Consider the following 57671-nt stretch of genomic DNA (forward strand, 5'->3'; position numbering starts at 1 on the left):
GAGGTATAGGTGCTATGATAGGCATCACTCAGTCCGTGTTGGGGTTTGGGATTTTTCGCAATTGATCAGATCGCAAAAATCGGACTGAGTTCCCTCCAAGTGATCTATTATTTTGAAAAGTTATTTATTAGCTTACCTGCCCTCTGTTATTACCAAATTAAGTTACTCGTTCACGTAATAATAGTCATAAAGATGTATATCCCCGCTAAATCCCTCTGCCTAAATCTCATTATTACCACTCTTGTGATCTATCTGTGGAAAATAATCTAAAAACCACTACCAACAATCAGGTGTAGCATTAACCTAAGGTTATCAGCCGATAACTTTTTTCTATTAGATTTTTACTTAAATAATGTCTAATATTATTCATATCAGTAAAAATTCAGTTTAACCCGCAAGGGATAAGTCTTATGGCATAGGTTCCCCTGTGGGTAAAAGGTAAATCCAATATATACCCTATGGATTTCAAGATGCATCGCCATTCTGCACGCTACCATCTGAGTTTTTGGGATACGAATAGCCAAGGTTACATTGGCCGAGATGGTTTTCCATTCCGGTTTCAGCTCAATAAATAATAGTCATATTGAATTATCTCATGTGTATCAGCCAGCAATGGCTGATAAATCTAGCGGCGATAGTAATAGCAGAAAATGGTAGGCAAATATACCTAAAGGCTCGGAAAGCAACATAAAGTAATGCGGACAGTCAGTGCAAAGTGGTATTTGACTTGGGTTTCCTCCGATCAAGAGGAAGTGAATAAGAGCCGGAGTCCAGAGACTAATTGAACAAAACCTGTCATTAAGACAGATAACCTGTAGTGACGACCTGCACGGGTACCCGATGCAGAAAATAATAACCGGAAAAAGGGGAATCTCTGAAAGGCCGATGTCATTTGGCCGGGACGGGATTACAGCAATAAATGAAAATTTCTCACGTAACAACTGGGGAACTATCCCCATCTGAATATCCCATGAATGCGGGTAACACATTCATCAACAGAATGAAACAGGATATTGGCCGGATAACGGCACATTACCGCCAGTGGCCGGTATGGATGATGTGCGTGTCTGTAGGGGCGCTCTTTTCCACCTCGGTATTCGCCGCTGCTACACCCAATTGGAACCCAAGTTGGGCAATCAAAGCTCTCGGGAATCCGGTGATAAATGGGCAAGACAACAACGGTAAGCCAATTCGTTACCCAGAAGAGGGTACCAGTACCTTATTGAATGTCTTTCCACCAGTAAGAAATCATAATTTTCCAAAACCGGTAGGAAAAGAGATGATGCTAAAAGACGGCATGTTCTGGGTTAGAGCACAATACAGAATCTTCAAGGTGCCACATGTGGTTACAGGTAAGTATACCTGTAAGATGGTTGCCAAACGTAAAGATAGATCTCCAGGGGAAGCCACAGTGACCCTCTATACGGATGCTATCGTTGTCAATCCAGACATCTACTGGTTCAAGGGAGACAAAAACGTTATGGAATCTAACGTGAACGACCTGACTTACACAGTAAACTGCCTAGGGACCGGATTTTCATGGGAGCGTAAACCCGAAGAGAAATTTGAATTGGAAAGTAAGTGGGAAAACGGGGTACCGTCAATTGAAATGCAAGACACCTGCAATTGGATTCATAATGTTGCTTTCTGGACACCACCAGACAACAATCCGAATAATAGGTTTAAAGACCCAGCCATCCAGAAACCTACTAGTACGGGCAGTACGGGAAGTGCGAACCTAGCGAAGCCAGATCCCTGTGATAACCCAGATAATATATCCGGGGTGAGAAAGGCAGATAGCCGCAATAAATAAAAATCGTTAATAGAACAACCGGGGAGTAATCCCCGGTTGAGCACTCGAAGTACATTGGAAATAGATAACCCGTTTCCATAACGGTCAGTTTTTACGTAAACCATTTAAATATTACCATTCGAATATTAATTCCTCCAGACCTGCCTCATTCACGCTTAACCCTATTATTTATTTACTCGTTCGCGTTACTCTTTCAATACTTTCATTCGTATGACATCTCAATGTATGTGATATTTTCTTTACCGGAATACATCCGCCAAATTATCAACCAATCACTTCTTTCTACTATCTTTCTATGCAAATAACAGGTAATGTTATTCAGTGACAATATAGATCCGGCTTAACTCACAAGAGTAGGTTTTACCTTATCGATAGAAATGCCGCCACGGCAGTAAGAGCTAAAATCCAATGAGGTAACGTGTAGTGACAGCTTGCACGGGTACCCAGATACAGAAAATAATAATCGGAAAAAGGAGAATCTCTGAAAGGTCGATATAATTTAACCGGGAGGGGATTACAGCAATAAATGAAAACTTCTAAAGAATATTATGTTCATACGTATACACAACCTAGTCGACCTCAAATCACGAGTAATCCTCAAATCATAGACTGGGTTCCTGAAAAAGCCATTTTAGCTCTCGGAAACCCGAAGATATATGGGAAAGAGAATAACGATAAATTGGTTCGTTATCCGGAAAGTGGGACGAGTACCTTAGTCTTTCCTAAAGGTGATCCACATTTCGATTTTCCAGGGACACGTTTACCTGATACCGCAGTGTTAAAAGATATGATGTTCTGGATTAAAACGAAAAACCGAATCTTCATTGTTCCACATGTTGTTACAGGAAAGTACACTTGTGAGATAATAGCCTCCCGCAAAGATGGCCTGCCAGGAAAGGCCACCATAACACTTTATACGGATGCAATCGTTGAAAATAATGAGCCCCAATGGTTCAAAGGGGACAGTAACGTAATGGAGTCTAAGCTACTCGATCTGTGTTACGAAGTATCTTGCGAAGGAACGGGTTTTTCATGGCAGCGAAAACCTGAAGAGCAAGTTCAATTCGAAAATAACTGGGAAAATGGGGTGCCGTTAATTATAATGCAAGACAGCCAAGATATGCAAAATGTGATCTATAGCCTTGTGCTCTGGTCTGCACCCGTTGATTTAAATCCCAATTTTAAAGATCCTGCCATCTTTTTACCCAATGAATAAAATAATAACCAGCAGTAACTAAGAGTAAAGGTCATTTATCTGGGATGAAGTGATAGCAACACAATGAAAATCTTTAACCAGACAACCGGGGAACAATCCCCGGTTGAATATCCAATGAATACGGATAATATACTGAGTTATCATTCACCTTGTTTTTTATCAATCTGAAATATCACAATATTCAATTCAAGTTATTATACTGATTTTCCAATAAAAATTAAAAATGCGATAACTTCTCACTTCAAATGAGAAGTAAATAACCAATTACTGTAACTGTTAATATTTACACTAACCATTTAATATCATGACGTCGGGTTTAACTCTTCTGAGTCACATCATTCACGTTCAATCATATTATTCGTTTACTTTTTCATGTTATCCTTTCAATACTTTCATTCGTATAACACCTCAATTTATGTGATATTTTCTTTACTGGAATACATCCACAAAATTATAAACTGATCGTGTTTTTCTATTATCTTTTTATTCAAATAACAGGTAATGTTACCCAGTGGCAATATAAATCTAGCTTAACTCGCGATAAACCAATTTTATCTTATAGGTAAAAGCAAACCCAATATTAACCTTACTTAGGAGAGCCAATATGAACCAAAATGACCATCTCTCATCAAACATGGCTACCGGTGATCGTTTTATCCAGCAAAACCTAAAATCAGGCAGAGAAAGTAACTCTGGTGGCAATACCTCCATCGTCTCTATTGAATTGGCAGACGATTCGTTACCGGAAAATAACATTTCTATTAAATTGGAAACCGCCATGTTATTGCAAAATGGCAGAGTGATCACTTGGGGGGAAAAACAGTTTTATAAACAGGAAGTCCCGCCACCAATTGCCGAATTTGCCGAATTGCAAGGTATCGTCAGCCTAAGCGCAACACACTCTGCATTTGCAGGCTTGCAGGCAGATGGCCGCGTGTCTACCTGGGGTATATTCATCAATGGCCTACTCCCCTCAGAATCAGTGGATAAGATGAAGAATATTGTCAGCGTGAGTTCAATTCCAATAAGAGATGTTTTCACGGGCCTACGGGCGGACGGCAGCATAGTCTCTTGGGGAGCAGTGGATTTTTTAAACACGGCTCTGCCAAGAATGTGTGGATTATCGCTACACAATATCATCAGCCTAAGCACAACAGAGCAATCTTTTGCCGCCTTACGGGCAGATGGCAGCGTCGTCTCCTGGGGATTGGATTTTCTGCCAACCCCACCCGAAATTGCCGCATTAAAGGATATTGTCAGCCTACACTCAACAAATAATACTTTCGTGGCCCTACGAGCGAACGGCAGCGTTGTCTCTTGGGGTGTGGAAATTATCCCGCCAGAAATCGCCAAATTACAAGATATCGTTAGCATAACTACCAATTATGATTATGCCGCCGCCCTACGGGCAGACCACAGCGTCGTTTCCTGGGGGGGAATAGTGGTTCCACCCGAAATTGCCGCATTAAAGGATATTGTCAGTTTAAATGCCACACCGTATGCCTTTGCAGCCTTGCGAGCCGACCGCAGCATCGTTGCCTGGGAAGATGATATGGGCAGTGGCCTAATCCCACCCCCCGAAATTGCCGCATTAAAAGATATCGTCAGCCTACACTCAACAACAGGTTCATTATCGCGATTTACAGGCTCATTTGCAGTCCTACGGGAAAACCGCAGTGTGGTTGCCTGGGGAAACATCGACACCGGTGGAACATTACCACTTAAGATTGCTCAACTGAACGATATCGTCAGCCTGAGTGCAACATGTAGTGCTTTCGCAGCTCTGCGGGCAGATGGCAGCGTCGTTGCCTGGGGACAACCAAGTCGCGGTGGTTATGTGCCACCGGAAATTGCCAAGTTGAAGGATATCGTTAGCCTGAGCGCATCAAACTCTGCATTTGCAGCCTTGCGAGCAGATGGCCGCAGGGCAGGTTGGGGAGGAGGAGATACCAAAGCACATGGTGAATACGATTAATCAGTAAATGTGTTTTTTAGCAGGAGAGATGCTGGCCTGAAAATTGAGTTAATCCTCATAATCTCTTCACCTGTTATGAACGGGTTAACACACTGCGTTGACCGCCAGCAAATCAAATACCGCAATACAGGTGCTTACATCCTTTAAGCAGAAACCCAGTTTGACGGGGAAGAAATAGGTTTTGCGGCACAGAATTCCTACAAATAAATCCGATACAGCCTTATCAGGAGAGCAATATGAATCAACATAACGAGTTCTCATTCAGCACAGAGACCAAAGACACTTTTATCAAACAACGATCTGGAAGCAAAGCTATCAGCTATGGTAGCAATGGCGTCATAGACTCTAATAACTCTGGAACCGCCATATTATTACAGAATGGTCATATCGTTGCCTGGGGGGATACGGACCACGGTGGCGAACTCCCACCTGAGATTGCTGAACTGAACGATATTGTCAGTTTAAGTGCCACACAATACGCCTTTGCCGCCTTGCGAGCCGACCGTAGCGTCGTTACTTGGGGGGATGCGGGCTACGGTGGCAAAATCCCACCTGAGATTGCTCAACTGAACGATATTGTCAGTTTAAGTTCAACATATGCTGCTTTCGCCGCCTTGCGAGCCGACCGTAGCATCGTTACTTGGGGGGATGCAGGCTACGGTGGCGAACTCCCACCTGATATTACTCAACTGAACGATATTGTCAGTTTAAGTTCAGCATATGCTGCTTTCGCCGCCTTGCGAGCCGACCGTAGCGTCGTTACTTGGGGGGATGCGGACTACGGTGGCGAACTCCCACCTGATATTACTCAACTGAACGATATTGTCAGTTTAAGTTCAGCATATAAAAGTTTCGTCGCCTTTCGAGCCGACCGCAGCATTATTACTTGGACCAGTAGTCATAGTTATGTCCCATCAAGAACTGCTCAGCTGAATGATATTGTCAGTTTAAGTATAAATGATAATGCTTTTGCTGCCCTACGGGCAAACCGCAGCGTTGTTGCCTGGGGAGGGGGTTATAGCCATTATGTCCCATCAGATATTGCTCAGCTGACTGATATTGTCAGTTTAAGTACAAATGATGATGCTTTCGCTGCCCTACGGGCAAACCGCAGCGTTGTTGCCTGGGGAAGGAGTGATAGGAGGCATATCCCATCAAAAATTGCTCGGCTGAATGATATTGTCAGCCTAAGTTCGACAAATTCTGCTTTCTCGGCCTTACGGGCAAACCGTAGTGTCGTTGCTTGGGGAGATCTAGATAATGGTGGCATACTCCCACTCGATATTGCTCAACTGAACGATATCGTCGGCCTGAGTGCAACAAATTCTGCTTTCGCGGCCCTGCGGGCAGACCGTAGTGTCGTTGCCTGGGGGAAGCCAAGTACCGGTGGGTTTGTTCCACCCGAAATCGCTAAATTGCAGGATATTGTCAGCGTAGACTCATCGGGGAGCGCCTTTACGGCTTTGCGAACAAATGGCAAACGAGTTGGCTGGGGAGGCGGGGATATTAAAGCACATGGTGAATACGATTAATTGCCGATTAAGCCATACTCTTTCATTGTAACCCGGTGACTGCTCCCCGCCGTAAAAAAACAGCGAGGCTTCCCACTTCTCAGGTCGCAACCGTCTTTATGACGGATTTACGCTGGCCTCCGAGGGCAGAAACGACAAGTCCCGCCGCCTGTAATGCTGTTATGCCCTTGCGCTGGATGTTGATCGCCGCATTGATATCGCGGTTATGTTCGACTCGACAGCAAGGGCATTGCCAGATCCGCCCGCTCATGGACTGCCGCCAGACGTAATCGGGCCTTACCGCGGTTAGCGCTGCCCTTTTAAGACAGTAAAAACGCTCAAAATAACGCGCTTTTTCATCTCAATGCGTCGGATATTATAGTGCTTCTTAACAATTAAAACTCCTTGAGAAATTAGCCATCAGCGGAACTCACTGTATTTCACCCATGCCTCCTTTTCGACCAAACGATGGTGACACATAAAACAGCAAATACAACATTTTTGTTTCATTCAACAACAGTTGTGATAATACATAGAGCAAAATTTTAACTAAAGAAGTCAACCCTTGGCGATACAAAATATCCATTGGCAATTTTTCCCCTAAGAAAATTTCGGCGGAAATGCATCAGCAACGCGACATGTGTGAATGGGTACGTGTATACTGTTATAAGAATTTTATTCTGCCTTATTTAATTATTATCCAATCAACCAAGATACCACCATGATCCAAGGCACGTTATATATTGTCTCCGCGCCAAGCGGAGCGGGTAAATCAAGCCTGATTCAGGCTTTGTTAAAGACTCAACCTCTGTATGATACTCAGGTTTCTGTTTCCCATACCACACGTGCAATGCGTCCCGGTGAAAATCAGGGTGAGCACTATTTCTTTGTCACCGAAGAAGTATTTCGTCAGATGATCAGTAACCATGAATTTCTGGAACACGCCCGTGTTTTCGGTAATTATTACGGCACATCCCGAAAAGTGATTGAAGACACCCTTGCCAGTGGGGTTGATGTTTTTCTTGATATTGATTGGCAAGGAGCGCAGCAGATCCGCAAACAAATGCCCTCTGCCCGCAGCATTTTTATCCTGCCGCCGTCAAAAGAAGAGCTTTGTCGCCGTCTGCGCGGTCGAGGGCAGGATAGTGAAGATATTATTGAAAAACGCATGGATCAAGCCGTTGCAGAAATGGTTCACTATAACGAGTATGATTATTTAATCGTTAATGATGATTTCAATACTGCATTGGCCGATCTGCACACCATCATCCGTTCAGAACGCCTGCATCGGGAGCGCCAGGCACAACGGCATGATGCTTTAATCAGCAAATTATTGGCAGACTGAACCAAGTTTCAGTATGATGCCCAGTCATTTCTTTACCTGTGGAGTCGCACACATATGGCACGCGTAACTGTTCAAGACGCTGTAGAAAAAATTGGTAACCGTTTTGACCTGGTGTTGGTCGCCGCTCGTCGAGCACGTCAACTACAAACAGGTGGTAAAGATCCTCTGGTTGCTGAAGAGAACGATAAAGTCACGGTTATCGCTCTGCGTGAAGTGGAAGAGGGCCTGATCAACGGTAAAATTCTGGACGTACGTGAACGCCAGGAACAACAAGAGCAGGAAGCCGCAGAAATGCAGGCGGTTTCCGCTATCGCGGAAAGTCGTCGTTAATCTACGGTAGGTCTGCCTTGTATCTGTTCGAAAGCCTGAATCAGCTTGCCCAAAAATACCTGCCCGGGGCTCAGATTGAGCTCCTCAAGCAGGCTTACTCTGTTGCGCGGGATGCCCATGAAGGGCAAACCCGTACCAGCGGTGAACCTTACATTACTCATCCTGTCGCAGTTGCCTGCATTTTAGCCGAGATGCGTCTCGACCATGAAACGCTGATGGCCGCCTTGTTGCATGATGTTATTGAAGACACGCCCGCCACCTTTCAGGATATCGCCCAGCCTTTCGGCCCGGTGGTTGCCGGGTTAGTCGAAGGGGTCTCCAAACTTGATAAGCTGAATTTCCGCGATAAAAAAGAGGCACAAGCGGAAAATTTCCGCAAAATGGTCATGGCAATGGTGCAGGATATCCGCGTCATTTTGATCAAACTGGCGGACCGTACCCACAATATGCGCACGCTCGGCGCGTTACGTCCAGATAAGCGCCGCCGTATCGCCCGGGAAACGTTAGAGATCTACAGCCCCTTAGCCCATCGTTTGGGTATCCATCATCTGAAAACAGAGTTAGAAGAGCTGGGGTTTGAGGCCCTTCACCCTAACCGCTACCGGGTTATCAAAGAAGTGGTAAAAGCGGCCCGGGGTAACCGTAAGGAGATGATCCAGAAAATTCTGTCTGAAATCGCAGGCAGGCTGACTGAAGCCGGCATTGAATGCAAAGTCAGCGGCAGGGAAAAACATCTCTATTCTATTTACCAGAAAATGCACCTCAAAGAGCAACGTTTTCATTCGATTATGGATATCTATGCTTTTCGGGTCATCGTTAATAATGTTGATATCTGCTATCGGGTTTTGGGGCAGATGCACAGCCTGTATAAACCCCGCCCGGGCAGAGTCAAAGATTACATTGCCATCCCTAAGGCCAATGGCTATCAATCCCTGCACACTTCCCTGATTGGCCCTCATGGGGTGCCAGTCGAGGTCCAGATCCGCACCGAGGATATGGATCAAATGGCTGAAATGGGCGTCGCGGCACACTGGGCTTATAAAGAACAAGGTGAATCCGGTACCGCCGCGCAAGTTCGTGCTCAGCGCTGGATGCAAAGTCTGCTGGAACTACAGCAAAGTGCCGGCAGCTCTTTTGAATTTATCGAAAGTGTTAAATCTGATCTGTTTCCTGATGAGATTTACGTTTTTACCCCAAAAGGGCGCATTGTGGAATTACCCGCCGGCGCGACCCCGGTTGATTTTGCTTACGCCGTACATACCGATATTGGTCACGCCTGCGTTGGCTCACGGGTTGATCGCCAGCCATATCCATTATCTCAGTCTCTTACCAGCGGCCAAACCGTTGAAATTATTACCGCGCCGGGTGCTCGCCCAAATGCCGCCTGGCTGAACTTTGTCGTCAGTTCAAAAGCCCGCGCTAAAATTCGTCAACTGTTGAAAAATCTTAAGCGGGAAGACTCCATTGGGCTGGGGCGTCGCCTGTTAAATCACGCGTTGGGTAGTGGGAAGAAACTGGTTGATATTCCACCGGAAAGTATCAATAAAGAATTGACGAGAATGAAACTCTCGACAATAGACGATCTGCTGGCTGAAATCGGGCTTGGCAATACCATGAGTATCGTCGTCGCCCGTAATTTGCTAGGCGCGCCACCAGAAAATACCACAAATACCTATCACAACAATGGCGCTCGTAAATTACCCATCAAAGGCGCTGACGGTGTGCTGATTACGTTTGCCAAATGTTGCCGGCCCATCCCCGGTGACCCTATCATCGCCCATATCAGTCCCGGCAAAGGGTTGGTTATCCACCATGAGTCTTGCCGTAATATCCGTGGTTATCAGAAAGAACCCGAAAAATTTATGGCCGTCGAGTGGGATCAAGAGATCAATAACGATTTCACCGCCGAAATAAAAGTGGACATGTTTAACCATCAAGGGGCGCTGGCAAATCTGACCGCCGCCATTAATGCAGCCAATTCCAATATTCAGAGTATGAATACCGAAGAGAAAGACGGCCGGGTTTACTGTGCTTTTATCCGGCTCACGACTAAAGACCGTATTCAATTAGCGAATATTATGCGCAAAATTCGGATCATGCCGGATGTGATGCGAGTCAGTCGTAACAGAAACTAAACCGGATAGCTCGTGCAAATCAGCAGGTCAACAGCCAGCGGCGCTGTCTACCGGTGATGACGTCGCCGGATATGGGGCTGGCGGCATATCATCCTGGTTATCAAAGAACAGACCAATCAATACTGAATCAACCTCATTCAGTATGCGGTCTAACCAACCCTCCCCATCCACACCAAACATCAATACCAGCCCGATAGCGATAAATAACAGTGGCAAGATCCATGTTCGGCACCAATACGCTAACAGCATACGGGGATACCGCGAGTAGCGAATTTTGTTGCCCAATAAAAACCCACAGACGGCCAACAATATGATCCCGACAACCAGTGCCATCCGACTTATCAGCATCCCATAAGGCATCACACACAGAACCGATAAAAACTCATCTCCCATCATGGTCCCGCCAGACAGCCTCATGTGTGATACGACTCAGAAGATAAACGGACCACTAGCCCGCTGCAAAAACCAAGTGCGCATATGATTAGCTTGTGATGATGTCCGGGAGCGCGTCGATTTCACCGTTTTCGTTACCGACGCCTGACCCTTCTGAGGCATGGGTTCAACGACGGCCGTAACAATCAGCATCTGCCGGCGACTTCCCTGCTTCTCACGAAAGAAGACTTTTTCACAGGCGATCACATCACGTCGCTCATTGTAGATATAATTCATCACATCTGTTGCCCGGCGTTCTGTCACTCGGAACACCTGACTGATTTCACTTTTGGTAAATCCACTCCCCTTCAATAATCCCCAATACGCGACTGCCATGTACAACGGTGTATCCTTCAAATGAGACAAACAGGCTGGCAGCCGAAAATCCCCATGATTACTTTGTTTGCCGGTAATAGTCTGACCTCCAGGCAAATCGGTCTGGCTGCCGCTTATCTGAAGCAGCATTGAATCATTAACATTGATTGTCATTTTACTCTCCACTGGTGACTAACGGGTCAATTTGTTACCACATGAGAAATGAAATAGTGCGATTTATTGAGATGAAATACCTATGGCGGCTAAGCCACCATGCCATATTTAAATACCTTGCCAGCGCAGCGTTATTTCATGACTAGAGTTGCCTCCATAGACGTTTTGAACTCACCAGAAAGCTTGGGGTCTATCGCCTTCGTTTGCCAAAGCTGCACAGAAAACCTGTTGAGAGAATGATGAGAATAATACACTACATTTTTTTTAATTTTTTTCACGGCTGACTTATCATCTACAGTAAAAACCAGCACACTTTTAGGGTCAGTCTCTGAACCAAATGTTACTGGCTGACCAATCTGGTTGCCGCCTACAAGCTTAGTCTGTATGCCTAGAACTCGCGGCAACACTTTTATCGCCAACGCGTTATCGAAGTCCTTACCCCCAGTCTCACTCTTGGTGTTCATCACTATACTTTTACCATCAACACCTAGATACTCGGTAGAAAAATTCACAATGGCTACGCCTGTATCGTCCTTATTGGGTGTATCGCATACAACACTTAGCAATAGATCAAATATCCCTACCGTTGCCCGGTGTAACTCTTTTGGGAATATCGCGTCCGACGGCTCCCGGCGAATCTCTCCGAAATCAAAATCCTCACTAGACTCACTTTCAAAAATACACGCCGGAGGGGATATCACTGTTACAGGGTCTTTGATAGTCGGAAGAATTGGTCTGGACCACCACATAAAATCCCTTCCACCAATTAAAATACCCACAGGTGCATCAACACTCTGGGTTTCGAATTCAACTTTTTCATCGGCCTTTCGCTCCCATGAAAAATCTACCCCTTGACAAGACACATCAAAAGAAAGGTCACTTAGTTTTGCCTTTGCTACACTCTCATCATCCTGATTACCAGTAGTTCTCGCCACGAGCGCTACTGGTGATTTAGAATACTTTGTCCCTGTACCATCGATATCCACCGTCATGTTTTCCTTGGGAATGGCTACTCCTGGACGACCATTTGTAAATTTGGCTTCAATTGAGCATTCGTAACGGCCTGAAACCACTCTCGGGACTTTAAAAATTTCCCCGTGCCCTGCTTTGAGCTGGAACTTGACCTGATCCAACGTTTCACTACTACCCCACTTCATAGACAGTGTTGGAAACACATCTTTTAAGGTCGCTTTACCCGTTGCCGGATAAGTGATTGTTCCGTCACTCCACTTTACCTTTCGAGCAGGCCCCAGAGCTTCAATGGCGCGATCAGCATTCCAATTTATTTTCGACGAGGCGAACAGTGTGGGAGAAGAAAAGATACCCACGGATAGGCATATCATTCCCACCCATATCGGCATCGACCACCAGCGACAATGAACCACCATCCAACTCATATTCTGTTTTATCTTGTTAATAAATGTCTTATTCGTCTTCATCGGCTGCCCAACCGGGAGTAACTTCCCAGTTGTCCTGTTAGAAATTTTCATTCGTTGATACACCCCATCCCGACCAGATTACATCCGCCTTTCAGCGGGCCCTCTTCCTAATAATTATGGTTTTCCCCATTAGGTTGTCAGTGCAGAACCACAACACATTGCCTCATCTTAACGACAGGTTTCGTTCAATTGCCTCATTGGATTCCAGCGTTTATCTGCCTTCGCCTTTACCGGAGGGGGCCCCAGGTTAAATGCCACCTCGCACTGCTTGTCCGGTGTACTGCCCCACTTCACTTTCAGTACCCCGCTGGGTGGCATACCACTCAGGTACACTTGTCCACCCTCCCCGACTATCGCGGCCAGATTTGTGTCTGTATCCCCTTTAAGCCCCGCCATTGCCCCAAACGGCACAGGCTTACCGTTATAGGTCAAATTCATCAGCAACTGCTGCCCAATACGCACGGGGTAATCCACCATCACAACCGCGCCACTCGTCGGGAATACGTTTTTGCTACCCTGTGCCATGTCAGCCCCTTCCGGCAGCGATGACGGATCTAAACTGATACTATTACGGCTGTACGTCTGGGCATAAGGCACAACCGCATATCCCCAGCGATTAGTAGTCACCGAACTGGAATTCATCACACGAATACCTGCAACCCCCGATGTCCGCACTAATACAGCAGCATCACCAATACGCGATGCCAAAGTAACACCATGCTGATGTGCAATCAGTCCTCCACTAAACCCGTAGTTCACACCACGTCCCCCCCATGAATCGTAGTTGTATCCCAAGTTGGCTTGCCCAAAGGAACCAAGATATCCCATTGACACTGACCCGCTGCGCCCTCTCCCTTTATTCGCCTGACTCTGCGATACGTTCCAAGACAGACTATTATCATCCAGCACCGATCCGCCTATGCCCAACTGGTTATTATTGCGTCCCGTACTGTCACGGGAAAAACTATAGTTAGCATACGCATTATTCAGCGCCGCATAGGAGCCAAACAGACTCAGTGGAACATTTACGTTCAACGAAATTTGCCGGTTCTCAGGCCAGTCACCGTTACCGCGCATGCGATCAATGCTGTAATTAAGCCCCCAGCCCACACGGTAGAAAGAACCATTCAATCCCATCGATAGTGTGGTGTTAGTTTTAGAGCTTCCCCAGTAGTTATCCCGCTGACCACTGAGCCACAGAGAATAGTTACCGGGCAATGACTGGCTCAGTCGCATCTGCCAACTACTGCGTCGCCGCTCAGACATCCAAGAAGGGAGTTCTCCCCAAACACTGTAGCCTTGAGTGTTCGCATCCGAAAAACTCAGGTAATTACGTGTGGAATAGCGGTACGCGGTTAAATCCACCGTCGTGCCAGTGGTCAGCATACTTTTCGAATATTTAGCGCGGTAAGATTCCCCACGCAGGATGTCAGGCGTATTTTGTAACCGAGTCCGGGAAGTCGTGATATCCGCAGATAACGCCCCCATCATGCCCAGAGAGAGCCCGGTTCCCAGCGCCGCGGATTGGTACGATTGCGCCACCAGGCCACCACCGTATAACGTGACGTTACCAGGCAGACCGTAAATCATCGAGGCCATACCAAACACCGGCTTACGTATGCCACTGCCATATCCACTACTGTAATAACGCCCGGCGGCCACTTCGTACTTGAATTGCCCCTGCCGCAACATCATAGGCAGACTGGAATAAGCCTGAGTGAACCCATGGTGAGTACCATCGGCCTCAGTTATCGTTACCTGCAAGTCGCCTCCGACACTGCTGCCCACCAAGTCTGTGATACGAAATGGACCGGGTGCCACATTGGTTTGATAAATCACACTGCCATTCTGCGTCACCGTAATCTGAGCATTGGATTTAGCTATCCCACTGATAATCGGCGCAAAACCACTCAGCCTGCCGGGCATCATCGGGTCACTAGTGGCAAGCCCAATACCACGATAAGGAAAACCATCAAATACCTGACCTGCCACACTACCGGTCGAGGTATCCCCTATCGTCAGATCACTGCGTAACGCCACCACGTCCCGCTGCAAATAGGTTTGCTGAAAGTTCCAACGTTGCTGGGATTCGGTCGTTTTTTTCACTGCGTCATTGAATGAGTCATACCGGTTATAAGTTTGACTGCTATAAGAATAAGTAGCCGTATTACGAAGACGCCAGGCCCCCAGATTCAATCTAGAATTGAAGTTACCGAACAGACTCTGACTAGTCTGTTTATTACCAAATTGTGAGCGTTGATTCTGGCTGCCATTGATGCTGTAGTTCAGTAAAAAAGCCGGAATGCCCTCCTGCCATAACTTCGGATCAACCAGGCCATTCGTTGAAGGCTTCATCGCTATTTGGGGTACGCTCACATTCAGCCGCATCTGGGAAAAGTTCAAGCGGGCCGCCGCTTGGGGAATCAATTTACCCAACGGACTCTCTATCGGCTTATCCACCGGCAATGCTTTCAACGCTGGTATGCCGCTGATATTAACACCCGCCGCTTCCAACAAATTTGGGGTAAGTACCGGCGTCAGCTCGGCATTATCCTCGCTATGACGCTGGAACGTAATATCACGCGTATCAAAAAAAGTACCATTCACGTAGATATCAACACGGTAAGTTCCCGGTGCCTGACCTCCTACGGTCTCAAACTGTGATAAATCTACCGGTTGACCGGAATTCGAACCAAAGCCCAATAAAGCCGGATCAAAATAATCACGCGCTGTTGCATGAGCGCTCCATCCCGTCAGAAATACCAGCATCACCCGACAAAAAACGAGAGAACCCCCCATTTGGTGCCTTGATAGGGTAAGAGAAGTAGAAATACCTTGATTTACACAACGACAACAAGTAAACGGCCGTTTTGAACGACAGCTTATTGCCGGAATCAACACTTTCATTCTTAATTACCATCTCTTATTTAACATATAGAGGTTCATTGCTCATATCTATTCTGTCGATATCTTGCAACATCGCTATTGACCACTGCCGGATACGGCAATAGATCTACTCTCTTCATCAGTGTCTAACCCAAACTCATCAATAGCACGCCACGATACAGTGACATGACTACCAGGAGACACTTTACCTGCCGGCAGCGACCAGCTCTGCTGACCAAAGGGTGGCACCATCCTAAACAAATCCTTGCCCGGTACAGCAAACGAACTTACCTGCAAAGTCTGCAACGTTATCCAAAACGGTGACGGATTAGTCAGCATCACGACATCCTCTTTTACTGACGCGCTTAACTGTTTCACCGCACCGGCAACCCCCTCTTTTGGTATCCCTTCAGGACGGTAGAACAATTTCACCGCCAGAGCTGTCACCATTTTCATCTTGCCAGAGCCATCTCTAGATACTGGTAATTGTTTCTCAGAAGGCAACATATGCAGATTCAGAAAGAACAGAGATTCTCGATCTTTCGGCAAAACCCCACCAATACGAAGGATTTTCAACACCAGCCGTTCATCTGCCCCCACCTTCGCAATCGGCGGAATAACGATAAATGGTGCCTTAGCCCCCAGCGGTAAACCGGTCTCTGGGTTTAGTTCTTGTACGATTGACTGAATGAGATAATTGTTGTCGCTGTTATTAATGAGTGTCGAAGAGACTCCGTTGCTGGATGATTCAGGATAAATCACACGAGTGTCATTGAGATGCAACCCCTTCAGACTCTCTGCCGCCCTGAGTGGCAATACCGGTAATATTATTGCCAGAACACATGACACAGTTATAACGATCTGTTTTATTGAAATATTACGCTCCACCATGTCATGCTCTTCCAATTTCAAAATATAAAAACATACTTAGTCGGCCCGTAACGTACCGCTCTGTAGTCTACTCACTCCACCGGCATCGGTGATCATCGACCATGTCACCTTACTTCCCACTTTACCTGCTAAGGAAAAAGTCATCTGGCCGAAAGGGGCCAACATTGACGGGGCTTTGTTAAGATCTACTGCCTTGCCGTCAAGTTTCAATTGGGCAAAAGTCTGGTAATACGGTGTTGGGTTAGTCACTACGACAGTATTGCCTGCTCGTATAAATGTCAGTCGGCTATAGGCTTGCTCCGGTGTCATCGGCAGCTTATCTGGCCGGTAGATAAGTTTAACATTCATCCCCAGCGCAATAGACAGAGATGCACCAATCTCTCTTGGTTTCCCATTGCCATTGGCCTTGCTCTCATCTAGTGTTTTTTTCGCCGGAATCGCATTAATACGAAAACGAAACAGAGACTCTCGATCAGCTGGGAAATCACCACCGGTACGTATAACACGCATCACGTTCAAGCTATTACCCTCCATGCGAAACAACGGAGGCAACACGGTAAACTCCGATGAACGGGTATTTGAGTTATCTCCCGGAGTCACAGCAGCTTGTATTAGATACACCTCATCGCCTGAATTCTGCAATGACATGCTTTGCACCTTGTCGCCCTGATGATAAATAATACGTGTCTTCCTCAACATAAGACCCGCATGTGCTGGTGACGATGCCATAACCGCCCATATCGCCAGCATTCCCATGACTATCATCTTTTTCATATATCCCACTTCATCTCAGAGAATCAGATAAAATCCCTTGAATACACCCGGCTTAACACCATCTACTGATACACGAACTCAAAATGTATATTCACATTCGCTATTCCTCCGCATAATACATTGGTATCGTTACTCTCTGTTTTACAGGTTACTGGATTATTTATATCGCCCAGACCTCCTACATACGCCCTGAACCTCCTCATTGCTCCCTCCAATTTCCCACCATTTCCTTTTACACTGTCTGAGAGGTCTACCCTATACGGGTGAGCCTCATCCTTTACCTGTACAAACTTGTTAGTTTTTTCGTCTAATATCCTAACTCCTACTCCTTTGGCAGTAGAATAATTATCCATGAAAAGCTCCGGATCTGTTATGGCAGGCACATCACTCCATATGTAGAGAGCGGGTCTTGATTCGCCTAGATCACAGTCACTAAACATAAAGTTCAGTTCCACGGGATCTCTTGCGATATATTTGCTATTTCTGAGTTCACTGGCATAGACCGGAGCGAAATACTCATTATAAGACTCGGCAAAGCTGGACCCATTCATACTCAACACACAGGTCGGAGGCAATAACATGCCTCTGAAAATGATTGTACGCTCCGTATCCTTATCCGCCTGCACTGGAAAAGTCGTCACACAACCGATGGTCCATCCAATCAGCATCATGAAGAGCAACACATATTTTGCCCTGCTGTGATATGTCATTAATTCACTGTTTATAAGATTGCTATTTTTCGTTTTCATCTAACTCTTTTCGCCTCTCCCAATTTTTATCATCCGTGATAAATCACACCTCACCGATAAGAAAATGTAAATGTGACGTGCGCAATCAGCGTGCCGGGTTGAATAACCTTACTATCTCTTCCACGTGCAATTGCTACCGTTACATCAGCCTCACCACTGCCCTCATCAAATTCAACCGGAACCTTGATTTTGCGATGATTTGTTACCAAATCATCATTCAGCCCTATTTCCTTCTTTTCTTCTCCGATTAAAATAATAAACCCCAGCCCCTCAGAGGCCCCAGGATCACCGGAACTAGGATCACTAAATATTGAACCATGTTCAGCGTCGATGGTATTTCCAGATACAGTGAGAAGGGGGACAAAGCCCACACTATCCGGATCGCCACAATTCGTTAATTTCAGCTTAAATGACTTGGTGGCTGATACATCCCCTTCATGACTAAACTTTGCCGCCAGCAGGGAACCAAAATTCAGCTCCGAACCCTTCATATCACCACCATCGATCTCTATGTCGCAAGGATCAGGATAAACAACTACATTCAGCTGTACGTTTACCCCACTCGTCCTCGTCGGTGGGTACTTGGGCCCGGTCTTGGACTTGGGGTCATCAGCCATGACGCTGCTTGCCAGGAACAGCAGAACCATTACAGAACTCCAGCAGAAGCAGCGCATCACAACCTGCAATACCGGGTTTCTACCCTTGGGCAGGAAGGTAGACGGGTCATTCAGCCTGCTTTTTTTTTGTTCTGTCGCTGTCCCAAACATCGTGCTCACCTCAAATTAACCCTATCACTCTTCTGTTAACGCGATATCACGCTGCAATGCCGATACATCAACGATAATTAAACGTAAACGTCAGTGTAGCCTTGATTTTTCCTGCCTTTTTGCAGACCGCTACCGTCTGCCCGCCTGCCAAAGCACATACCAGTGAAAATCTCACCGGCACAGTAGGCGTTTTATCGTTTACGATTGTGCCTTTATTAGCCAGATAAAACGGTTCATCGTCCTTTAAATCTGGGGACCATTCTGTTCCACTAAACTTCTTCAATTGCACAGTGATGCCCACTGCCGTTGAAGCTTCGTTTTTTTCATCTGCCCCTTTATCACGAAACAAGCTCTTATCATTCGTACCAACATGATTTCCGGTAACGGTAATCGTGGGAGTAATACTGTTGCTATTGACCACACTCGTGCAATTTCTCAGCGTAATCTGAATTTCCCTGTTAACTTTTCCTAATACCAAGTCTGCAAACTGCACTATGCCCAGCTCGATATTATTGCTGTCCACAATGACATCACACGTGCCTTGCGTAATTTCGGCCCTAAATGTGGCCTCGGCAGTACTCGCTGCCCATAAGGGGCCAGAAGAGAGCCACAGAACCCCACCCATGCCGACGTAATTCAGGTACCTGCGTAGATGCTGAACCCTTGAGATACCGGCTTTACTGAATTTCACCATTGAAGTTCTCTCCACCGCCGAGATCGCTGATCACCGCCCATTCCACCTTCTTTTTATTCTGACTATTCTGAGCGGGATAAACATGGGTGCTGAAAGGTGCCAACATTTGCGGATGACTGTCAGAAAACTTCACCGGTACCCCATCAACTTTGATCTGGGTAAAGCTGATGTGATAAGGCGAATTATTACTAACTTGAACGCCACCGGGAGCATGGGTAAAACGCAGCGCTTTGTATGCCAGCTCTGGCGTACCCACCAACCCCGTTGGCCGATAAAATAGTTTGATGGTATTGCCGATGGCATAGACTACTCCACCCGCAATCTTGTCACCTTCAAGACGCTGCCCAGAAGGCTTACTGCTGGGAATAGCAGCAGCATTAAAATAAAAGACACTCTCCCGGTCAGTCGGCAACTTGCTGGTATCACCTAAGATGTGCAGGACATTGGTTCCCTTAGGGTCCAAACGAAATAAAGGAGGCGTGACGTAAAATGGTGTTTTACCCTTGCCATCAACGGTGCGAGTAATTTTAGTTGTCACTAGGTAAGGGATATTGGTTGTTGTATTGTGCACCGATACCGTTGCTCCAGCTTTATCCTGTAAGAAAATAATGCGTGTAGCATCGATGCCAAATCCGCCTTCAGCCCAGCTCTGTGACGCGAACAAAAACGCGCTCAATACCAAGCCTTTTATTATGATGTTGGGAAGTCGGAGTTTATTAATCATCTTTTGTTTCTCATATCTTGGCTCAGTCAGCCAGTAGTTGCCTAATAAAAGGCATCATCAATCATCTAAGATTTTTCATCGAAGAAGCCTGAGGAAGCATCCCTCAGGCTGAAACAACATAAGCATTAGTTATACGCATAGGAGAAGGTGATAGGGGCATTAATAAGCTGCTCTTTAGGGGCATCCTTATTTGATGCTATATATACAGTAAAATCTACGTGACTCTTATTGAAATCAGCTTTACCAGCTGTGTCATCAGGAACGATCATAGAAATTATGCTACCACTTTTAACAGGCTTTACTTCATTACCTTCTGGGTAAGTTAATACTATACCTGACTGTTCACTTTTAACGTTATTAAAGAGATACTCTGATTGATTCAACGTATTACCTGTCACATACAACTTAACTTTACCTGCCTCTTTATTGTCTGCATCACAATTAGCAAGACCAATAGTGAAATGCCTTTCACTCTGAACTATATATTTCTCAATTTCTATGCCTGGAAATTTATCACCAGCCGGTTTTACAAAATCGGTTTTTTTATGGTTTCCCGTATCCACAGCTCCATTTGAACCAGGGTTAGTAACATCACATGTTGCAGCCACAATCGAACCGGTAACATTTACTATGGCATTATTCGCCGCATTAGCAGCCGAAGCTGCTCCCAAAACCAACGCCGCCACGACGCTTATCTTTAATATCTGTCTTTTCATTTCATTAATCTCTTTTTAACTACTTAACTAAAATCTGGTTCAAACTCGTGTATCACGTTTTGACAAACAGAGACATCTAGCTGTACAAAAATTTGTCAATTAGGACCATTTTGACAATTGATGTACAAAAATTTTTCTGTGCAAAAACAAAGCGATATGGATATAACTATAGTTATTTTGCAAATTTTAAGAATATTTAATTATTTAATCCGAAATTATTAACAGTAATTTCTTTAAAGTAACGAAGGAAGTGTGATGTTTTTACATATTGGAATAAAAAGAGTGGATTATCGAAATGTTTTTGTGGTAGGATAGTTGCGTTTTACAAATATATACAAATCTATCTCTTTTTTTATTAGAAAACTTTTAGTATAATTTCTAGGCAATTGTACATCAATTGTCAAAATGGTCCTAACTGTCATACCTTAACGTCTACCTTTTATACTCCAAACTCCTTGAAAACGTTCAGCATTACTGGCTGTATAGCGTACCGTATGGCGAATGTTTTTATGTCCAAGATAATCTTGTATTAGCCGGGTATCTATCCCTCGATCTGCAAGAGCAAAACCGCAGGCATGACGCAACATATGCGGATGCGGATCTACCGCGATATTCGCCCGTTGCCCTAACTGGTTGATAATCTGATAGATACGCTGGCGAGTCAGTGGTTTCCCACAACGCGACAAAAACAGCCAATCACTATCCGCGCCCTGTAAAGTTTTGCGCACTTTAAGCCATGCCTTAATCGCCTTAACCTCACGCTGCAACAGGGGATGGTTAGTACAAAACCCTCCCTTTAACCGCCTGATGTATAAACATTTTTCTTTTAATTCCATGTCAGATAACCGTAAATGCCTGGCTTCACTAACACGAAAGCCGTGGATATAGCTCATATAAACCAGACAGTAATTCCGTTCTGGATTAGGCCCAACTTTTGCCATTTCCAACATGCTTTCTACTTCTGATTGAGTCAGATATTTTCTTTGGCCCATGATTATTTCTCCAAAATATATTGATAGTACAACCCGGCGATATCCCGCTTAGAACAGACATAAGCTAGGATAAAATAGACACCGCTACCCAAAACGATGGCCTATTGTTCACCGAGGCTACAAGAGGTTATACAGATATGGGGCAAAATTTAAACACCTTTTTTGATTATTTTTTCACCTCACAAGCACGTTAGTTTACATTTGACTGACGGACAGATTATTCAAAACAGGCTACAAGAACCTGTCGTTACAAATCGCCTTTTTCGTTATAGCGGCTTACTCTTAAGGTATTGATATGGTTTTCAACCAGTTACGAAGGAAAATATTCCATTGATTACGTTAAACTCGTCTGTATTATTATGGATGGTAAACAGGCTCAGGCCGTGACCTGCGAAACTTGATGGAGTGCCATGCAATCAATGGAGATAAAAAAACCGTATGAAAGGCCAACTGCTTGATGCCATCCCTCTGACTTCCCTGCATGGCGTCGGGGTAAATCAGGCCGCAAAATTAGCAAAAATAGGGCTGGTTAATTTGCAGGATCTGCTGCTGCATTTCCCGCTGCGTTATGAAGACCAGACACGCCTTTATACTATTAATGATCTTTTACCCGGTATTTCCGCCACCGTCACAGGTGAAATTCTTCGTACCGATATTGTTGTTAGTCGTCGTCGAACCCTGATCTGCAAAATTAGTGATGGTACAGGCGTGCTCACACTGCGCTTTTTTAACTTTTCGGCGGCAATGAGAAACAATCTGGCAAAAGGGAAACAGGTTGTTGTCTATGGTGAAATCAGAAGAGGCAGTCAGGGCGCCGAAATGATTCATCCTGAGTATAAGATTCAAAATCGTACTGGAAATGTACAGCTTCAAGAGACATTAACCCCCATTTACCCGACAACAGAAGGTGTTCGTCAGGCGACGCTGCGTAATCTCATTGATCAAGCGCTGAAATTGCTGGACACCTGTGCAATCAATGAACTTTTACCGGAAGAACTTAGCCGCTCTATTATTAGTCTGCCGCAAGCATTGCATATCCTGCATCGCCCAACGCCAGATATTGCTCTGGCGGATCTGGAAACCGGCAGACATCCAGCTTATCGCCGTCTGGTTCTGGAAGAACTTTTAGCTCACCATTTGAGTATGTTAGCCGTCAGAGCTGGCGTACAACGTTATCACGCTCAGCCGTTGCCGACTGAAGACAAGTTAAAACCGCAATTCCTTAATCGCCTGCCATTTTCTCCAACCCATGCGCAACAACGGGTTGTCTCGGAAATTGAACAGGATCTGGCAAAAGATGTTCCCATGATGCGACTGATTCAAGGCGATGTAGGTTCAGGAAAAACGCTGGTTGCCGCATTAGCTGCGTTGCGAGCAATTGCGCATGGTAAACAGGTCGCCTTGATGGCACCGACTGAACTACTGGCAGAACAGCATGCAAATACATTCCGGCAATGGCTGGAACCTTTGGGGATTCAGATCGGCTGGCTAGCCGGTAAGCAAAAGGGGAAAGCGCGTCAGAAACAACAAGAAGCCATTGCCAGCGGGCAGGTCGCCATGATTGTTGGTACGCATGCCATGTTTCAGGAACAGGTGAAGTTTTCCGGTCTGGCGCTGGTGATTATTGATGAGCAACATCGGTTTGGTGTGCATCAACGTCTGGCTTTGTGGGAAAAAGGACGTGAACAGGGTTTTCATCCTCACCAATTGATTATGACAGCTACCCCGATTCCCCGTACCTTAGCCATGACTGCTTATGCGGATCTCGATACTTCTATTATTGATGAATTGCCACCGGGGAGGACACCAGTCACAACCGTTGCGATCCCGGATACGCGCCGTGAAGAAATTATCAAACGGATCAGAAACGCCTGTCTTGATGAAAACAGACAAGCCTATTGGGTCTGTACGCTGATTGAAGATTCCGATGTGCTGGAAGCTCAAGCGGCACAAGCCACCAGTGAAGAATTGACGCTCGCTTTACCGGAACTGAAAGTCGGGCTGGTGCATGGCCGAATGAAAGCCGCAGAAAAGCAGGCAGTGATGGAGGCTTTCAAATGTGGAGAATTACAGCTTCTGGTCGCCACAACAGTTATCGAAGTTGGCGTGGATGTGCCTAATGCCAGTTTGATGGTTATTGATAACCCGGAACGGCTCGGCTTGGCGCAACTTCACCAATTACGCGGCCGAGTTGGCCGTGGGGCTATCGCTTCTCATTGTGTTCTACTTTACAAAACGCCGCTGAGTAGTACTGCCAGAATACGTCTGCAAGTGCTTAGAGACAGTAACGATGGTTTTGTTATCGCGCAGAAAGATCTGGAAATTCGTGGCCCCGGTGAACTTCTGGGGACACGCCAGACAGGGAATGCTGAATTTAAAGTGGCTGATTTGCTAAGAGATCAGGGAATGTTGCCGGAAGTTCAGCGCATTGCCCGACATCTCCACCAGCATTATCCTGAACATGCCCGTGCCTTGATTGAACGCTGGCTACCAGAACGGACACATTATGGTAATGCGTGATTGAGAATATACCCGTCATCTTTCAAGTTGCCTCTTTGTTGGCTGCACTCTCTCACCCCGGTCACATCGTTATCTATGCTCCCGGGGATTCGCTCCCTTGCCGCCGCGATCCATCTTGAAATCCATAGGGTATATATCAGAGCGGTTTTTTGTTTCTCAAAGCTGCCAAAAATAGGGATATTTGGTTTTATCCAATAATTAAGATGCTCTGCTATAGAGCTTTCTTTTAATTATTCTATTAAATTGATAATGTATTATTGCTAAAGAAATGGAAAATAGAACCACAATTATTCCTAAATTAGCAACAGCGTTAAAATATATCCCCAGAAAATATAAATGGTTTTTTATTATTTTCTTAAAAAAATCGAATCTAATACCTCGAATTAATTGATACGACGTGTCACTATCCGAAGTCTTTTACCAGCTAATTGGGGTGGTAGGCGGTTCCGCTATTTTTCATCAAATTCCGTTGATGGCGTGTGCGGTATTAGCGCAACGTTATGCTCAAAGGTTAAAACGGAAATAGATGTAAACCTATGATATGAATTCAAGGGTAATTATTATATTTTCATCAATGTAATATTGAATTACTAAATTTAAATAGTAAATGTTTCTATTAACCCAATGAATGTAATTTTAAATATTTTCTTTTCGAAGTATAAAACCTTGATGGAGGTCACGCAAATAATAGTAGTTTTATTTTTTTATCTATACTTATATTTCATTATGGTACATATTAGGATGTTTTTAAATTAGAGCTAAATAAATCTACGTTGATATAATGGAGAGTTTAATATGATTTATGTCAAAAGTCTTTCAGATAATATGGTTAAAGTCGCAATTAGCAAATGGAGTAGTGACGAAGGTGAAGATGAATATATTGAAATTAATAAAGGAGAGGTGGCTCAATGGGATAGATCAGCGCGGTTTTTTAATGTCAGTAGTACGCGAAGATAATATTTCAGTGTTGTATTCAATAAAATCAGATGGCTACTTAATTATTTATAGTAACAAGGTTGAAAATAACGGTGAAGAGATAAATTATTTATATTCGATACGATCTAACTAAAAAATTTTATTATTTATCTAGTTTTCTTAATTTACCTTCATATGCCATTAAATTAAATGCAAATATTTATTATTGATATAGTGGAGGATTTATGATTTATGTTAAAAATCTCTCAACTGAGCCGGTTAAAGTTTCGGTTAATAAATGTGGAGAGGAAGGTAGAGAGGAATATTTATCTCTTGATTGTGAAGATGTAAAGGTGTGGGATCTATCCGATACGCATGGCTTTATATTGTCAGTAATACAGAGAGGTATTGAAAAATCATATTCTGCTTCTCATAACAGTTTTATTATTATTTTTGATGATTATGTACAAGATAGCGGCACCAATATATCTCCTCAAAAGAAATAAATGAGAACTTGTCATCCGATTTAATTGAGTGTTAGACAAAATTAAATCACCATAATCAGGAATGGAATCTCCATTCCTGAGCTATTTATATTTAACGGTTTGCTACTTTTGCCCCTAATGCTTGTTTTTCTGCTTGATTGATAAAGATATCCCCAGCCCTCTTTATAATTAATCAGTTGTTTTATCAACTTCCTCTACCCGCATTTCCAGACTGGTGTTTAGTCCCAATATTTGATGAATAAGATAATAGAAAAAATTTATCGACTGATACCTATAGGCTAATACTAAATTGATTTTTTGGTAGTTGATTTTAGATTATTTTTATCGATAATGAGTAAAAATTAAAATTATGAGATTTGAGCAGCAGAATTTAATAAAGATGTACATCTTTATGGCTAATTTTATTAATACGTAAATATGTAATTTAATTTACTAAGTATTAACTGTAAAGAAAAGAATAAAATTAACCAAGAGGGGCGAAATATATTTTCTATTTATAAAAAAGTGAGTTATTTTGGTTTTTTTAAGATTTACGTTCCAAATTATTTCGTAGAGAGCGGAAGTGATGAGATTTCAAATGAATACTTGATAAGCTGAATTATTATATTTTTCTCAGCTATTGGTTAATGGCCGATAATAACAAAATAATACTTAATAGATTAACTAATCATATTCACTATGCGCTTTCAGCTTAGAACCCCTTGATGATGCTCACTATCTGCTATAGTTTTATGCGCATAGATGAGGTATCTGATGAAAAGACAATGCGTCTCAACCGTAGAACGAAAACAATCCGGTAAACGTAGTACAAATGTGTATTTGACCGCTAAAGTGGTAGATGAAGCCCGTGATTTAGGGATCAACTTATCAGCGACACTAGACAAAATGTTGTCCGATGTTGTTCGTGAGAAAAGAAAACAGCTATGGAAAACTGAAAACAAAGCCGGTATCCACGTTTTCAATGAATTTGAGCGCGGTACAGGGCTATTTACCGATGATGATGAATACGGGGTTATTTGATGGCTCAGTACGCTGCTTACCGCAACAAATCCCCTAAATCGAGGGAGTAATACCCTTTCATTATCGACATTCAGAATGACTTATTAAACGATTATGATTCACGGACAATATTACAAAGTCAGTGACAACGGTAGTAAAGAGCAAGTTAAAAGCTGCGGATATCGTCTGTGTTATGCCGGGTATTCACTCCGATATCATGGCAGCTTTAGATACTATCGTTTCAGGGATTTAATTGGTTGATTTAAACTTTAGATCAATTTCAAAATAAGGTTTCAGTATAGGGGTTGTAAGCCCAGACCATCCAAAATTTTGTTGTATTAACTTCAGATTATTAACAAAGTGCTGGTTTTTTTATCCTGCACTTTGTTTTAACAGAAAGATCAATAGTGGTCGGGGTCGTGCCAAAAACATTCGTTTGTGCAATCCCATTTTGCAGATCGGTAAGTCAGTGACTTATCCATTGCAAAAATCTATTGCCAAATCTCCTCAAATGGCAATAAGTTAACGCAATTGCACCCAATGACTTATTGTGACTATTGCATGACGTGTAACATTGTCGTATGCTATTACACACTATGTAATACGGATGGACGATGATTAAATCATTCAAGCACAAAGGGTTGAAGCAACTTTTTGAAAAAGGGATTACTTCTGGTGTACCGGCGCAGGATGCCGAGAGGATTAACGACCGTTTACAAGCTATTGATGCGGCAAATGAAATAGGCGAGTTAAACCGTCAAATCTATAAACTTCACCCGTTGAAAGGAGATCGCGAAGGTTACTGGTCTATTACTGTCCGGGCTAACTGGCGCATTACTTTTCAGTTCATTAACGGTGACGCTTACATTTTGAATTATGAGGATTATCACTAATGAGACAGTTTAAAATTTCCCATCCTGGAGAGATTATAGCCAGAGATTTAGAGGACATGGGTGTTAGTGGTCGTCGCTTTGCACTCAATATTGGAGTAACACCCGCTACGGTATCGCGTTTTCTTGCCGGTAAAACTGCGTTAACTCCATCACTGGCAATTCGTATTGCCGCAGCGCTGGGAAGTACACCTGAGTTTTGGCTGCGTCTCCAGAGCGCTTATGACCTGCGCCAGTTGGAAAATCAAATCGACACGTCCGGGATCGTTTTATATGGCGAACAGGACGAAATGTCGCAGGTCATCTTAAAGCATTAAGCAATAGTAAATGCGGGGCTACGCCAGCCCTGCATTTGTCGGCAGTTATCGCAGCTACCCGGTCACTACCCCTTTTAATTAAGCTCCGTTCACCAAACGGAGCTTAAGAACACCACCTCCCCAGACTATCCCGCCAGAAACGCTCTCACTTGACGAGCGGGATTATTTTGTTAAATCTGACAAACAAGAGCTATATCAAGGCAATTTCGTTGATAATCATCCCAAAAACCTGGGGGATGAGCCTCAATATCGCTTTCTAACAACATGGGTTTTTGCCATTTAAATTGTTTGAACCCTGCCTTTTGGATCGCTGCTTGATATTGTTCACGACTCCAACGATACATAGTGAAAGGGCTAGGGGGTGTGGTAAGAAATTCAGCTTTCAGGAGAGTGGTGTCTTTCACCGGCTCTTCACTCAAAACTTTTATACAATAATTTTCATAATTCCCTTTCTCTAATCGATAATCAGGTTCAAAGGTATACGCAATTAGTTTACCGGAAGGCTTGAGATGAGCAGCAATGACACGGAACATAGTTTCAAGGTCTTCAATAGATTCTGCATGGCAAAATAACCAGGCTGCATTAACTATGTCAAACTTGCCAAATGACTCCATCTTGCAGACATCTCTTACGTGAAATTCGATATCGTCACCGTATTGTTGTGATTTGCTTTTCGCAATCGCTATCATGTTATCTGATATATCGACTCCAATGACTTTTGACGCACCACGATTTTTGTATTCTCGACTAAAGAGACCATATCCACAGGCTAAATCTAACACTGATTTCCCGTGTATATCTCCTGCCAGATTGAAGATAGTTCTGATTTCTACTTTGATATGGTCAGTAGCATCTGAAAAGCTTTCGTAAAGATGTGCAATAGGGCCATATAAAGTGTTATCTTTCATATTTTTTTATCCTTAGCTAAAGGCCAAAATACTTTATTTATCGAAGAGATATATTACTTAGTATGAATTAATAATTACTGAAAATTTTTCTCTTATTATAAATAAGATTCCAAAATAGTACCACATCTTACATCACTCACAATTCCATATATAACAATTGGTTAGCAAAATAACGCATAGCAAAATCATGAAACGTTATCTATATTAATACGTTAGTGATGAATTAGATATGATTTTTTAATATTGGTTAATTTTCGGATAAATATGAGGGGGGAATAAATATAAAATACCTATCATGTGTTTTGTGGAAACTATTATTCTTATAATAATTATGTCGTTTGAACAATATAAAGATGCCAATGGCCCGTCGTTATGCCTTTATATGGACTCCCCTGAACGCTCAACGGATTTTATACGAGTATATCAACAACAATACTGCGCCAACTGCATAGCTGGCGCAGGATCTTGCTAATTTATCCCTACACCGCCGGGAAAACGGGTAACAGCAGATAGAGCTTAATCACAATCGCATTAACGATATCGATAAAGAATGCCCCGACCATCGGCACCACCAGAAACGCCACATGGGATGGCCCGAAGCGATCGGTAATCGCCTGCATGTTCGCAATGGCGGTAGGTGTCGCCCCTAAACCGAAACCACAGTGACCCGCCGCCAGCACCGCAGCATCATAGTTTTTACCCATCACCCGATAAGTGACAAAAATCGCATACAACGCCATGACGATGGCTTGAATGGTGAGAATGACCAGCATGGGTAATGCCAGCGAGGCCATCTGCCACAATTTCAGGCTCATTAATGCCATTGCCAGAAACAGGGAAAGACTCACGTTACCCAGTACAGAAACCGCTCGGTCAAAGACCCGGTAGAAACCTAACACCGACAGACTGTTACTGAGGATAACCCCGATAAATAACACACAGACGAACGTCGGTAATTCAAACCATGTGCCTTGCAGAAGTTCAGATACAAAATTACCTGCCATCAGACAGATAGCGATCAAGGCGATCGTTTCCAGCATCACCAGTGCTGTGATCATCCGCCCGGTATAAGGTTTTTCAAATGCCGTTGGCACTTCGGTATCATCAGCCCTTAGCCCCGGGGTTTTTGTGTTTCTCACCAGAAAACGAGCAACCGGTCCACCAATCAAACCACCCAGTACTAAACCGAAAGTCGCACAAGCCATTGCCACTTCTGTTGCATTTTCAAAACCATAACGCTCACTAAACAGTTTACCCCAAGCGGCACCCGTACCGTGACCACCAGACAGCGTAACAGAACCCGCCAGTAAGCCCATTAATGGGTCCAGACCTAACAGTTCAGCCAGGGCGATACCCACCGTGTTCTGAACCAGCAACAAACCAACAACGACGAAGACAAACGTGAACAGAACCTTACCACCCGCTTTCAGGCTAGCAAGATTAGCATTCAAGCCGATAGTGGCGAAGAAAGTTAACATCAAAGGGTCTTTAAGAGATAAATCAAAGTTGATTTCCCAGCCCGTTGTTTGTTTAACAGCTAAAAGAATCAGAGCAACTAACAGACCACCGGCGACCGGCTCAGGAATGGTGTATTTTTCAAGAAATGGGACTGATTGTACAAGTTTGCGCCCAAGTAATAGTACTAATGCGGACGCCACGAGCGTGCCATAAACATCAAGATGATACATCTATGTACCCCAGCTATATTGTTAAAATTATGTAAGTTATTACGACGTTATACTCATCCTTTAGAAAACGCCAAAAGCAGGCAACGCTGGATTAGAAAAAAAATCTGCAACAAACACAAGTTAAAACATATAAAAATGTGACCAGGGCGAAGCATGGCAACGAACAGAGTTTTTACGCAAACGATTGCTTTTGCGCGGTCGATCATTAAATGCATTCTTTGTCAGTCCGGAATTTCACACCATGCTCACCGCCTCCGAACCTCTTAATCTGGTGTTTCCTCAGGAGAAGTAATCTTTCTACAAATCTGATATCGGGTTACACATAATCAACTCATCACGCACGTATATTTCATCATCGCGCGTGATGATGATTTATCTCCTAGCGGTTGGAAGGCCAAATAAAATCGTTACCAACCCAACCATCAAGATCGTATTCACTCATACACTGCTCAGCAAACCCTTTCAATTGATCCACTAAACCCGTGGCTTGGGAAGCCAACAACACATCGACCCTGATAGCTTCGTGGTTGCCGGAATAATTGCGCTCGTATAATTCATGCCTGCCAGCGAATTCCGTACCGATAGAGTCCCAAATCAGTTTCATGAGCTTGACTCGCTCAACTGCACTGTAACCATTGGAACCACGCATGTATTTATCAAGATAAGGAGACAGTTCCGGGTTGGAAAAATCGCGGGCATGAGAGTTAATATAAATCAAGGCACTGCCCAGATCCTGTTCAATAATTTCTTTTACCCGCGGGTAACCCAGCGTCATAAACCAACGATAAGCTATCCCATACTCGTACCGAGGCAATAGGGCATCTCCACTCCAAGGCTCCGGGGATTTAATCATCGCATCACTGAGCGCCCAAAACATATTACGCCATGACAATACTTCACCAACCCGTGCTTGCACGCCACGAAAATCCTTCGTACCCGTAGCTTCAACACCTTTAATGAGCAACCCAGAAAGAAAATCAAGTTTAACCGCCAATCGAGTCACACCATGCAACATAGCCCGATGAAAATAACCCGATTCAGCAAAAAATAACGAAACTTTATCTACATCTCCATAGATAAATATGTTTTCCCAAGGAACCTTCACTTTATCCAGAATCATTATCGTATCGTTCTCATCAAATCGGGACGAGAGCGGATAATCAAAAGGACTGCCCATTTTATCAGCCGCCATTGCGTAAGAAGGACGACAAATTAATTTCACTCCCGGGGTATTCATCGGCAAGGTAAAGACCAACGCAAATTCCCGTTTCTTTATTGGTAAACCGTAATGACCAATAAAGTTGTAGTGACTAATCGCCGATCCTGTGGCAACAACTTTAGCGCCGCTGACAATTAATCCATCATCACACTCTTTTTCAACATGAATACAAATATCCCCAATTTCATCAGGTGATAAATGACGATCTATTGGCGGATTAATAATCGAGTGATTCCAGTAAAACACGCTCTCCTGCGAACGGATATACCAGTTTTTTGCATTATCAGCAAAATCACCATAAATTTCCGGTTTTACGCCGAGCGAGGTAAGAAACGAAGCCTTATAATCAGGGCTTCTCCCCAACCAGCCATAACTCATGCGAGCCCACGCGGCAATAGCATCACGATCAGCAATTAAATCTTGCTGTGAGCGCGGTATACGGAAAAAAGGATGAGTCACACCACAACTCCCCGTATCTGTCGCCGTGGTCAGTACGTCACGATAAGCAGGATCGTGCAAAGCGTCGTAGAGTTTCGCAACAGCTCGGGCCGGATTTTGAAAAGCAGGATGGTTGACAACATCGTGAATACGTTCACCATAAGCCCAGACTTCCCGACCATCATTTAACCCATCCAGAAATTCCTTTCCATTAAGTGGGCGGGTTGTGCGGATATTACCTTCATCCGACGATTTTTGTTTCATATTTTCTGACATAGAAGATTCCTTACATTATTTATTTACCAGAAGATGGGTGAAAATAAACTATGCAGTGTTATTTCAAGCATCAATCAAATTGAGAAAGGAATAGAAAGGAATGACGAAAAAATACCATTATTCCATTTACAACCATCCACTAATACATTAATTCATTCAGATGTCATTGGCTATATTGTCATGCAATAAAATATAGATTTAATAATTATATTAATCACACAATATAATTATTAACAAAGGTAGATTCACATAATAATTTCTCCTCGCTCATAACTTTTATTCACCATCTCTTGAGTGAACACAAAAATTACGGCATAAAAGGAAGCTATAAGCCGATTAAATTGGAGTCTGATGATGAGATGGCTAGGAAAATCGCTGGTTACTCTGTTATTACTGGTAATACTGGCAGTAATCACTGTTTATGTCGTGATGCAAACAAATTGGGGAACACATCAGCTTAGTCAATGGTTGAGTCATCACAGCCGTTATCAGGTTCAAATAGGCAATATCGAACATAACTGGTCACAACCGGGCACCCTGGCATTTTCCAATATTGTCATTAGCAATCAGCAACAGACTTTCATTTTAGCAGCTCAAGTTGTCGCATTCGATTTCAACTGGCAGCAACTTACTTCCCCGCGTCATTTTCATCGTCTGTTATTGCAACAGGGCCAATTAACAATCAAAGGCCAGCAACAATCCTTGCCTTTTAGCGCCAACATTCTGCAACTTAATCAGATGGCTATTCAGTCAGAAAATGCAAGCTGGCAAATTCAAGGGCAAAACATCACTGGCGGTATCACCCCCTGGAACCCACAATCAAATACGTTGGCAGGGAATGGGGAATTTCAATTCAGCGCTGATAAACTGAATTTCAATGATATTTCTCTCGAAAAAATCATTATACGAGGAGATAACCAGCAAAATACCCTCACTCTCCGTTCATTTGGTGCAACATTGGCACAGGGTTCGGTATCAGGTAATGGGCAACGTCTGCCTGATGGTAGCTGGCAGTGGGATAATTTACTTATCAGCAATATTCGTTGGCAAACGCCAATGACACTTGAGGAGTTATTGCTAAAAACGGACAAATTACCCGCGGTCAGCATCAAAGATCTAAGCCTGACTAATGCCAAGCTGGAAGGTAAAAACTGGTCTGCTAATTATCTGGATGTCTCAGCAAAAAATGTCGGGTTGACTAACGGGAGCTGGCAGGCAAAAGAGGGCATCATTGATTTCAACGTTATGGATACTACGCTAAATGATCTTCATTTCACCGATGTTATTGGTCACCTTCTTCTTGCAGGCAATGAACTCACTATTTCCAATCTCACTTCCCGTTGGGAAAAGGGATTATTCCACGTCAAAGGGCAATGGAATCACCAAACAAAACAATTCAACATCACCAATGCAACGGTTGCCGGTTTAACTTATACCTTGCCACAAAACTGGCATCAGTTGCTGAAAAAATCATTGCCTAAATGGATATCCGGATTTTCCATTAACGAGCTGACAATTAACAACAGCTTGTTGATTGATATTAACCCCGATTTTCCATTCCAGCTTACTGCCCTCAGTGGTTATATCTATGACATGGAATTACTGAAAGAAGGGAAATGGGGAATCTGGCGTGGTTCTTCAAATCTAAATTCCACCAGCGCAACATTTAACAAAGTTGAATTACGTCGCCCTTACCTTAAATTACATACAGAAGGAAATAAACTGATCCTCGACCAATTAGATGCCTCTGTTGATGATGGATTACTAAAAGTGAAAGGTACAGTAGATCAACAGGTACAGAAGCCATTTACTTTAGATTTCCGGGGAATAGATGCAGATTTAGCGATTTTGCCTCAATGGCGGTGGGTGCCGTTGAAATTACAGGGTAAAGGCAATTTCACGCTGTTAATACAGGGAGATCTTGCTGCTGATGATATTAAAAGTACTATCGATGGTTCATTGACTGCCTCGGATAAACAATCAGGCAGCGAAACTCAAGTCATTAATAAGGGGCAGATATCCACACCAAACTGTGAAACTTGTCCGGTTGTTAAGCTATAGTAACGAATATTCGGGTACCTATGTGCCCGACTCAACCTTATAATAGTTATTTTCTATTTCAATTCATTAATAAAATCTCCGATCAGTATCAGCCGAAAAACCATACTAATATCGATGACATTAAAAACGCAATTAAATTTCACCAATGAAGTTGTAACAAGGTACAAAAAATGACGTGTATACTGCCTGAAGCCATTGAAAACAAACTGCAAAATTATGACCGTATTGTTGTCGGTGGCATCATCAGAGACCAAAATAGTCATATTCTGTTCTTACAACGAGCGCCTGATGAATCCCCGCCAAATCTCTGGGAAATTCCTTCTGGCGGTGTAGAAAAAGGAGAAAATCTATTACAAGCACTATCTCGTGAAATAGAAGAAGAGACCGGACTGCTTCTTGATGATGTTATTGGTTTTCTCAGCGCGGTGGAATATTCTATTAAGCAGACTCTATGCCTTCAGGTAAATTTTAATGTCATATGCACAGGTGAAGTTAAGCTTTCTCCTGAACACACTCAATATATATGGAGCAATATAGCCAATTTCCACAGTGAACTTGATGATTTTATGCTGCGTGTACTCAACGAAGCTTAATTTTATAAAAACGACTCTTATTATTGCTACTGATGATATGAAAAATCCCCAGTGGCATATTTAATGCCACTGAGAAATCTAAGCGATAGCCGTATAAGCATTTGGCAATACCATATAGGTACCCGTAAATACCGCACCGATTCCCTGATCACCGCTAACAATCACATCCAATTTCACTCTCGCTTTACTGCCTTGTGCCAAACGAGCCAAATCGCCGCTCATATTTTTAAGATCGGCAACAGATTTTGGTCTGCCAACAACCGGTTTTTTGTAACGGATATCGGCATCAGCCAGAATGATATCACCACCTAGTTGACGTTCCTGTAACAACAGCCAAATCAATCCCCAACCGGTCAGGGTTGCCAGAGAAAACAGACTGCCAGCAAAGATAGTTTGGTGAGGATTTTGATTCCCGGCTTCCGGCATGGTGGTAATAAAGCTCTGACCGGTATATTGAGAAATTCGTACCCCCATTTTTTCACTGAGGGGAATATGTTTGTACCAAGCCTGTTGCAGTTCGTTGCACCAATCTGGCCGGTGAAGAATATCATCAAGTGTTGCAACCGGCTTTATCATCAGAAAATGGCGAATGGGTGTCGTTTGTGGGCTAGCAATTAGCCCACGGTTTTCAAACCCCAATTTACTGAAAAACTCCACCGCATGTTCACGAGCACTGCATACTACCCGTTTAACACCCTCCTGACGGGCAACAGATTCCAAGGCCATTGCGATTAATTTTCCTAACCCTCTACCTTGCATGTTGGGATGCACTGCCAGAAAGCGGATTGCCCCTTCACTATCCGCATTGATATATAAACGCCCTACCGCCACCGGGTTCCCTTTCTCATCCACAACCATCTGATGATGAGCCATCGTGTCGTAACCATCTTTCTCAGAGCCTACAGGCTGATGCAATGGCTTACGCAACATTTCCCAACGAAATCGATAATATGCTTCCAGTTCTTGTTCTGTTTCAGGTACTCGCAGATGATACATAGAAACTGCCCCTTTCTTTTGCTCATGATGTTAATCGGGGATGATTGCGTTCTACTGGCTATTTTTGGTTGCTAGACCTGCAACCAGAAAGTGACTGGCCCATCGTTTGTCAGGCTGACTTTCATATCGGCCGCAAACCGCCCGATTTCTGTTTTTACACCACTTTGGCGGCATAGTTCAACAAAATAGCGATATAATTCGTCGGCCTTATCTGGGGCGGCGCCACCGGAAAAACTGGGTCGCATGCCCTTTTGAGTATCGGCAGCCAGTGTAAACTGGGAGACAACTAACAAACTGCCTCCGATTTGTTGGACGTTCAAGTTCATTTTGTCCTGTTCATCACTGAATATCCGATACCCTATCACCTTCTCACACAACCGTTTTGCCTTCTGTTGATCATCTCCTTTCTCAACACCTAGCAACACCAGCAGGCCGTGACCAATTTCCCCAACCACTTCGTTCTTAACAACAACATTTGCCTGTGTTACCCGCTGGATTAACGCGATCATATTTTTCCTTTACTCAATAGTAGCATCAGCACACTATCCTCTATTATCCGTTCAATCCCTCATTTTGTTCAGAAAAACCGATTGCTTCGAAATAATCTGGCACTGTCTGCCTATCAACAACATGAACGCTATTGATCCCTAATGCCCTGGCTGTTTCCACATTTTCCAGCACATCATCAAAAAACACCGCCTGATCCGGTGAAAAACCTTCTGTTTCAAGTAGATACTTGAAAATATCAGGTTCAGGTTTACGCATTGCCAAATCCTGCGACAAATAGAGGTAATCAGCGGATGCCGCAATCTCAGGATAATTATGTGCCCAGTAATCCAGGTGCAAACGGTTCGTGTTGGATAACACGACAACCCGATGTCCCGCCTCACGCAATTTTTTCATTATCTGAATGACTTCAGGACGAATATTAATAAAGATAGCATGCCATCCAGCAGCAAACTGCTCAAAACTGAGTGAAATATTCATTTCCTGACATAAAGTATCAGCGAATTCCAAATCAGTAATTTGACCACGCTCATGTTTTTCAAACGTTTCTCCCATAGAGAAACTTTTAGTCAAAGTCGCGAGAGGTGTCCCGCTTAAATTACTCCATACCGCTAAAACTCTTTTAAAATCAATCTCAATAATCACATTACCCATATCGAAGATATATAACATAATTACCCCCTGGCTAATTAATAACTTTTTACTTTAATCGTATTTTCAATGAGAAAACAGTACGGACAAGTAAAAAGCGAATCACTTCACGGTATTTTTCTTACGAAACGATAAAGTAGCATCCAGATTAAAAAAGTCGAGTAAGGTGTTATAGTTATGTTGTGGTTCCTCCTCTGTATCGGCCTTCTTCTGGCTGGATATTTCATATATGGTAAGATTGTCGAAAAGATATTCACTATTCGACCAGAAAGAAAAACCCCCGCTCTTTCTATGGCTGATGGTGTTGATTACGTTGCTATGTCCACCCCAAAAGTTTGGTTAATTCAGTTACTAAATATTGCCGGCGTTGGTCCTATTTTCGGCCCAATTCTTGGTGCCCTCTATGGCCCGCTTGCCATGCTGTGGATTGTATTCGGCTGTATCTTTGCCGGTGCAGTACACGATTACTTCTCCGGTATGCTCAGTGTGCGTGCCCGCGGTGCATCCGTGCCCGTTATCGTTGGTAACGAACTGGGCAAAGCGATGAAGCATTTCATGAACATATTTGCGGTTATTCTGCTGATGCTAGTTGGAGTCGTCTTTGTTTTAAGTCCAGCCGGCTTACTGAATAACTTGCTGAAAGAGGCAATGGGTTGGGATAACATTGCTATCTGGGTCGGTGTTATCTTTGCTTACTATATTCTCGCAACGCTGGTGCCTATTGATAAAATCATCGGTCGCCTTTACCCACTGTTTGGTGCATTGCTACTGTTTATGTCTGTTGCGCTGATGGTCGGTTTAGCGATGAGCGATAAGCCTTTCTATTCACAAGGATTGGATTTTACCACTAACTTTAATCCGAAAGATCTGCCGGTCTGGCCATTGCTGTTTGTCACGATTGCCTGTGGTGCTATTTCTGGTTTCCACGCCACTCAATCTCCGCTGATGGCACGTTGTATGCAGAATGAAAAAAATGGCCGTTTCGTTTTCTACGGCGCAATGATTGGTGAAGGTATTATCGCACTAATCTGGTGTACATTGGGCCTGAGCTTCTATGAAGATACTAACGCATTACAGGCCGTGATTGATCAAGGTACGGCCTCTCTGGTTGTTCACGAAGTGTCCACGTCTCTGTTAGGTACTGTCGGCGGTATTCTGGCAATCCTCGGTGTGGTGATTTTGCCAATTACTTCTGGCGATACCGCATTCCGTTCTGCCCGGCTTATTATTGCTGAATTCCTGAATATCCCTCAGCAACAAATGACCAAACGTCTGTTATTAAGTGTGCCAATGTTTATTGTCGGTTATCTGATTACCAAAACCGATTTCAATATCATCTGGCGTTATTTCGGTTGGGCGAACCAAACCACAGCAATGGTCATGTTATGGGCTGCTTCCGCATGGCTGCTGCGCCGTAATAAATTCCATTGGATTACCACCCTACCAGCCATGTTTATGACCGCGGTGTGCTTCACCTATCTGGCATTTGCACCAGAAGGTTTTGCGCTAAACTGGAATATCTCTGTTGTTATCGGCCTGGCGGCAATGGCGGTTGTCACAATTGCTTTCTTTGCAAAAGTCCGCTCCCAATCAGCTTCCGATAATATAAAAGCCAAAGCATTAAATGAGTAAAAACCCAAGAAGAGATTAAATATCACAACAGCCCCTCACGATAAAAAGTTGAGGGGTTTTAATTGCCCGTGATAAGAAACACTTATTCCTCCTGAAAATATCAGACGAGATATCACATGGATATTGATAATTTAAGCGTTACAGCCAGAACAATGAGTGTCTACATATTGCAAGTTATGCCAGAAGCTCACGGCTCATTATCGTGACAAACAATGAAAAAGAATTCATCTGGGTAGAGGATTAATTGTAGAAAATTGGATAGATTAGGCCATTTAAAAGCAAACCTACGAATAGTCGTTAAATTGGGAAGTTTCCAGACAAAGATACGATTTGTCGTTTTTAATCGTTTCTTGCTTAACTATTAAATAAAAAACAACTCATTGAAACTCTCGCCAAATGATAATCACGCTAATCCTGCTGAATGGTGGCAAACATAAACAAGATTGACTACAATTGTTATTCGCAGCACACTACGTATAGTGTGTTAAATCATACACCATTCGAATACTAAAACTTTGCTTTAATAAATGTAGGTTTGTACGTTTTCAAATGCGATACCAAAGAGAACGACACCCATTAATGGCACCAAGGCGCTTCTTTTAATGGACAACTTGTCTTTGGATAATTGATCGCTTGTATCGAAGTAAACGATCCTAAACTGAGTTCGATAAATTCCCTACCCTGAAGAAAGCAATCTACTACAGGGAAAGGTCTTGAATGTTTTTAGAAAACAGGAGAATCAACCATGTATATGTTTTTACCTTTTTTACTCGCATTATTTGCGGTTATTACCACCCTATATGGAAAGTATAAAACGAGTTATACCCTATGGGGTCTTCTTTCGGTGACGACTGTGGCTTGGTTTATCCATCATGCAACTGATTCGTTAAATCTATCTTTTTAACGGGAGACAATCTGATGAATCAGGTATTAGCAACAAAACAACAGATCAGCGTCGGCATGATATTTAACCTCATTGGGTTATTTGCTATCAGTGCTGTTCTAACCCTTGCTTTCTATTATCAATTGGTCCTTTCCGAACTCCCTTGTCCATTATGTCTGCTACAGCGAGCAGGCATGATCATGATAGGGTTTGGTTTTCTGTTTAATCTGTGTTTTGGTATCAAAAGTGCGCACTATGGCTTATCACTTATCGGCTGTGTCGTGACTGGCATTGTTGCGATCCGACAAGTATTTTTACATATCACACCCGGTGATCTCGGTTATGGTTCCGCGCTTTTTGGTATACATTTCTATACTTGGGCCCTTATCTGCTCAGTTATCGCGATTATCGGCATAGCAGTCATGCTGATATTGAAAAGCCTAGAAAAAACAACCGAAGAAAAGCAGAAGACGTCTGCCATCGGCCAGATTGTTATCGGATTATTTGTCATATTAATTACCGCAAATTTAATCTCCACTATTTTGGAGTGTGGCGGTGGGCAGTGTGATGACAACCCAACGTTCTATCAATTGCTCGGTAAATAATCTTCGATTTGTTCAATTTGAACAGACAAATCCCAGAAAACTCAGGGCGCCATTGGCGCCCTAAGCATTGGTATTGCAGGAAAGATTATGCTTCTTTACTGCGATACGCACGACGGCGTTCGTTTTCCGTCAAATGGCGTTTACGCAGACGAATAGATACCGGGGTCACTTCCACCAGCTCGTCATCATCAATAAACTCCAAAGCCTGCTCCAAGGTTTTCTTAATATGTGGAGACAGGGTTGTCGCTTCGTCAGTACCAGATGCACGGACGTTAGTCAGTTTCTTACCTGTCAGACAGTTAACTGTCAGGTCATTAGAACGAGAATGAATACCGATCACCTGGCCTTCATACACTTCCGCACCATGACCAAGGAACAACTTACCGCGATCCTGTAAGCTGTAAAGTGCATAAGCAACCGCTTTACCCTGACCATTGGAAATCATCACGCCGTTCTGACGGCGACCGATTTCACCCGGACGAATATCATCATAGTGGCTGAATGTTGCATACAGCAGACCGGTACCGGAGGTCATCGTCAGGAACTCAGTACGGAAGCCAATCAGACCACGGCTTGGAATAACATAATCAAGGCGCACACGGCCTTTACCGTCTGGCAGCATATCGCGCAGATCTGCTTTACGCTCACCCAAGGCCCGCATCACATCTCCCTGATGCTGCTCTTCAATATCCAGCGTTACTTGCTCGAAGGGTTCTTGCTTACGGCCATCGATCTCACGGAAGATAACTTTCGGACGGGATACCGCCAGTTCAAAACCTTCACGGCGCATGTTCTCAATCAGAACAGATAAGTGCAATTCACCACGGCCAGAAACACGGAACGCATCCGGATCTTCTGTTTCTTCGACACGCAGGGCGACATTGTGAACCAACTCTTTCTTTAGACGCTCAAGAATTTGACGTGAGGTGACATATTTGCCTTCACGTCCACAGAAAGGGGAGGTGTTAACACAGAAATACATGCTTACCGTCGGCTCATCAACAGCCAACGGTGGCAGCGCTTCAACAGCATTAGTGTCACACAGCGTATCGGAAATATTCAGCTCACCCAGTCCGGTAATCGCAACGATGTCGCCCGCTTCCGCTTGCTCACTCTCAATACGCTCCAACCCCAGATGGCCCAGTACCTTACCGATTTTGCCGTTCCGGGTTTTACCTTCACTATCAATAATTGTAACGTTCTGGTTTGGCTTAACAGTACCGCGCTTAATACGGCCAATCCCGATAACACCAACATAATTGTTATAGTCCAGCTGAGAAATCTGCATCTGGAATGAACCATTAAGGTCAACTTTCGGTGGCTCTACATGATCGACAATCGCCTGATACAACGGCGTCATATCTTCCGCCATATCATCATGATCAGTACCGGCAATTCCCATCAATGCCGATGCATAGATAATGGGGAAGTCCAGTTGCTCATCAGTCGCACCCAGATTGACAAACAGGTCAAACACCTGATCCACAACCCAATCAGGGCGTGCGCCAGGACGGTCAACTTTGTTAATGACCACAATCGGTTTCAAACCATGAGCGAACGCTTTCTGTGTCACAAAACGGGTCTGAGGCATTGGCCCGTCCATAGCATCGACCAGCAATAGTACACTGTCAACCATAGACATAACACGTTCTACTTCACCGCCGAAATCAGCATGTCCCGGAGTGTCTACGATATTAATACGGTAGTCATTCCATTTAATGGCGGTATTTTTTGCGAGAATAGTAATTCCCCGCTCTTTCTCCAAATCATTGGAGTCCATCACACGCTCTGTCGCTGTCGCACGGTCACCGAAAGTACCGGATTGTTGCAGCAGCTTGTCAACCAGGGTAGTTTTACCATGGTCAACGTGCGCGATGATGGCGATATTACGCAATTTTTCGATCACAAACTTTGCCTCAGGCATTTTATAAATGGCGCGCTATTGTACACACATTGGTCGAAGGACTAAACAGGATCACAATAATCTATGCTTAACAACTTGATAACAATGAAATTGTGATCCCTTTCACGCCTATAAACAGACGCACTTTCGGCACAAATGCACTAATATTGTGCTTCGCAGTAACATAATTGCACCAATTTAGTGCAACATTCCCGAATATCAAGGTATCCCATCACGGGTATACTCACAACACAGTATATGGCAAGGCGTTAAAAAGTTGGCACGCTTTTCGCAAATGCTTTCGTGATTGAATTGATTTTCACAACTATAAGTTTGCAAACGTGTAAATAGCCTTGTTAAGGTAAAACGATGTGACTGTGTTTTCTTTAGTCTTAACCACGACCATTTTATCAAGACCGACACAAACCAGGAGAAACCGAGTATGTCCGTTGAACATGTTTTAACCATGATTGAAGAGCATCAGGTGAAGTTTATTGATTTGCGTTTCACTGATACCAAAGGCAAAGAACAACATATGACCATTCCTGCTCATCAGGTTAATGCAGACTTCTTTGAAGATGGCAAAATGTTTGACGGATCTTCAATCAGCGGTTGGAAAGGGATTAACGAATCTGACATGGTACTGATGCCAGACTCAAATACAGCCATGCTTGATCCCTTCTTTGACGATGCCACATTGATCCTACGTTGTGACATTCTGGAACCAGGCACCATGCAAGGTTATGATCGTGATCCCCGTTCCATCTCCAAACGTGCTGAAAACTTCCTGCGTTCAAGCGGAATTGCCGATACTGTCCTGTGTGGACCAGAACCTGAGTTTTTCCTGTTTGATGATGTGCGCTTCGGCAGTGCCATGTCTCATTCTTACTATTACATCGATGATATCGAAGCTGCATGGAATTCCGGGACGCAATACGAAGGCGGTAACAAAGGCCATCGGCCTGCGGTAAAAGGCGGTTATGCTCCGCTACCTCCTGTTGATTCTTCGCAGGATTTACGTTCAGCGATGTGCCTGACGATGGAAGAGATGGGGTTGGTTGTAGAGGCTCACCATCATGAAGTAGGAACAGCAGGCCAAAATGAAATCGCTACCCGCTTTAACACCATGACCAAAAAAGCGGACGAAACCCAGATTTACAAATACGTCGTACATAATGTCGCGCACAATTTTGGCAAAACCGCAACCTTTATGCCAAAACCACTGGTTGGTGATAATGGTTCCGGTATGCACTGCCATATGTCTCTGTCTAAAAACGGTATTAACTTGTTTGCCGGTGACAAATACGGCGGTCTATCTGAACTAGCGCTATTCTACATTGGCGGTATTATCAAACATGCTCGTGCGCTGAACGCGTTTACCAACCCAACAACCAACTCTTATAAACGTTTGGTTCCGGGCTATGAAGCACCGGTGATGCTGGCCTACTCTGCCCGTAACCGTTCAGCATCCATCCGTATTCCCGTTGTTGCCAGCACCAAAGCTCGCCGTATTGAAGTACGTTTCCCTGATCCGGCGGCTAACCCTTATCTGGCATTCGCCGCTCAATTGATGGCTGGCCTTGACGGCATCATCAATAAAATCCATCCCGGTGATGCGATGGATAAAAACCTGTATGACCTACCACCGGAAGAAGCCAAAGAGATCCCCACTGTCGCCTCTTCTCTGGATGAAGCACTGGCGGCGCTGGATGCCGATCGCGAATTCTTGACCCGTGGCGGAGTATTCACCGATGACGCCATTGATGCTTATATTGACTTGAAAAACAGTGAAATAGAGCGTGTCCGTCTGACACCACATCCACTGGAATTTGAACTCTATTACAGTGTGTAATTAGCAGCGCCGTTTCCGCTGATCATTTTTTGTTGCCGTGAAACCTTTAGCCCATCTTCGGATGGGCCCTTTTCCTACCATCTAAATTTCAGGCTTTGACTAGGTTTTACGCTCGAACATGATACAGTGCACCAAAAAAGTGCAGGGGTGTGGATGAAAACGGAAAATCTGCCCGATAGCGAGCAAATATTAAATTCGCTCATTAACAGTGTACTGGTACTGGATACTGATCTCGTCATCCGCTATGCCAACCACGCAGCACTACAATTATTCGCTCAGAGTGCCCGTAAATTATTCGGTACACCTCTTCCAGTACTGTTCAGCTATTTTTCACTGGATACAGAATTGATGCGCTCTAGTCTGGTCAGTGGCCAGAGTTTTACTGATAACGAAGTAACATTAGTGGTTGAGAACCGCTTTCACATTATGTCGCTCAGTGCCCAACCAATTTCCGAGCAGTTCATCTTGCTGGAACTGGCACCTATGGATAGTCAACGCCGGTTAAGCCAAGAGCAGGTACAACAAGCTCAGCAGATAGCCGCACGGGAATTGGTTCGGGGGCTGGCACATGAAATCAAAAACCCCCTTGGTGGGTTGAGAGGAGCCGCACAATTACTGTCAAAAGCACTGCCTGATCCTGCTTTGCAGGAATACACCCAAGTGATTATTGAACAAGCCGACCGATTGCGCCATCTGGTAGACAGATTGCTTGGCCCACAACATCCGGGTGAACGAATTAAACAAAGCATTCATTATGTTGCTGAACGGGTCTCCCAATTAGTCTCGCTGGAAATGCCGGATAACGTCACACTGGTAAAAGATTATGATCCCAGTTTGCCAGAACTGGCCCACTATCCTGATCAAATTGAACAGGTATTGCTAAATATCACCCGTAATGCCTTACAAGCGCTAGAAAAACAGGGGGGAACCATTACCCTCCGCACTCGTACTGCTTTTCAAATTACCTTGCATGGCAAGCGCTATCGTCTGGCGGCCAGAATTGACGTGGAAGATAACGGGCCAGGTATCCCATCACAAATTCAGGACACCTTATTTTATCCAATGGTCAGCGCGCATGAAGGCGGAACAGGTCTTGGTCTATCCATTGCTCGCAATTTAATAGACCAACACTCCGGCAAAATAGAATTTACCAGTTGGCCGGGGCACACAGCATTTTCTATCTACTTACCAATTAAGAAATAGAGGATAACGATGCAACAGGGAAAAATCTGGATCGTCGATGATGACAGTTCAATCCGCTGGGTACTGGAGCGGGCGTTAAGTAACGCGGGGATGGAATGTACCAGTTTTGCAGACGCGGATAGCGCCCTGACCGCACTAGCCCAAAACACGCCTGATGTACTGATTTCGGATATCCGTATGCCGGGAATGAATGGGCTAAACCTACTGAATAATATCAAACAGAGCAACCCGTTGCTGCCAGTCATCATTATGACCGCTCATTCTGATCTGGATGCTGCGGTCAGTGCTTATCAGCAAGGGGCTTTTGACTACTTACCAAAACCCTTTGATATTGATGAAGCCGTTGCCTTGCTGGAACGAGCACTTAGCCACTCCCGCGATCAGAATCAGCCAACTAAAAACCCGCAGGTCGTCACACCCGTTTCTGACATGATAGGAGAGGCGCCTGCCATGCAGGACGTTTACCGCATTATCGGCCGCCTCTCCCGTTCCTCTATCAGCGTCCTGATTAATGGCGAATCCGGTACCGGAAAAGAGCTGGTGGCCCATGCGCTGCACCGTCACAGCCCACGGGCCAATGAGCCATTTATTGCCCTTAACATGGCAGCCATCCCTAAAGATTTAATTGAGTCAGAGTTGTTTGGTCATGAAAAAGGGGCTTTCACCGGCGCTAATCAAGTACGTCATGGGCGGTTTGAACAGGCTAATCGCGGTTCACTGTTTCTTGATGAAATTGGTGATATGCCTCTGGACATTCAGACCCGTCTGTTACGGGTATTGGCGGAAGGTCAGTTTTACCGAGTTGGCGGTTATGCTCCCGTAAAAGTGGATGTGAGAATTATCGCGGCAACCCATCAGGATCTGGAACGTTTGGTAGAGCAAAGCAAATTCCGTGAAGATCTCTATCACCGCCTCAATGTTATTCGTATGCAATTACCGCCCTTACGTGACAGAGTGGAGGACATCCCTCGCCTGACCCGCCATTTCCTACAACAGACCGCCAAAGAGTTGGGCGTAGAAACAAAGATTCTCCATCCTGACGCAGAAATGGCCTTAATGCGCTTACCCTGGCCGGGCAATGTTCGCCAGTTGGAAAATATCTGCCGTTGGCTGACAGTCATGGCAGCAAGCCAGGAAGTGCTGGTACAAGATTTGCCGCCTGAATTATTTGAACCCCACCATACCGAAATCGGCACAACAACATCTGTAAATACCGTACCCGCAAATACAACACCTACCAATACAATACCGGAAAACTGGTCGCAGCTACTTGCCCAGTGGGCAACAAATGCCTTGGAAAATGGTCAGCAGGATCTGCTATCTGAAGCATTACCATTATTGGAGCGTACCTTACTTGATTGTGCACTTAAGCATACCAAAGGCCATAAACAAGATGCTGCCCGATTACTGGGTTGGGGACGCAATACTATTACACGGAAGTTAAAAGAACTTGGGTTGGAGTGTTGAAACAAGGCTATAATCGCCCCGTTTCTATCTCTCTTACCAGTGCTGATATATCTACACCGTAATTCATTAACGTTTCCGACTCTGGTCCGCATACCTGCTCAGGAATCCGTTGACGTTGATAGTGGAGATTCTTGCTCTTCTGAAAGCCCTTGGTAAACAGTATATCAGCTCGTAATGCTTCAAAACTGTAACCACGACCAACACGATTCACCACGCTAATCAGGTTGTTCAGACTCTCTATATAAGCATTGGATATCGGGTGGTCGAAGTAAGCAAAAACATCATCGTGCCAGTTATCTATAGCTTTAACGAGTGGATCAAAATGCACCTTCATTTCAGGTGTTATCTGTCTAAGCCAAACATAGTAAGCTTGCTGTGCCTCGTACCTATTTTTGAAGTTCCAGATGTCGAAAAATGACTCTTTCAGCTCGTAAGCATAACCCAGCTCAGGATAGTTGAGTATCCAGTCAGATAATCGCATATATTCGGCATCTGTCTGCTCGTGGCGACGTTTCAGCAACACAAAGTGATCTTTCATCAGTCTTCGACGCTGCTGAACGTTCAAGCCGCCTCTGATGACCTTTAGCACTCTTTCTAGTGACTCATTCGCCATACGGACAACATGAAACTTATCGATGATAACCGTAGCGTCAGGGATCATAGTAGCCACTGCATCTCTGTATGGTCGCCACATATTCATAGCTACATAGCGCACCTGATAGCGATCTTTTCGTTTAGCTAGGTAGCGCATAACAGAGGCTTTGTTATTGTTATCAAGCATATCAACAATGGTTTGCAGCTCGATATTGGCGATAACACACCGGGGTTTTATGATATGGATTTCGTCAATACCCAGCCATTTAGGCATTTCAAAATTGAGGGTCTTTTCCAATCGCTCGCAGGAGTCGTGAAATATATTACGAACAGTCTTTTCATCCACTCCTACATCCTCTGCCACGCTGGAGAAGGTGCGCCGTAGACTCTCGCGCTCGATGTATTGGATCAAGCGGTGAGTCATTTGCCGCTTACCATCCTTGTGCGGTACTGGTTCCATAAACGTCTTACAACATACTTGACAGCGGTAGCGGCGGCGATTCAGTATAATCCCTGTCCGCTTGCCATTGACAGGAGTATCCATGATCACCTCATCACGACGGCCAAAGCCAACGATTTGAGAATGTTTGCAGTGGATGCAGTGAGTAGGTGGGCTGGCAGTTCCTACATGTACCCGGTAATCATGCTCCAGTTCGGAGACAGACAGGACGACATAATCAGGCCAGTTAATGATGTTTGCCATAAATAGCCAACTTATTCTTTGTCAGTTATTCTACGAGCGTTACACTCCAAGCGATCAAAACATTCTCCGCTACCGATTTTATTCGCTTGATAATTTTCTGGCGTTCTGTTTTGTCGTGACACTGGTGAGCCTCCTCAACAAGCTCTGCAAGGTTAGTGTGCATCGTGTTGGTAATATCAAAATTAGGTAATGATAGATGTTTGAACACATCCGCAACTTGAATGGATACATTGTGGCTGTTAATCCATTCTTGAACAGTTAATGAATTCAGTAATCCGCACAAATAATACGCTGTTTCTTTGTTATCAAAGGACGCAAAGTATACTTTGTGATCTGGAATATAAACACGTTCACCAACAACAGGTACATTCTGAAAGCTTGCAACCGCTGCATAAAACGATGAGGACATTTCCGGCCATATCACTTTCCATGGTTTGAAGGTGTAATCACCAACATTATAAACAGCATGGTAAGGAGCACCTTTCATTTGGCGACGATAGGTAGAACGTTCCAGTAACAGTCTCTCGAACCCCTTAAACCATGCTAAGGTTTTTTTCATCTTAGGGGAATGCAACTGTGCATCCGCACTCTCGTACTCAGCATTTGAAATACCTGTGTTTGGTACGAATGTAAACAGCCTTTGTTCAACATCATCATAATCTGGAGCATCAAGTTTCAAGTAGCACTCATCAAAATCACTCGCTCCCTTAATTAAAGGGTAAAGCATATCGGGCTCTACCCATTGAGTTTTCTGTGGCCCAATGTCTTTCCGTCCAGCCTCAGGGCGGCTTTGAATCTGAACGAGAGTGCCATTGTTTTGCAAGATTGGAACAAAATAAACTCCGTTAAGATCCGTGGTAATCCCCTTCCGTCCTTTAGTCCATTCACACTGTGATGATAGATATTTAATCGCATTGAAGCGCCCAGGAGCGAGTATCGCCCACGGAGAACCTTCATCACCAACCGGAAACGCTTCTTTTGTCGTATGAGAAATAGCTTTCAGCACGTTATTAAGAGGTGTGCAGGGCCTAATAGCTTTCCTGTGACCAGGATTAGCTGACCATACCTTGTAAGCTACGGGGTATTGCGCGGTGACGATGGATTTTCGAAACAGCGCAACAGACGTGTGGTTGCTTGCATCTTCAAATGGTTTTAATTCCTTCATGTCATCAACAGACAATGGTTGAAGATAAAGTGAATCCTCTCGCTGTGAATCTAGTTTAAATGTTCTAAAACCTGCTGATGATGGGTTCTTAAAAAGTGTGCCAGTGATGACAAACGCTAGTTTGCCACCTATATCCAGCCATTTATCGGAGACTGTGTAGGTTATCATGGCAGATATATCAAGTTCATTCCCACCATGGCGTTTGGTCTTAGAAAAAATACCATAGTCTTCACACGTTGGTTTAACACGTTCACGATAAAGGTCAGGTAGCTTTGACCATCTAACCCAAGGAGGATTGCCAATAACTAAATCAAATTTACCTGCTGCCGCTGACCAGAAAAAGTTCCTGACAATTCGGAACCAAATACCGTTCCATTGTTTTCTGTGTAGATTTAACACTTGATCATAGGTATGTCGGAGTGGTTTGTCCCAGTTCGATAGCTCTTCTTGGGTGACTATACTTGCTGCTGTCAGTTTTTGGCTGGATTTGTCGAACTCTAATCCCTGCTCAACATCTTTGCCCATTCGTTCAAAAACAAAATCGAGGCGCTTCCTGTTTAAAGCTAACTCAACAGGCAAGTGAATATTCAGTTTGGCTACCTGACTTCCAATGTTGTATTCAACAATTCTATTTTTTCCAGAGGGGATCTCCGCAGGTGAATAAATGGCATCAGCCATTAGTACAGGAACCTCAATATCCATTCCTGGGCATGCGGCGAGAAGGTCTGCAATTTCCATCAGGAAATTTACACGAGCAGTCTGAACAGCAAGCGGGTTCAAATCAAAACCCCATACACTATCACATAGGTTTTTGATAACTTTAGACACACTCCACCCCTGTATTGCCGCCAGCTCACGTTTTTTGCGGATCACCGCCAGTAAGAATGCCCCGGATCCACAGGTAGGATCTAACACACGCTTCTCTAATAATGTGTTGTTAGCAGCTCTCTGAAGCGTAAAATCGACCAACCAGTCTGGGGTGTAGAATTCACCAAGGCTCTGCCGGAGTTTGCCAGGAACAAGACCTTGGTATAGATCTCGCAAAACATCCCTTGTCCTAGATAAGTGATCAAGCCGATATAACGATAGAACCGAGAGCAACCGCCTCAAGGAAGGTAATAACGCCGGAACAACCTTGTCTCTAGCAAGGCCAATATACCAGCTAAAAATAGCCTCTTCGACAAAACCGTTAATGCCTGCTTCCCTGAAAATGGCCGATTTCTCGACAGAGTAGTCCAAATAATTCACCAACTCGTCATCATCTTTTTGCGCCGACATACTCTGAGCAGGTTGAGTCGACGATGTTAATCCATGTGCTGACACAATCTCGGCAGCTAACAGTTTAATGAGTATCGAATTGTAAGTATGAATGACAAATAGCCGTGCCGATGTAGAATCTTCCCGAAAACCATTCCAAATAAATGCAATCTCTTTGTTAATAGCCTCTGTTTGTGAAATTGACATATCCGCAACTTGGCCGTACAAAGTTCTCCACTCCTCAAAAAGCATTTTAATTTTGTTGTTGCCTTGCTGTTTTAAGTAGTAAAGCAGGCCATCAGACATAGCCTGCATAAATTCACGAGCATCTGCTGACCCATGTCCAAAATCAGCCAATAGGTTCTCAGTTGTTAAGGCTTTTCGCGTATCGGAGACAAAAGCGTCAATCACCAAATCGACCGCATAGGTTGAAAAGGGAATTAAGTGTTGAGTATGAATCTGATCACCATGGACCTGAGCAAAACAAATGTGTTCACCGTCAATAGCTATTCCAATGAAATCAGATTCAGGAATTCCTGTTTTCGCTGACTCACACTGTATATATGGCAAAAGTCGTTCTTCTGTGGCATTTTTGAAGCTAGGGCTGTCCTTCTTGCCACGAAACAAACCTGGCGCTTTGAATTCAATGATTACGTGATTATGGCTTGAGTCTTTACGCCCTCGCTCAGCATTCAAATGAAGACCAGTAGCATCTTCTATCACCTTCATCCAAATGTATCGAACTTCCTCTTCGCCTTTCCAAGGCTTTAGGCGCTTTTCCTGAATAGCTTCGTATGCGTCTTGACTCATTACGTACCACCTTGATAAACCGATGTAAAAATTTTCCCAATTATGGACCTGAACAATAATGGCATCAACCGTATAATCCGATTTTAAAATATTTAATCAGATAAGGCTGTTCAATACAGAATGCCGCGTCAATAATTCGGCAATAACACTGGAAACCACCTAGTTGAAAGGACTAAGTGAACGTAAAAATGTTCAATGGAATTTAGACTATCTGAACCGCAGCTGTCACTATTATTCCTGGAACAAGTAATGCCGCCGGAATAAAAAAACGACGTTGGCAAAGTTTTTAAATTGATTAATAAAGCCAGTATTGAAATTCAGACAGTAAAACCTCTCGATATAAAATATTAGGGATCGTTATAACTGATTGACTGTCTGTATTATATCTGATAAAACCAGTATCAAACGTAATTAATTTACGATCAATCGAGATAATAGAATCAACAAAAGGCAAGATTGAACAGTATCTATTACCCTCCGGTTAAAAACGACAATTTTGTCCAAGTGAACAGAGCGTATCTGAAAGAACAGCTTTTCCTGATAAGGATAACCCAATAACCTCAGAAATCCTGATATACCAATTAAGAATGTGGGACGCACACCCAACGCAGGAGTATGTAGCTATTTAACTCTGATCGAATACGGAGGTATCTTGAACGTCTGTAACGCACAATAAAAATACTCAAAGAAATACGTAATACTTCAAGCTACTGTTATTGCTTCATCAAGTGAGCAAGAACTTAATTAAAAAAAACCACAACCTCTGTTGTGATTTATATTCAGACTAGTAATTATAAGGTTGGTTTAAGATGATGAAGTGGCGCCGGATTATTTTTGCGATTATTTTGTTTTACTCTCTTTTCGTTGGGATGATGCAAGTATTGTCGATAAATTTTTATATTTTCCGTGATTACTTTGGATTGTGGGAGATTCCAGCAAAAGTGGCCGCTGCTATAGCATCTCTTTACGTTTTTTGTCTACTTGTTAAGTTTTTGCCTCTTATTATTGTTATTTTTATATGTAGCTTAGTTATGGTTGTCAATGTATGGCATTGGTCATTATGGGTTTCGGTCCTTATACTTATTTGGCCGGTTATTGTTGTTTTAGCTTATTGCGTACTCACCAAAAGCCTGAAATATAATACATCAGACTAGTACTACAGCCGTAATTCTCTTTCTCAACAGACGATACATTCATAGAAAAGCTGAAATCATACGATTTCTTAATGTTTGGACTAAACACCTGGTTCAGTTCGTCCATAATTTACCTGTCTGCGTTGCTGTAAGAAATATATCAGGAACAGGTAATTACACAATTTAAATTATAGTCTCACACTGGAGATGGCAACAAAGAGTAACAGAATTTCATTACACAACGTTAATTATTTTTATAGAATAAATTAAAATATTTGGAATTTTTATTTTTTTTCGGAAACTTAATATCTTATCGAGTACTCTTTGAGTAGATTTTTGTTATTTTATTAATATGGTTATTTTTATTTAAATATGTTATATTAATTTTTTTAATCAATAATGAAGATAGAGTATGGATGACAGAGATAAATTAATGCAACGAATAAATAATGTTCTAGCTAATAGTTCAGTTATAGCTGAGGACAAACTAACTGTAATGATGATGTTCTGCTTTCAATTATTATCATCTACAAATGCAGATAGGGTTAATATGCGTATCTCTGATAGCAGAGTATTAACACTAAAATTCGAAGAAAATTTTATTAATCATTGAGTTGGAACTTATATATGGAATCTAGTATCGAAAATGACCTCTGGAAAGAGGTAGATCGGCAAAATGATTTGCTTTGGAGAATAGAAGAAGCTAAACGTGTAGCAGGCCTCAGTCTCGAAAGGGCAGTAAATGACACTATAGAATTAGGTGAAGAGGTCGTAGATACTATAGGCTTAGGTATGAGACGTAAGCTCTGGCAATTTTCATATTTTTTTGACGGTTATGAAGATGTATACGGAAGGATAAAAGAAGAAGATCACAGAATGAAGTTAAATCTGATGGATCTTAAAAATGAAAATAAAAGAAAATTCATTTCGAGAATAACAGAAATATATATTGATGAAGTATTTAAAGGTAATGAAGAAAAAGAGAAAGAAAGAATATATGGGAAAATATTAAAATTTTCCGCTAAAGTGACAATAGGTAAATCAATTAAATTAAGTGTGTCAGCTATAATAGCAGAAGCCATATATTTAAATTTAATTAAAAAAACTATAGTGAAAAATGTAGCCAAACGATTTATAAGTGGATTGTTAAATGTCGCCCAATTTTACGGATATTATGAGAAAGCATCAATATCAGCAAATAGACTTAAAATAACATGTCCACAATTCTATTGGGCTTTATATTTTCAAAAACTATAAATGTTATATTTTATAGTTGAACCTGAATTAGAAAAGGGAATTTATTTAATAGACGGATTTAAGAATAAGCAGGTCAGCGAAGAAGAAGTTGCTCGCGTACTTGCAAATATGATGGGTGATTGAGTTTATATATGAAAAATAAAATATTTAGTAAAGGATGGTTCAAAGATCTTTTTTGTGTATTTATTAAAGAATTATTGTGGTCAAATATGCCTGTTGTAGCCATTTTTATATGGGGAATTATATCAGTGTATTTCTTCCCCGATGAATGGTGGATTATATCTTTAATAGGAAGTATTGTAATTGTTGTTCTATTCTTTTTTCTCACATATTTAAGTGAAAGAAAAAAAAGCTAAGTATATATGCTTAACTTTAATTGTCATCCTTAAGCCACCTCCCAAGGAGGTGGTCTTCTACTTTTAATAAACCCGTTCATCCCATATACTATAGGCTGATGTTCCGGCTGTTACATGATTCCATGTAATGGATTTATATTTAAGAAAGATTTTCTCATACGGCATTAACTCATTACTATTAATTGAATTTGGGTAAGTACAGGAAATATCAACAATAGTTGCTTCTGTAATTTTTACTTCATAAAAAAGCTCTGACTGCCCTGTCTGACTCGTCCTATAAAAAATAAAAGCACCATTCAATGATTCGTTAGAATCTATAGCCATAGCTAACAATGGGGATGATTTATCAACGGGTTTGATAAATTGTATAGGATGATGACTTACGTTCTGGTTACGAGTTATTGTGTGATTTAGACTGAGTACCTGTATTTGATCTTCATGTCCTTTTTGATATCGATTCCCTATAGAATCGAGGGTTGAGCATCCAGCTGATATTAAGCCTTGTTTCTTACCATTTAATGTTAGATAAATCATGTATGACATAAAGATTACCGTCCTAGTTTCTTATTCAAATGATGTTAACTCGATTTTTGGGCTAGAAAAGTAACTTAACATATAAAAAACTTATGAATACAGGAAAGACTTTTTCAGTGAAAAGTTAACTGTGTCTCCCTCCGAAACATAGCTCACGAGCAATTGAAATCACATATTCGACCCATAATTACGATAAAGTTTATTTTTCGGCGCTGGTTGCTCTAATTTCTGCTGCCTCATCGCCGGTTCTGTTTGTAAAAACTCTCGAACTATTGGAGCTGCGCCGTCAATTCGGTCACACTATTGTATAAGTAATAGACCTGTTTCAACAGCGCGACGTTTTCTTCTGAGGTGTAATCGAACATGTTCTGCAAGGCGGACTCTGTTTACAATTTTATGTAATTGCCCTTTTATTTAAAAACCACCCTCTGAACAATCAAATTACGCTTGAAAACTGACGCTGGCTAACTTCCCGGCGCAAATAAATATCAAAACACATACAGATATTACGAATCAGTAACCGGCCTCGTGGCGTTACCCAAATCTGTTTCTCATTCACTTCAACCAGTCCATCTTCAACTAGTGGCGTTAATAATTGCAAATCTTCCGCGAAATAGCGGGTAAAACTCAGCCCATATTGCTGCTCAATATCGGCAAAATTTAGACGGAAATTACAGATAAGCGCTTTAATAATATCACGGCGAATACAATCATCTCGGGACAAAGTTAAACCACGCCATAAGGCATGCCCCTGTTTTTCTAATTCCGCATAATAGGTTTTTAACTCTTTTTGATTTTGGCAATAGCTATCGCCCAACATACTGATAGCAGAAACTCCCAAGCCTAGCAGGTCACACTCTTCCTGAGTGGTATAACCCTGAAAATTGCGATGTAATTTCCCTTCCCGCTGAGCGACTGCCAGTTCATCATCCGGGCGAGCAAAATGGTCCATGCCGATAAACTGATAACCATTGTTTGTCAGCGTTGCAATTGTTTCTTGCAATATATCCAGCTTTTGCTCGGCACTCGGTAAATCATGCGCTTTGATTTTACGTTGAGCAGCAAATAAGTTCGGCAAATGAGCATAATTGAAAATACTCATTCTATCCGGTGACAATGCTAATACTCGCTCCAGAGTGAAAGCAAAGCTCTCTGGTGTTTGTTTCGGCAGACCATAGATCAGGTCAATACTAGTGGAATTAAAACCCGTTTTGCGGGCACGGGCAACCAAAGCAAAGATAAACTCTTCATCCTGTTCACGGTTCACCAGATGCTGAACTTCTTTATTGAAATCCTGCACACCCATGCTCAGACGGTTAAAACCTTCATTGCGCAAGTGATCAATCATATCCAGTTCAATTTCACGTGGGTCAATTTCAATGGAAATTTCAGCATCTGGCAGAAAATCAAAATGGTTACGCAACAATCCCGTCAATTTACTGATTTGGTCTTTATCAAGGTAGGTTGGTGTACCACCACCCCAATGCATCTGACTCACTTTACGGCCAGAAAACAACTTTGCCCGGTCACGAATTTCCCGTTCAAGCCATTGCAAATATTCATCCGCTTTATGCTTTTGACGGGTGACCAGTTTATTACAACCACAGAAATAACAGAGCTTATGGCAAAACGGGATATGGAGGTAGAGAGAAAGCGGTCGTTCAGGGTAACAGGTAGCAGCCTGGATAAATGCTGCATTGTCATACTGTTGATTGAATTCCAGCGCCGTAGGATATGAAGTATAACGAGGGCCGGAATAATTGTATTTCTGGATCAAAGGCAGATCCCAAACGATGGCTTGCTCAGACATGCTTATCCCTTCCGATGTTTTTGCCCATCAAAACGTAACGCTTTCATATGCTTAATATGTTGCGCCGTTGTGACTCTGCGCAGCCGGGTTTTACGCCGCGATAATCGCCATAGTTTACCCAATAACCATAGCAAATAACATATTAATAGTATGGTTATTAGGATCAACCCGCCTCTGATCATGGGAGATTAAATTATTTACCTTTCAGCAGTTGCATAATGTCATCCTGCTTCTCTTCTTCACTCTCTTCCTCATCCAGTTTAATACCTAACTCTTCCATCAGAGCATCAATCCGATCCAGCGTAGTGTCAACATAAGCATGCTCTTCTTTAGACAGACTTTCGCCATTTTCCAGACGCTCTAACAATGCATCCAGACGATCGTCGTTTTCCAGCATCGCCAACTCTTCTTGTAGCGACAGACGTGGTTTTGTCTCGACTTTATTAGCAACGACAGGTTTTGTCGGTCGTTCTCCAACGATCAGCGGAACAGGTACTTTACTGCCAAGACGTGGATCACGTTGCTGTTTGCCTGACTGATGTTTATCACCGCTCTGCTCCTGATTGCGGTTACCGGGCGGATTGCCGCGATGTTTTTTCTCACGCTTACGTGCACGCCCTTCCGCATTCAATTCTTCGCGGTTTTTTCTTTTCTGTTTACTAGCAGATGTTTTGGCTGGTGCTTTTTTCTTTAACGGGTTCATAGCCGGTTACTCAGTTTGGTTTATCAGGGTATTGCTGCGCCGGAATCTAGCAGAAACTGCACATATAGAAAAGCGCCGTGAATAACTCTTTATCTTTTAAAAAATATAGCCAAAAATCTCTTATCATTCATGCATGGTTTAACCATCAACAAATATTCTATTACTCTTAGCTTTCAATAAATGATAAATCGATATGCCTATTTTTGATACTTCTTGCTATAAATATGTTTACTTGTGGGTAGTTGGTTATGCTTTGTTATGGATGATAGTGAGTTATTCATTCGACCCAACCGTCCCTTATGATGCCGTCGAAGCATTAAACTGGGGAAAAAACGGCGAATGGGGTTCACCTAAAAATCCGTGGTTAGTGGGTGTAATGATGCTGCCTGCTATCCATATAAGCGGTGTTTCATTGAGTTTTTACTGGTATTTCATTCACTTT

General features: G+C 43.3%; 49 protein-coding genes and 1 pseudogene (1 of these 50 running past the window's edge). 25 read left to right on the plus strand and 25 right to left on the minus strand.

The window, feature by feature from the left end; translation table 11 throughout:
* The first annotated feature begins 919 nt into the window (after window positions 1-919).
* From CKY02_RS10860 to CKY02_RS10875, 4 genes are all read left to right on the plus strand, one after another.
* A complete protein-coding gene (locus CKY02_RS10860; RefSeq protein WP_240002041.1) occupies window positions 920-1813 on the plus strand; it encodes a hypothetical protein in 894 nt (297 codons plus the stop codon).
* Window positions 1814-2339: 526 nt separating this feature from the next.
* Window positions 2340-3029 (plus strand): hypothetical protein, encoded by a 690-nt coding sequence (locus CKY02_RS10865; protein WP_112895296.1) that lies wholly within the window; start codon window positions 2340-2342, stop codon window positions 3027-3029.
* A 604-nt stretch (window positions 3030-3633) separates the two neighbouring features.
* Complete coding sequence (locus CKY02_RS10870; protein ID WP_112895297.1) at window positions 3634-5004, plus strand: RCC1 domain-containing protein; 1371 nt, start codon at window positions 3634-3636, stop codon at window positions 5002-5004.
* Window positions 5005-5240: 236 nt separating this feature from the next.
* Window positions 5241-6536, plus strand: coding sequence for an RCC1 domain-containing protein (locus tag CKY02_RS10875; protein ID WP_112895298.1), 1296 nt, complete (start codon window positions 5241-5243; stop codon window positions 6534-6536).
* A gap of 79 nt (window positions 6537-6615) precedes the next feature.
* Here CKY02_RS10875 and CKY02_RS10880 read toward each other — a convergent pair.
* Window positions 6616-6777 (minus strand): annotated as a pseudogene (locus CKY02_RS10880) (zinc ribbon domain-containing protein); the annotation flags it as partial.
* 459 nt (window positions 6778-7236) lie between these two features.
* Here CKY02_RS10880 and gmk point away from each other — a divergent pair.
* The 3 genes from gmk to spoT are packed head-to-tail and all read left to right on the plus strand — an operon-like array spanning window position 7237 to window position 10325.
* On the plus strand, window positions 7237-7860 hold the full coding sequence (gene gmk, locus CKY02_RS10885) for a guanylate kinase (RefSeq protein ID WP_036846173.1): 624 nt from the start codon (window positions 7237-7239) through the stop codon (window positions 7858-7860).
* A gap of 54 nt (window positions 7861-7914) precedes the next feature.
* Window positions 7915-8190: a DNA-directed RNA polymerase subunit omega gene (gene rpoZ / locus CKY02_RS10890; protein ID WP_011144672.1), complete on the plus strand. Its 276-nt coding sequence runs from the start codon at window positions 7915-7917 to the stop codon at window positions 8188-8190.
* Between the two features lie 17 nt (window positions 8191-8207).
* On the plus strand, window positions 8208-10325 hold the full coding sequence (gene spoT, locus CKY02_RS10895) for a bifunctional GTP diphosphokinase/guanosine-3',5'-bis pyrophosphate 3'-pyrophosphohydrolase (protein ID WP_011144671.1): 2118 nt from the start codon (window positions 8208-8210) through the stop codon (window positions 10323-10325).
* 27 nt (window positions 10326-10352) lie between these two features.
* Here the strand turns inward: spoT and CKY02_RS10900 are convergent, their stop codons facing one another.
* From CKY02_RS10900 to CKY02_RS10955, 12 genes are all read right to left on the minus strand, one after another.
* The gene (locus CKY02_RS10900) at window positions 10353-10721 is read right to left on the minus strand and encodes a hypothetical protein (RefSeq protein ID WP_112895299.1); all 369 of its coding nucleotides are present in this window, start codon (window positions 10719-10721) and stop codon (window positions 10353-10355) included.
* A 33-nt stretch (window positions 10722-10754) separates the two neighbouring features.
* Entirely contained in the window at window positions 10755-11246 is a 492-nt protein-coding gene (locus CKY02_RS10905; protein WP_046974762.1) for a CaiF/GrlA family transcriptional regulator, read from the minus strand.
* 131 nt (window positions 11247-11377) lie between these two features.
* The gene (locus CKY02_RS10910) at window positions 11378-12685 is read right to left on the minus strand and encodes a hypothetical protein (RefSeq protein WP_146747425.1); all 1308 of its coding nucleotides are present in this window, start codon (window positions 12683-12685) and stop codon (window positions 11378-11380) included.
* A gap of 168 nt (window positions 12686-12853) precedes the next feature.
* Window positions 12854-15592 (minus strand): fimbria/pilus outer membrane usher protein, encoded by a 2739-nt coding sequence (locus tag CKY02_RS10915; RefSeq protein WP_240002042.1) that lies wholly within the window; start codon window positions 15590-15592, stop codon window positions 12854-12856.
* 75 nt (window positions 15593-15667) lie between these two features.
* Window positions 15668-16462, minus strand: a complete 795-nt coding sequence (locus tag CKY02_RS10920) for a fimbrial biogenesis chaperone (protein ID WP_112895302.1) — start codon at window positions 16460-16462, stop codon at window positions 15668-15670.
* 36 nt (window positions 16463-16498) lie between these two features.
* The gene (locus CKY02_RS10925) at window positions 16499-17236 is read right to left on the minus strand and encodes a fimbrial biogenesis chaperone (protein WP_240002043.1); all 738 of its coding nucleotides are present in this window, start codon (window positions 17234-17236) and stop codon (window positions 16499-16501) included.
* Window positions 17237-17298: 62 nt separating this feature from the next.
* Entirely contained in the window at window positions 17299-17985 is a 687-nt protein-coding gene (locus CKY02_RS10930; protein WP_112895303.1) for a fimbrial protein, read from the minus strand.
* A gap of 50 nt (window positions 17986-18035) precedes the next feature.
* Window positions 18036-18752 carry a fimbrial protein gene (locus CKY02_RS10935; RefSeq protein ID WP_112895304.1) on the minus strand — a complete coding sequence of 239 codons (717 nt, stop codon included), beginning with the start codon at window positions 18750-18752 and terminating at the stop codon, window positions 18036-18038.
* A 67-nt stretch (window positions 18753-18819) separates the two neighbouring features.
* Entirely contained in the window at window positions 18820-19461 is a 642-nt protein-coding gene (locus tag CKY02_RS10940) for a fimbrial protein (protein WP_240002044.1), read from the minus strand.
* Complete coding sequence (locus tag CKY02_RS10945) at window positions 19430-20170, minus strand: fimbrial biogenesis chaperone (protein WP_112895305.1); 741 nt, start codon at window positions 20168-20170, stop codon at window positions 19430-19432. Before CKY02_RS10945 ends, CKY02_RS10940 begins: the two co-directional genes overlap by 32 nt.
* Window positions 20171-20295: 125 nt before the next feature.
* On the minus strand, window positions 20296-20886 hold the full coding sequence (locus tag CKY02_RS10950) for a fimbrial protein (RefSeq protein ID WP_112895306.1): 591 nt from the start codon (window positions 20884-20886) through the stop codon (window positions 20296-20298).
* Between the two features lie 425 nt (window positions 20887-21311).
* Window positions 21312-21878, minus strand: coding sequence for a tyrosine-type DNA invertase (locus CKY02_RS10955; RefSeq protein ID WP_011144659.1), 567 nt, complete (start codon window positions 21876-21878; stop codon window positions 21312-21314).
* Between the two features lie 438 nt (window positions 21879-22316).
* Here CKY02_RS10955 and recG point away from each other — a divergent pair, with 438 nt between their 5' ends.
* The 7 genes from recG (at window position 22317) to CKY02_RS10985 (ending at window position 28025) form a co-directional block, all read left to right on the plus strand.
* Window positions 22317-24398 carry an ATP-dependent DNA helicase RecG gene (gene recG / locus CKY02_RS10960; protein ID WP_112895307.1) on the plus strand — a complete coding sequence of 694 codons (2082 nt, stop codon included), beginning with the start codon at window positions 22317-22319 and terminating at the stop codon, window positions 24396-24398.
* Window positions 24395-24517 (plus strand): hypothetical protein, encoded by a 123-nt coding sequence (locus CKY02_RS26280; RefSeq protein ID WP_275658212.1) that lies wholly within the window; start codon window positions 24395-24397, stop codon window positions 24515-24517. Before recG ends, CKY02_RS26280 begins: the two co-directional genes overlap by 4 nt.
* A 676-nt stretch (window positions 24518-25193) precedes the next feature.
* Complete coding sequence (locus tag CKY02_RS25710) at window positions 25194-25355, plus strand: hypothetical protein (RefSeq protein WP_238399092.1); 162 nt, start codon at window positions 25194-25196, stop codon at window positions 25353-25355.
* Between the two features lie 203 nt (window positions 25356-25558).
* A complete protein-coding gene (locus CKY02_RS10970; protein ID WP_112895308.1) occupies window positions 25559-25819 on the plus strand; it encodes a hypothetical protein in 261 nt (86 codons plus the stop codon).
* A gap of 753 nt (window positions 25820-26572) precedes the next feature.
* Complete coding sequence (locus CKY02_RS10975; protein ID WP_046974750.1) at window positions 26573-26839, plus strand: type II toxin-antitoxin system CcdA family antitoxin; 267 nt, start codon at window positions 26573-26575, stop codon at window positions 26837-26839.
* 593 nt (window positions 26840-27432) lie between these two features.
* Entirely contained in the window at window positions 27433-27711 is a 279-nt protein-coding gene (locus CKY02_RS10980; protein ID WP_092511297.1) for a type II toxin-antitoxin system RelE/ParE family toxin, read from the plus strand.
* Complete coding sequence (locus CKY02_RS10985; protein WP_112895309.1) at window positions 27711-28025, plus strand: HigA family addiction module antitoxin; 315 nt, start codon at window positions 27711-27713, stop codon at window positions 28023-28025. Before CKY02_RS10980 ends, CKY02_RS10985 begins: the two co-directional genes overlap by 1 nt.
* Window positions 28026-28195: 170 nt before the next feature.
* On the opposite strand, the gene CKY02_RS10990 is transcribed toward CKY02_RS10985, so the two are convergent.
* The 3 genes from CKY02_RS10990 to CKY02_RS11000 form a co-directional block, all read right to left on the minus strand.
* Window positions 28196-28933, minus strand: coding sequence for a class I SAM-dependent DNA methyltransferase (locus tag CKY02_RS10990; RefSeq protein WP_112895310.1), 738 nt, complete (start codon window positions 28931-28933; stop codon window positions 28196-28198).
* A gap of 479 nt (window positions 28934-29412) precedes the next feature.
* Window positions 29413-30621, minus strand: a complete 1209-nt coding sequence (gene gltS, locus CKY02_RS10995; protein ID WP_112895311.1) for a sodium/glutamate symporter — start codon at window positions 30619-30621, stop codon at window positions 29413-29415.
* A gap of 379 nt (window positions 30622-31000) precedes the next feature.
* The gene (locus CKY02_RS11000; protein ID WP_112895312.1) at window positions 31001-32554 is read right to left on the minus strand and encodes a 4-hydroxyphenylacetate 3-hydroxylase family protein; all 1554 of its coding nucleotides are present in this window, start codon (window positions 32552-32554) and stop codon (window positions 31001-31003) included.
* A 351-nt stretch (window positions 32555-32905) separates the two neighbouring features.
* Here CKY02_RS11000 and CKY02_RS11005 point away from each other — a divergent pair, with 351 nt between their 5' ends.
* Both CKY02_RS11005 and CKY02_RS11010 read left to right on the plus strand, forming a co-directional pair.
* The gene (locus CKY02_RS11005; RefSeq protein WP_238399091.1) at window positions 32906-34615 is read left to right on the plus strand and encodes an AsmA family protein; all 1710 of its coding nucleotides are present in this window, start codon (window positions 32906-32908) and stop codon (window positions 34613-34615) included.
* 170 nt (window positions 34616-34785) lie between these two features.
* Window positions 34786-35208, plus strand: coding sequence for an NUDIX hydrolase (locus CKY02_RS11010; protein WP_112895314.1), 423 nt, complete (start codon window positions 34786-34788; stop codon window positions 35206-35208).
* 78 nt (window positions 35209-35286) lie between these two features.
* Here the strand turns inward: CKY02_RS11010 and fabY are convergent, their stop codons facing one another.
* From fabY to yihX, 3 genes are all read right to left on the minus strand, one after another.
* A complete protein-coding gene (gene fabY, locus CKY02_RS11015; RefSeq protein WP_112878919.1) occupies window positions 35287-36204 on the minus strand; it encodes a fatty acid biosynthesis protein FabY in 918 nt (305 codons plus the stop codon).
* A gap of 71 nt (window positions 36205-36275) precedes the next feature.
* Entirely contained in the window at window positions 36276-36713 is a 438-nt protein-coding gene (gene dtd, locus CKY02_RS11020; protein ID WP_112878920.1) for a D-aminoacyl-tRNA deacylase, read from the minus strand.
* A 43-nt stretch (window positions 36714-36756) separates the two neighbouring features.
* Window positions 36757-37383, minus strand: a complete 627-nt coding sequence (gene yihX, locus CKY02_RS11025; protein ID WP_112895315.1) for a glucose-1-phosphatase — start codon at window positions 37381-37383, stop codon at window positions 36757-36759.
* A 156-nt stretch (window positions 37384-37539) separates the two neighbouring features.
* On the opposite strand from yihX, the gene CKY02_RS11030 reads away from it, so the two are divergent.
* The 3 genes from CKY02_RS11030 (at window position 37540) to CKY02_RS11040 (ending at window position 40482) form a co-directional block, all read left to right on the plus strand.
* On the plus strand, window positions 37540-38994 hold the full coding sequence (locus CKY02_RS11030) for a carbon starvation CstA family protein (protein WP_112895316.1): 1455 nt from the start codon (window positions 37540-37542) through the stop codon (window positions 38992-38994).
* 751 nt (window positions 38995-39745) lie between these two features.
* Window positions 39746-39898, plus strand: a complete 153-nt coding sequence (locus CKY02_RS25715; RefSeq protein WP_041380504.1) for a DUF5993 family protein — start codon at window positions 39746-39748, stop codon at window positions 39896-39898.
* A 14-nt stretch (window positions 39899-39912) separates the two neighbouring features.
* Window positions 39913-40482: a disulfide bond formation protein B gene (locus CKY02_RS11040; protein WP_112895317.1), complete on the plus strand. Its 570-nt coding sequence runs from the start codon at window positions 39913-39915 to the stop codon at window positions 40480-40482.
* A gap of 85 nt (window positions 40483-40567) precedes the next feature.
* Here the strand turns inward: CKY02_RS11040 and typA are convergent, their stop codons facing one another.
* On the minus strand, window positions 40568-42406 hold the full coding sequence (gene typA, locus CKY02_RS11045; RefSeq protein WP_112895318.1) for a ribosome-dependent GTPase TypA: 1839 nt from the start codon (window positions 42404-42406) through the stop codon (window positions 40568-40570).
* Window positions 42407-42827: 421 nt separating this feature from the next.
* On the opposite strand from typA, the gene glnA reads away from it, so the two are divergent.
* The 3 genes from glnA to glnG all read left to right on the plus strand — a co-directional run bounded on the left by glnA (window position 42828) and on the right by glnG (window position 46907).
* On the plus strand, window positions 42828-44237 hold the full coding sequence (gene glnA / locus CKY02_RS11050) for a glutamate--ammonia ligase (protein WP_112895319.1): 1410 nt from the start codon (window positions 42828-42830) through the stop codon (window positions 44235-44237).
* 153 nt (window positions 44238-44390) lie between these two features.
* Entirely contained in the window at window positions 44391-45440 is a 1050-nt protein-coding gene (glnL, locus tag CKY02_RS11055; protein WP_112895320.1) for a nitrogen regulation protein NR(II), read from the plus strand.
* Window positions 45441-45449: 9 nt separating this feature from the next.
* Window positions 45450-46907: a nitrogen regulation protein NR(I) gene (glnG, locus tag CKY02_RS11060; protein WP_112895321.1), complete on the plus strand. Its 1458-nt coding sequence runs from the start codon at window positions 45450-45452 to the stop codon at window positions 46905-46907.
* Between the two features lie 7 nt (window positions 46908-46914).
* On the opposite strand, the gene CKY02_RS11065 is transcribed toward glnG, so the two are convergent.
* Window positions 46915-48204: an ISL3 family transposase gene (locus tag CKY02_RS11065; protein ID WP_112895322.1), complete on the minus strand. Its 1290-nt coding sequence runs from the start codon at window positions 48202-48204 to the stop codon at window positions 46915-46917.
* 25 nt (window positions 48205-48229) lie between these two features.
* Window positions 48230-51436 carry an Eco57I restriction-modification methylase domain-containing protein gene (locus CKY02_RS11070; protein ID WP_112895323.1) on the minus strand — a complete coding sequence of 1069 codons (3207 nt, stop codon included), beginning with the start codon at window positions 51434-51436 and terminating at the stop codon, window positions 48230-48232.
* A gap of 1760 nt (window positions 51437-53196) precedes the next feature.
* Here CKY02_RS11070 and CKY02_RS11085 point away from each other — a divergent pair.
* Both CKY02_RS11085 and CKY02_RS11090 read left to right on the plus strand, forming a co-directional pair.
* Entirely contained in the window at window positions 53197-53826 is a 630-nt protein-coding gene (locus tag CKY02_RS11085) for a hypothetical protein (RefSeq protein WP_112895325.1), read from the plus strand.
* A 131-nt stretch (window positions 53827-53957) separates the two neighbouring features.
* Window positions 53958-54182, plus strand: coding sequence for a hypothetical protein (locus tag CKY02_RS11090; RefSeq protein WP_112895326.1), 225 nt, complete (start codon window positions 53958-53960; stop codon window positions 54180-54182).
* 63 nt (window positions 54183-54245) lie between these two features.
* Here CKY02_RS11090 and CKY02_RS11095 read toward each other — a convergent pair whose 3' ends face one another.
* From CKY02_RS11095 to yihI, 3 genes are all read right to left on the minus strand, one after another.
* The gene (locus CKY02_RS11095) at window positions 54246-54725 is read right to left on the minus strand and encodes an Hcp family type VI secretion system effector (protein ID WP_112895327.1); all 480 of its coding nucleotides are present in this window, start codon (window positions 54723-54725) and stop codon (window positions 54246-54248) included.
* Window positions 54726-55152: 427 nt separating this feature from the next.
* A complete protein-coding gene (gene hemN, locus CKY02_RS11100) occupies window positions 55153-56526 on the minus strand; it encodes an oxygen-independent coproporphyrinogen III oxidase (RefSeq protein ID WP_112895328.1) in 1374 nt (457 codons plus the stop codon).
* 193 nt (window positions 56527-56719) lie between these two features.
* Window positions 56720-57229, minus strand: coding sequence for a Der GTPase-activating protein YihI (gene yihI / locus CKY02_RS11110; protein ID WP_112895329.1), 510 nt, complete (start codon window positions 57227-57229; stop codon window positions 56720-56722).
* A 193-nt stretch (window positions 57230-57422) separates the two neighbouring features.
* On the opposite strand from yihI, the gene CKY02_RS11115 reads away from it, so the two are divergent.
* Window positions 57423-57671 carry the 5' end (the start) of an ArnT family glycosyltransferase gene (locus CKY02_RS11115; RefSeq protein ID WP_112895330.1) on the plus strand. 1215 nt of this gene lie beyond the right edge of the window, so the window shows 249 of its 1464 coding nt (coding positions 1-249); its start codon is at window positions 57423-57425; its stop codon lies off the right edge, out of view.

This window comes from Photorhabdus bodei (assembly GCF_003287735.1).
Classification (GTDB): domain Bacteria; phylum Pseudomonadota; class Gammaproteobacteria; order Enterobacterales; family Enterobacteriaceae; genus Photorhabdus; species Photorhabdus kayaii.

Bases quoted from the DNA above. Each gene is read 5' to 3' on its own strand.
- CKY02_RS10980 (WP_092511297.1), top strand. From the start codon at position 27,433: ATGATTAAATCATTCAAGCACAAAGGGTTGAAGCAACTTTTTGAAAAA.
- glnA (WP_112895319.1), top strand. From the start codon at position 42,828: ATGTCCGTTGAACATGTTTTAACCATGATTGAAGAGCATCAGGTGAAG.
- CKY02_RS10900 (WP_112895299.1), bottom strand. From the start codon at position 10,721: ATGATGGGAGATGAGTTTTTATCGGTTCTGTGTGTGATGCCTTATGGG.
- CKY02_RS10865 (WP_112895296.1), top strand. From the start codon at position 2,340: ATGAAAACTTCTAAAGAATATTATGTTCATACGTATACACAACCTAGT.
- CKY02_RS10860 (WP_240002041.1), top strand. From the start codon at position 920: ATGAAAATTTCTCACGTAACAACTGGGGAACTATCCCCATCTGAATAT.
- CKY02_RS10970 (WP_112895308.1), top strand. From the start codon at position 25,559: ATGATTTATGTTAAAAATCTCTCAACTGAGCCGGTTAAAGTTTCGGTT.
- CKY02_RS11005 (WP_238399091.1), top strand. From the start codon at position 32,906: ATGATGAGATGGCTAGGAAAATCGCTGGTTACTCTGTTATTACTGGTA.
- CKY02_RS10950 (WP_112895306.1), bottom strand. From the start codon at position 20,886: ATGAAAAGACAGATATTAAAGATAAGCGTCGTGGCGGCGTTGGTTTTG.
- hemN (WP_112895328.1), bottom strand. From the start codon at position 56,526: ATGTCTGAGCAAGCCATCGTTTGGGATCTGCCTTTGATCCAGAAATAC.
- CKY02_RS11070 (WP_112895323.1), bottom strand. From the start codon at position 51,436: ATGAGTCAAGACGCATACGAAGCTATTCAGGAAAAGCGCCTAAAGCCT.
- CKY02_RS25715 (WP_041380504.1), top strand. From the start codon at position 39,746: ATGTTTTTACCTTTTTTACTCGCATTATTTGCGGTTATTACCACCCTA.
- CKY02_RS10870 (WP_112895297.1), top strand. From the start codon at position 3,634: ATGAACCAAAATGACCATCTCTCATCAAACATGGCTACCGGTGATCGT.
- typA (WP_112895318.1), bottom strand. From the start codon at position 42,406: ATGCCTGAGGCAAAGTTTGTGATCGAAAAATTGCGTAATATCGCCATC.
- CKY02_RS11040 (WP_112895317.1), top strand. From the start codon at position 39,913: ATGAATCAGGTATTAGCAACAAAACAACAGATCAGCGTCGGCATGATA.
- recG (WP_112895307.1), top strand. From the start codon at position 22,317: ATGAAAGGCCAACTGCTTGATGCCATCCCTCTGACTTCCCTGCATGGC.
- CKY02_RS11090 (WP_112895326.1), top strand. From the start codon at position 53,958: ATGAAAAATAAAATATTTAGTAAAGGATGGTTCAAAGATCTTTTTTGT.
- CKY02_RS10905 (WP_046974762.1), bottom strand. From the start codon at position 11,246: ATGACAATCAATGTTAATGATTCAATGCTGCTTCAGATAAGCGGCAGC.
- CKY02_RS11030 (WP_112895316.1), top strand. From the start codon at position 37,540: ATGTTGTGGTTCCTCCTCTGTATCGGCCTTCTTCTGGCTGGATATTTC.
- CKY02_RS10935 (WP_112895304.1), bottom strand. From the start codon at position 18,752: ATGTTTGGGACAGCGACAGAACAAAAAAAAAGCAGGCTGAATGACCCG.
- yihX (WP_112895315.1), bottom strand. From the start codon at position 37,383: ATGTTATATATCTTCGATATGGGTAATGTGATTATTGAGATTGATTTT.
- CKY02_RS25710 (WP_238399092.1), top strand. From the start codon at position 25,194: ATGATTTATGTCAAAAGTCTTTCAGATAATATGGTTAAAGTCGCAATT.
- dtd (WP_112878920.1), bottom strand. From the start codon at position 36,713: ATGATCGCGTTAATCCAGCGGGTAACACAGGCAAATGTTGTTGTTAAG.
- gmk (WP_036846173.1), top strand. From the start codon at position 7,237: ATGATCCAAGGCACGTTATATATTGTCTCCGCGCCAAGCGGAGCGGGT.
- CKY02_RS11085 (WP_112895325.1), top strand. From the start codon at position 53,197: ATGGAATCTAGTATCGAAAATGACCTCTGGAAAGAGGTAGATCGGCAA.
- CKY02_RS10915 (WP_240002042.1), bottom strand. From the start codon at position 15,592: ATGAAAGTGTTGATTCCGGCAATAAGCTGTCGTTCAAAACGGCCGTTT.
- CKY02_RS10920 (WP_112895302.1), bottom strand. From the start codon at position 16,462: ATGGTGGAGCGTAATATTTCAATAAAACAGATCGTTATAACTGTGTCA.
- CKY02_RS11095 (WP_112895327.1), bottom strand. From the start codon at position 54,725: ATGTCATACATGATTTATCTAACATTAAATGGTAAGAAACAAGGCTTA.
- gltS (WP_112895311.1), bottom strand. From the start codon at position 30,621: ATGTATCATCTTGATGTTTATGGCACGCTCGTGGCGTCCGCATTAGTA.
- CKY02_RS10875 (WP_112895298.1), top strand. From the start codon at position 5,241: ATGAATCAACATAACGAGTTCTCATTCAGCACAGAGACCAAAGACACT.
- CKY02_RS11010 (WP_112895314.1), top strand. From the start codon at position 34,786: ATGACGTGTATACTGCCTGAAGCCATTGAAAACAAACTGCAAAATTAT.
- CKY02_RS10945 (WP_112895305.1), bottom strand. From the start codon at position 20,170: ATGATTAATAAACTCCGACTTCCCAACATCATAATAAAAGGCTTGGTA.
- CKY02_RS10975 (WP_046974750.1), top strand. From the start codon at position 26,573: ATGAAAAGACAATGCGTCTCAACCGTAGAACGAAAACAATCCGGTAAA.
- CKY02_RS11065 (WP_112895322.1), bottom strand. From the start codon at position 48,204: ATGGCAAACATCATTAACTGGCCTGATTATGTCGTCCTGTCTGTCTCC.
- rpoZ (WP_011144672.1), top strand. From the start codon at position 7,915: ATGGCACGCGTAACTGTTCAAGACGCTGTAGAAAAAATTGGTAACCGT.
- fabY (WP_112878919.1), bottom strand. From the start codon at position 36,204: ATGTATCATCTGCGAGTACCTGAAACAGAACAAGAACTGGAAGCATAT.
- CKY02_RS11000 (WP_112895312.1), bottom strand. From the start codon at position 32,554: ATGTCAGAAAATATGAAACAAAAATCGTCGGATGAAGGTAATATCCGC.
- CKY02_RS10930 (WP_112895303.1), bottom strand. From the start codon at position 17,985: ATGAAAACGAAAAATAGCAATCTTATAAACAGTGAATTAATGACATAT.
- glnL (WP_112895320.1), top strand. From the start codon at position 44,391: ATGAAAACGGAAAATCTGCCCGATAGCGAGCAAATATTAAATTCGCTC.
- CKY02_RS10925 (WP_240002043.1), bottom strand. From the start codon at position 17,236: ATGAAAAAGATGATAGTCATGGGAATGCTGGCGATATGGGCGGTTATG.
- yihI (WP_112895329.1), bottom strand. From the start codon at position 57,229: ATGAACCCGTTAAAGAAAAAAGCACCAGCCAAAACATCTGCTAGTAAA.
- CKY02_RS10990 (WP_112895310.1), bottom strand. From the start codon at position 28,933: ATGAAAGATAACACTTTATATGGCCCTATTGCACATCTTTACGAAAGC.
- glnG (WP_112895321.1), top strand. From the start codon at position 45,450: ATGCAACAGGGAAAAATCTGGATCGTCGATGATGACAGTTCAATCCGC.
- CKY02_RS10910 (WP_146747425.1), bottom strand. From the start codon at position 12,685: ATGAAGACGAATAAGACATTTATTAACAAGATAAAACAGAATATGAGT.
- CKY02_RS10955 (WP_011144659.1), bottom strand. From the start codon at position 21,878: ATGGGCCAAAGAAAATATCTGACTCAATCAGAAGTAGAAAGCATGTTG.
- CKY02_RS10985 (WP_112895309.1), top strand. From the start codon at position 27,711: ATGAGACAGTTTAAAATTTCCCATCCTGGAGAGATTATAGCCAGAGAT.